General features: G+C 44.0%; 55 protein-coding genes (1 of these 55 cut by a window edge). 34 read left to right on the forward strand and 21 right to left on the reverse strand.

Translation table 11 applies throughout. The annotated features are described in order from the left end of the window. Positions 1 to 814: 814 nt before the first annotated feature. The 8 genes from tnpA (at position 815) to DQQ10_RS05840 (ending at position 6,934) form a co-directional block, all read left to right on the forward strand. Positions 815 to 1,273 (forward strand): IS200/IS605 family transposase, encoded by a 459-nt coding sequence (tnpA, locus tag DQQ10_RS05805; RefSeq protein ID WP_112745891.1) that lies wholly within the window; start codon positions 815 to 817, stop codon positions 1,271 to 1,273. Then, positions 1,242 to 2,513 carry an efflux RND transporter periplasmic adaptor subunit gene (locus DQQ10_RS05810; RefSeq protein WP_112745892.1) on the forward strand — a complete coding sequence of 424 codons (1,272 nt, stop codon included), beginning with the start codon at positions 1,242 to 1,244 and terminating at the stop codon, positions 2,511 to 2,513. Before tnpA ends, DQQ10_RS05810 begins: the two co-directional genes overlap by 32 nt. A 47-nt stretch (positions 2,514 to 2,560) precedes the next feature. Further along, a complete protein-coding gene (locus DQQ10_RS05815) occupies positions 2,561 to 3,202 on the forward strand; it encodes a DUF3347 domain-containing protein (protein ID WP_112745893.1) in 642 nt (213 codons plus the stop codon). 39 nt (positions 3,203 to 3,241) lie between these two features. Then, entirely contained in the window at positions 3,242 to 4,057 is an 816-nt protein-coding gene (locus DQQ10_RS05820) for a multicopper oxidase family protein (RefSeq protein WP_165823809.1), read from the forward strand. After that, positions 4,045 to 4,677 carry a multicopper oxidase family protein gene (locus DQQ10_RS05825; RefSeq protein WP_165823810.1) on the forward strand — a complete coding sequence of 211 codons (633 nt, stop codon included), beginning with the start codon at positions 4,045 to 4,047 and terminating at the stop codon, positions 4,675 to 4,677. The genes DQQ10_RS05820 and DQQ10_RS05825 overlap by 13 nt, the downstream gene beginning before the upstream one ends. A 197-nt stretch (positions 4,678 to 4,874) precedes the next feature. Beyond that, positions 4,875 to 5,450, forward strand: coding sequence for a Crp/Fnr family transcriptional regulator (locus DQQ10_RS05830; protein ID WP_112746227.1), 576 nt, complete (start codon positions 4,875 to 4,877; stop codon positions 5,448 to 5,450). A 92-nt stretch (positions 5,451 to 5,542) separates the two neighbouring features. Further along, positions 5,543 to 6,160, forward strand: a complete 618-nt coding sequence (locus DQQ10_RS05835; protein ID WP_112745896.1) for a hypothetical protein — start codon at positions 5,543 to 5,545, stop codon at positions 6,158 to 6,160. Between the two features lie 150 nt (positions 6,161 to 6,310). Further along, the gene (locus DQQ10_RS05840; RefSeq protein ID WP_112745897.1) at positions 6,311 to 6,934 is read left to right on the forward strand and encodes a hypothetical protein; all 624 of its coding nucleotides are present in this window, start codon (positions 6,311 to 6,313) and stop codon (positions 6,932 to 6,934) included. 49 nt (positions 6,935 to 6,983) lie between these two features. On the opposite strand, the gene DQQ10_RS05845 is transcribed toward DQQ10_RS05840, so the two are convergent. The 5 genes from DQQ10_RS05845 to DQQ10_RS05865 form a co-directional block, all read right to left on the reverse strand. After that, positions 6,984 to 7,649, reverse strand: coding sequence for a hypothetical protein (locus tag DQQ10_RS05845; RefSeq protein WP_112745898.1), 666 nt, complete (start codon positions 7,647 to 7,649; stop codon positions 6,984 to 6,986). 264 nt (positions 7,650 to 7,913) lie between these two features. Next, on the reverse strand, positions 7,914 to 8,636 hold the full coding sequence (locus tag DQQ10_RS05850; RefSeq protein WP_112745899.1) for a PepSY-associated TM helix domain-containing protein: 723 nt from the start codon (positions 8,634 to 8,636) through the stop codon (positions 7,914 to 7,916). Then, a complete protein-coding gene (locus tag DQQ10_RS05855; RefSeq protein WP_112745900.1) occupies positions 8,633 to 9,343 on the reverse strand; it encodes a DUF4198 domain-containing protein in 711 nt (236 codons plus the stop codon). The genes DQQ10_RS05850 and DQQ10_RS05855 overlap by 4 nt, the downstream gene beginning before the upstream one ends. Before the next feature lie 12 nt (positions 9,344 to 9,355). Continuing rightward, positions 9,356 to 11,638, reverse strand: coding sequence for a TonB-dependent receptor (locus tag DQQ10_RS05860; RefSeq protein WP_112745901.1), 2,283 nt, complete (start codon positions 11,636 to 11,638; stop codon positions 9,356 to 9,358). Positions 11,639 to 11,901: 263 nt separating this feature from the next. Continuing rightward, positions 11,902 to 12,621 carry an alpha/beta fold hydrolase gene (locus DQQ10_RS05865; RefSeq protein ID WP_112745902.1) on the reverse strand — a complete coding sequence of 240 codons (720 nt, stop codon included), beginning with the start codon at positions 12,619 to 12,621 and terminating at the stop codon, positions 11,902 to 11,904. A 447-nt stretch (positions 12,622 to 13,068) separates the two neighbouring features. Here DQQ10_RS05865 and DQQ10_RS05870 point away from each other — a divergent pair, with 447 nt between their 5' ends. The 10 genes from DQQ10_RS05870 to DQQ10_RS05915 all read left to right on the forward strand — a co-directional run bounded on the left by DQQ10_RS05870 (position 13,069) and on the right by DQQ10_RS05915 (position 20,895). Beyond that, complete coding sequence (locus DQQ10_RS05870; RefSeq protein ID WP_133259545.1) at positions 13,069 to 13,515, forward strand: hypothetical protein; 447 nt, start codon at positions 13,069 to 13,071, stop codon at positions 13,513 to 13,515. 136 nt (positions 13,516 to 13,651) lie between these two features. Then, the gene (locus tag DQQ10_RS05875; protein WP_112745904.1) at positions 13,652 to 14,737 is read left to right on the forward strand and encodes a nickel-binding protein; all 1,086 of its coding nucleotides are present in this window, start codon (positions 13,652 to 13,654) and stop codon (positions 14,735 to 14,737) included. 121 nt (positions 14,738 to 14,858) lie between these two features. Continuing rightward, on the forward strand, positions 14,859 to 15,986 hold the full coding sequence (locus DQQ10_RS05880; protein WP_112745905.1) for an acyl-CoA dehydrogenase family protein: 1,128 nt from the start codon (positions 14,859 to 14,861) through the stop codon (positions 15,984 to 15,986). Between the two features lie 196 nt (positions 15,987 to 16,182). Next, positions 16,183 to 16,509, forward strand: a complete 327-nt coding sequence (locus DQQ10_RS05885) for an ArsR/SmtB family transcription factor (protein ID WP_112745906.1) — start codon at positions 16,183 to 16,185, stop codon at positions 16,507 to 16,509. Between the two features lie 38 nt (positions 16,510 to 16,547). Beyond that, positions 16,548 to 17,171 carry a low molecular weight phosphatase family protein gene (locus DQQ10_RS05890; RefSeq protein WP_112745907.1) on the forward strand — a complete coding sequence of 208 codons (624 nt, stop codon included), beginning with the start codon at positions 16,548 to 16,550 and terminating at the stop codon, positions 17,169 to 17,171. After that, the gene (locus DQQ10_RS05895; RefSeq protein ID WP_112745908.1) at positions 17,168 to 17,821 is read left to right on the forward strand and encodes an aquaporin; all 654 of its coding nucleotides are present in this window, start codon (positions 17,168 to 17,170) and stop codon (positions 17,819 to 17,821) included. Before DQQ10_RS05890 ends, DQQ10_RS05895 begins: the two co-directional genes overlap by 4 nt. Continuing rightward, a complete protein-coding gene (locus DQQ10_RS05900) occupies positions 17,818 to 18,879 on the forward strand; it encodes an ArsO family NAD(P)H-dependent flavin-containing monooxygenase (RefSeq protein ID WP_112745909.1) in 1,062 nt (353 codons plus the stop codon). The genes DQQ10_RS05895 and DQQ10_RS05900 overlap by 4 nt, the downstream gene beginning before the upstream one ends. After that, the gene (locus tag DQQ10_RS05905) at positions 18,876 to 19,370 is read left to right on the forward strand and encodes a GNAT family N-acetyltransferase (protein ID WP_112745910.1); all 495 of its coding nucleotides are present in this window, start codon (positions 18,876 to 18,878) and stop codon (positions 19,368 to 19,370) included. Before DQQ10_RS05900 ends, DQQ10_RS05905 begins: the two co-directional genes overlap by 4 nt. Before the next feature lie 48 nt (positions 19,371 to 19,418). Beyond that, positions 19,419 to 19,949, forward strand: coding sequence for a sigma-70 family RNA polymerase sigma factor (locus DQQ10_RS05910; protein WP_112745911.1), 531 nt, complete (start codon positions 19,419 to 19,421; stop codon positions 19,947 to 19,949). A 52-nt stretch (positions 19,950 to 20,001) separates the two neighbouring features. After that, entirely contained in the window at positions 20,002 to 20,895 is an 894-nt protein-coding gene (locus tag DQQ10_RS05915; RefSeq protein WP_112745912.1) for a phosphatase PAP2 family protein, read from the forward strand. A gap of 52 nt (positions 20,896 to 20,947) precedes the next feature. On the opposite strand, the gene DQQ10_RS05920 is transcribed toward DQQ10_RS05915, so the two are convergent. From DQQ10_RS05920 to DQQ10_RS05945, 5 genes are all read right to left on the reverse strand, one after another. Further along, positions 20,948 to 21,145, reverse strand: a complete 198-nt coding sequence (locus DQQ10_RS05920; protein WP_133259546.1) for a hypothetical protein — start codon at positions 21,143 to 21,145, stop codon at positions 20,948 to 20,950. 74 nt (positions 21,146 to 21,219) lie between these two features. Then, positions 21,220 to 21,783 carry an RNA polymerase sigma factor SigZ gene (gene sigZ / locus DQQ10_RS05925; protein WP_112745914.1) on the reverse strand — a complete coding sequence of 188 codons (564 nt, stop codon included), beginning with the start codon at positions 21,781 to 21,783 and terminating at the stop codon, positions 21,220 to 21,222. After that, the gene (locus DQQ10_RS05930; RefSeq protein ID WP_112745915.1) at positions 21,774 to 22,931 is read right to left on the reverse strand and encodes an MFS transporter; all 1,158 of its coding nucleotides are present in this window, start codon (positions 22,929 to 22,931) and stop codon (positions 21,774 to 21,776) included. The genes sigZ and DQQ10_RS05930 overlap by 10 nt, the downstream gene beginning before the upstream one ends. Next, the gene (locus tag DQQ10_RS05935) at positions 22,931 to 24,271 is read right to left on the reverse strand and encodes an NAD(P)-binding domain-containing protein (RefSeq protein ID WP_112745916.1); all 1,341 of its coding nucleotides are present in this window, start codon (positions 24,269 to 24,271) and stop codon (positions 22,931 to 22,933) included. The genes DQQ10_RS05930 and DQQ10_RS05935 overlap by 1 nt, the downstream gene beginning before the upstream one ends. Positions 24,272 to 24,816: 545 nt before the next feature. After that, complete coding sequence (locus DQQ10_RS05945) at positions 24,817 to 26,886, reverse strand: catalase (protein ID WP_112745918.1); 2,070 nt, start codon at positions 26,884 to 26,886, stop codon at positions 24,817 to 24,819. Between the two features lie 201 nt (positions 26,887 to 27,087). Between DQQ10_RS05945 and DQQ10_RS05950 the strand changes: the two genes are divergently transcribed. After that, complete coding sequence (locus DQQ10_RS05950; protein ID WP_112745919.1) at positions 27,088 to 29,061, forward strand: PAS domain S-box protein; 1,974 nt, start codon at positions 27,088 to 27,090, stop codon at positions 29,059 to 29,061. A 24-nt stretch (positions 29,062 to 29,085) separates the two neighbouring features. Here the strand turns inward: DQQ10_RS05950 and DQQ10_RS05955 are convergent, their stop codons facing one another. Further along, positions 29,086 to 29,775 carry a response regulator transcription factor gene (locus tag DQQ10_RS05955; protein ID WP_112745920.1) on the reverse strand — a complete coding sequence of 230 codons (690 nt, stop codon included), beginning with the start codon at positions 29,773 to 29,775 and terminating at the stop codon, positions 29,086 to 29,088. Between the two features lie 4 nt (positions 29,776 to 29,779). Beyond that, entirely contained in the window at positions 29,780 to 31,021 is a 1,242-nt protein-coding gene (locus tag DQQ10_RS05960; protein WP_112745921.1) for a sensor histidine kinase, read from the reverse strand. Between the two features lie 172 nt (positions 31,022 to 31,193). Between DQQ10_RS05960 and DQQ10_RS27730 the strand changes: the two genes are divergently transcribed. Then, positions 31,194 to 31,658 (forward strand): hypothetical protein, encoded by a 465-nt coding sequence (locus DQQ10_RS27730; RefSeq protein ID WP_133259547.1) that lies wholly within the window; start codon positions 31,194 to 31,196, stop codon positions 31,656 to 31,658. 77 nt (positions 31,659 to 31,735) lie between these two features. On the opposite strand, the gene DQQ10_RS05975 is transcribed toward DQQ10_RS27730, so the two are convergent. Next, a complete protein-coding gene (locus DQQ10_RS05975; protein ID WP_112745924.1) occupies positions 31,736 to 32,254 on the reverse strand; it encodes an alpha/beta fold hydrolase in 519 nt (172 codons plus the stop codon). A gap of 106 nt (positions 32,255 to 32,360) precedes the next feature. Then, a complete protein-coding gene (locus DQQ10_RS05980; protein WP_112745925.1) occupies positions 32,361 to 32,720 on the reverse strand; it encodes an alpha/beta fold hydrolase in 360 nt (119 codons plus the stop codon). Between the two features lie 103 nt (positions 32,721 to 32,823). Between DQQ10_RS05980 and DQQ10_RS05985 the strand changes: the two genes are divergently transcribed. The 3 genes from DQQ10_RS05985 to DQQ10_RS05995 all read left to right on the forward strand — a co-directional run bounded on the left by DQQ10_RS05985 (position 32,824) and on the right by DQQ10_RS05995 (position 34,564). Continuing rightward, entirely contained in the window at positions 32,824 to 33,516 is a 693-nt protein-coding gene (locus DQQ10_RS05985) for a helix-turn-helix transcriptional regulator (protein WP_112745926.1), read from the forward strand. 72 nt (positions 33,517 to 33,588) lie between these two features. After that, a complete protein-coding gene (locus DQQ10_RS05990; RefSeq protein ID WP_112745927.1) occupies positions 33,589 to 34,005 on the forward strand; it encodes a DUF1761 domain-containing protein in 417 nt (138 codons plus the stop codon). A gap of 1 nt (position 34,006) precedes the next feature. Further along, positions 34,007 to 34,564, forward strand: a complete 558-nt coding sequence (locus DQQ10_RS05995; RefSeq protein WP_112745928.1) for a YdeI/OmpD-associated family protein — start codon at positions 34,007 to 34,009, stop codon at positions 34,562 to 34,564. Positions 34,565 to 34,603: 39 nt separating this feature from the next. Here DQQ10_RS05995 and DQQ10_RS06000 read toward each other — a convergent pair whose 3' ends face one another. The 4 genes from DQQ10_RS06000 to DQQ10_RS28085 all read right to left on the reverse strand — a co-directional run bounded on the left by DQQ10_RS06000 (position 34,604) and on the right by DQQ10_RS28085 (position 37,203). Beyond that, entirely contained in the window at positions 34,604 to 34,978 is a 375-nt protein-coding gene (locus tag DQQ10_RS06000; protein WP_112745929.1) for a VOC family protein, read from the reverse strand. A gap of 124 nt (positions 34,979 to 35,102) precedes the next feature. Beyond that, the gene (locus DQQ10_RS06005; RefSeq protein WP_112745930.1) at positions 35,103 to 36,185 is read right to left on the reverse strand and encodes a DNA alkylation repair protein; all 1,083 of its coding nucleotides are present in this window, start codon (positions 36,183 to 36,185) and stop codon (positions 35,103 to 35,105) included. Between the two features lie 131 nt (positions 36,186 to 36,316). Further along, entirely contained in the window at positions 36,317 to 36,733 is a 417-nt protein-coding gene (locus DQQ10_RS28080) for an alpha/beta fold hydrolase (protein ID WP_221409677.1), read from the reverse strand. Next, positions 36,718 to 37,203: an alpha/beta fold hydrolase gene (locus DQQ10_RS28085; RefSeq protein ID WP_221409678.1), complete on the reverse strand. Its 486-nt coding sequence runs from the start codon at positions 37,201 to 37,203 to the stop codon at positions 36,718 to 36,720. The genes DQQ10_RS28080 and DQQ10_RS28085 overlap by 16 nt, the downstream gene beginning before the upstream one ends. A gap of 368 nt (positions 37,204 to 37,571) precedes the next feature. Here DQQ10_RS28085 and DQQ10_RS06015 point away from each other — a divergent pair, with 368 nt between their 5' ends. From DQQ10_RS06015 to DQQ10_RS06050, 8 genes are all read left to right on the forward strand, one after another. Beyond that, positions 37,572 to 39,482, forward strand: coding sequence for a 7TM diverse intracellular signaling domain-containing protein (locus DQQ10_RS06015; RefSeq protein ID WP_112745931.1), 1,911 nt, complete (start codon positions 37,572 to 37,574; stop codon positions 39,480 to 39,482). Between the two features lie 408 nt (positions 39,483 to 39,890). Next, on the forward strand, positions 39,891 to 42,815 hold the full coding sequence (locus DQQ10_RS06020; RefSeq protein WP_112746228.1) for a SusC/RagA family TonB-linked outer membrane protein: 2,925 nt from the start codon (positions 39,891 to 39,893) through the stop codon (positions 42,813 to 42,815). A gap of 11 nt (positions 42,816 to 42,826) precedes the next feature. After that, positions 42,827 to 44,308 carry a RagB/SusD family nutrient uptake outer membrane protein gene (locus DQQ10_RS06025; RefSeq protein ID WP_112746229.1) on the forward strand — a complete coding sequence of 494 codons (1,482 nt, stop codon included), beginning with the start codon at positions 42,827 to 42,829 and terminating at the stop codon, positions 44,306 to 44,308. An 11-nt stretch (positions 44,309 to 44,319) separates the two neighbouring features. Then, entirely contained in the window at positions 44,320 to 46,050 is a 1,731-nt protein-coding gene (locus DQQ10_RS06030; protein WP_112745932.1) for a cadherin repeat domain-containing protein, read from the forward strand. Positions 46,051 to 46,126: 76 nt separating this feature from the next. After that, positions 46,127 to 47,542 (forward strand): glycoside hydrolase family 30 protein, encoded by a 1,416-nt coding sequence (locus DQQ10_RS06035; RefSeq protein ID WP_112746230.1) that lies wholly within the window; start codon positions 46,127 to 46,129, stop codon positions 47,540 to 47,542. Positions 47,543 to 47,550: 8 nt separating this feature from the next. Further along, complete coding sequence (locus DQQ10_RS06040) at positions 47,551 to 49,020, forward strand: glycoside hydrolase family 30 protein (protein ID WP_165823811.1); 1,470 nt, start codon at positions 47,551 to 47,553, stop codon at positions 49,018 to 49,020. Between the two features lie 229 nt (positions 49,021 to 49,249). Then, entirely contained in the window at positions 49,250 to 49,909 is a 660-nt protein-coding gene (locus DQQ10_RS06045; RefSeq protein WP_185147023.1) for a DUF1349 domain-containing protein, read from the forward strand. A gap of 92 nt (positions 49,910 to 50,001) precedes the next feature. Beyond that, positions 50,002 to 50,310, forward strand: a complete 309-nt coding sequence (locus tag DQQ10_RS06050) for a hypothetical protein (RefSeq protein WP_133259548.1) — start codon at positions 50,002 to 50,004, stop codon at positions 50,308 to 50,310. Positions 50,311 to 50,617: 307 nt separating this feature from the next. Here DQQ10_RS06050 and DQQ10_RS06055 read toward each other — a convergent pair whose 3' ends face one another. After that, positions 50,618 to 51,640 carry an LLM class flavin-dependent oxidoreductase gene (locus tag DQQ10_RS06055; protein ID WP_112745934.1) on the reverse strand — a complete coding sequence of 341 codons (1,023 nt, stop codon included), beginning with the start codon at positions 51,638 to 51,640 and terminating at the stop codon, positions 50,618 to 50,620. A gap of 364 nt (positions 51,641 to 52,004) precedes the next feature. Here DQQ10_RS06055 and DQQ10_RS06060 point away from each other — a divergent pair, with 364 nt between their 5' ends. The 3 genes from DQQ10_RS06060 (at position 52,005) to DQQ10_RS06075 (ending at position 56,104) form a co-directional block, all read left to right on the forward strand. Further along, positions 52,005 to 52,772 carry a TVP38/TMEM64 family protein gene (locus DQQ10_RS06060; RefSeq protein WP_112745935.1) on the forward strand — a complete coding sequence of 256 codons (768 nt, stop codon included), beginning with the start codon at positions 52,005 to 52,007 and terminating at the stop codon, positions 52,770 to 52,772. 458 nt (positions 52,773 to 53,230) lie between these two features. After that, positions 53,231 to 55,567, forward strand: a complete 2,337-nt coding sequence (locus tag DQQ10_RS06070; protein WP_112745937.1) for an ABC transporter permease — start codon at positions 53,231 to 53,233, stop codon at positions 55,565 to 55,567. A 123-nt stretch (positions 55,568 to 55,690) separates the two neighbouring features. Further along, complete coding sequence (locus DQQ10_RS06075; protein ID WP_112745938.1) at positions 55,691 to 56,104, forward strand: EthD family reductase; 414 nt, start codon at positions 55,691 to 55,693, stop codon at positions 56,102 to 56,104. Between the two features lie 32 nt (positions 56,105 to 56,136). Here the strand turns inward: DQQ10_RS06075 and DQQ10_RS06080 are convergent, their stop codons facing one another. Continuing rightward, on the reverse strand, positions 56,137 to 57,057 hold the full coding sequence (locus DQQ10_RS06080; protein ID WP_112745939.1) for a TerC family protein: 921 nt from the start codon (positions 57,055 to 57,057) through the stop codon (positions 56,137 to 56,139). Between the two features lie 50 nt (positions 57,058 to 57,107). Beyond that, on the reverse strand, positions 57,108 to 57,671 hold the end of the coding sequence (locus DQQ10_RS06085) for a cation:proton antiporter domain-containing protein (RefSeq protein WP_112745940.1). Its footprint extends 1,722 nt past the window's final position; 564 of the gene's 2,286 nt are visible here — the last part of the coding sequence; its start codon lies beyond the right edge, outside the window; its stop codon occupies positions 57,108 to 57,110.

A 57,671-nucleotide genomic window follows, 5' to 3' on the forward strand; every position in this document is an offset into this window, starting at 1 on the left:
ACATAACCTAACCAACCCCGAAGGGGTGATATGATTCTAACAAGTAAACATAACCTAACCAACCCCGAAGGGGTGATATGATTCTAACAAGTAAACATAACCTAACCAACCCCGAAGGGGTGATATGATTCTAACAAGTAACCCTAACTTAACCAACCCCGAAGGTGTGATATGATTCTAACAAGTAAACATAACCTAACCAACCTCGAAGGTGTGATATGATTCTAACAAGTAACCATAACCTAACCAACCCCGAAGGTGTGATATGATTCTAACAAGTAAACATAACCTAACCAACCCGAAGGGGTGATATGATTCTAACAAGTAAGCATGTAACTTAAACCAACCCCGAAGGGGTGACATGATTCTAACAAGTAAACATAACCTAACCAACCCCGAAGGGGTGATATGATTCTAACAAGTAACCCTAACTTAACCAACCCCGAAGGGGTGAAATGATTCTAACAAGTAACCCTAACTTAACCAACCCCGAAGGGGTGAAATGATTCTAACAAGTAACCCTAACTTAACCAACCCCGAAGGGGTGACATGATTCTAACAAGTAAACATAACCTAACCAACCCCGAAGGGGTGAAATGATTCTAACAAGTAAGCATAACTTAAACCAACCCCGAAGGGGTGACATGATTCTAACAAGTAACCATAACCTAACCAACCCCGAAGGGGTGAAATGATTCTAACAAGTAAACATAACCTAACCAACCCCGAAGGGGTGATATGATTCTAACAAGTAACCCTAACCTAACCAACCCCGAAGGGGTGAAATGATTCTAACAAACCAACTTACGATACTATGGCAGGCACATACTCACAACTCTACATCCAGGTCGTTTTCGCAGTGAAGTACCGCGAGAATGTACTCATGAAACCCTGGCGAAACGAAGTTTTTAAATACATGACAGGTATCATCGAAAACAAAGGACATAAATCCATCATCGTAAATGGCGTGGAAGATCACGTCCATTTATTCATCGGACTGAAACCATCGATGTCAATTTCAGATTTGATTCGGGATGTAAAGAACAACACGTCTAACTTCATCAACGAAAAAAAATTCGTGAAAGGAAAATTCTCCTGGCAAGAGGGCTATGGAGCGTTTTCCTATTCTCACTCCCATATTGACAATGTCTACCAATACATCCTCAATCAAGAGGAGCACCATCGAACCAAAACATTCAAGGAGGAGTATGTAGACTTCCTTACAAAATTTAACATCGAGCATGACGAAAAATATTTATTCGAATGGATATAACGCAACGACTACCATGAAAAAGACTTTATCCAATCTGGTGATCTTGTTCGCGATAGCAGTCGCGCTACTCGGTGCGTGCACGAAGTCAACACAAGATGATCATGAGCAACACCAGAATCAATCAAGTGAAGCACAGTACACCTGTCCGATGCACCCGAACGTGATTCAAGGTAGTCCCGGAAAATGTCCGGCGTGTGGAATGGATCTTGTGCTCAAACCAAGTAACACAGCGCGGTCTACGAGTGATCTTATGTTGACTGACAGCCAGATGAAATTAGCGAACGTCACTACACAAAAGGTTTCGTTACAATCCATCGGAAAAACAGTGGTGGTCAATGGAAGACTTGTAGAAAATGAAGAACTCACGGAAGTTGTGAGCAGCAGGGCCGCTGGAAGAATTGAAAAACTCTTCGTCAAAGAAACAGGACGTACAATTAAGAAAGGAGAGCCACTCTATGAATTATACAGTGAAACACTGCTTACCCTTCAACGTGAATATCTTTTGGCAAAAGAGCAATTCGATGCGCTCGGGTCAACTGAAACCCGATACAAATCATTTCTTGAGGCCGCAAAGAGAAAGCTTTTGCTATACGGTTTGACCAACGCACAAGTTGATGAGTTGTCAAAAAATAAAAACGCGCAGAATCGAATTACGTTCCGCTCTCCTGCTACAGGCATTGTAAGTGAAATCTCAATCTCTGAAGGACAATATGTATCAGAAGGGGGACCGCTGATACGAATCGAAAATACATCAACGCTTTGGCTCGAAGCAGAACTATATCCAAGCGAGGCCTCCCTTGTAAAGGTTGGTGATCAGATCAATGTAAGAATAAGTGGTTTTGAAAATCAAGCCGTCGAGGCAACGGTATCATTTCTCAGTCCTGAGTTTCGTAACAACACACAGATCATGTCGCTGAGGGCTTCGATCGCTAACACCACTCTCGCATTCACGCCCGGGATGCAGGCTCAGGTCTTCTTCAGTCACTCAACCAAGAAAGCTCTTTCCCTTCCTGTTGACGCAGTAATTCGAGACGGAAAGGGGGCACACGTGTATATTCAACGTGGACACAACACATTCAGACCGCAAATGGTGAAGACTGGACTAGAGGACTTTGAGAAGGTAGAAATAACGGAAGGACTGATGGAGGGAGACACAGTAGCGGTGACAGGCGCTTATCTCCTGTACAGTGAAATTATCTTAAAGAAAGGAATAGACCCGATGGCAGGTCATTCTCATTAACATATGAAATAACATGGGCTCAATTTAAATGCGTAAAAAAAATAAACATGAATACAATGAAAATGAAATCAATGTTCTATTCGCTGCTTCTTAGTGCTGCAGCTTTGGTATTCCTGGCCAATTGTGCTGGTGGCAAAAAAGACGAACAGGCTGATCATAACGAACACGTAGCGCACGATAGCACTGAGCATGCTGCCGGATCAACTGCGCCTGAAGCGGCAAGTGAACCACAGTTCCAAGCGGATGCAAATTTCCAGAATCAACTTGCTTCAGTCTTCACTTCGTATGTGGCGTTAAAAGATGCTTTCGTTGCATCTGATGCAAGTAAAGTTAAAGGGGAAGCAAAAGAAACAGAAGAAGCCCTGGCAAAAGTCGATATGAAACTTCTATCTGGCGCGGCACACAACGATTGGATGAACTATCTCTCTCCTATCCAACATGCATTAAAGGAAATTCAATCAGCAACGGACATTGAAGCGCAACGAAAATCATTCAGTGACCTTTCAGATAATCTTTATAAAAGCGTTAAGGCTTTCGGTCTTGGCGGAAGAGATGCATTCTATGACTACTGCCCGATGGCCTTTAACAATGAAGGTGCATATTGGCTAAGTGATCAGCGTGAAATCAAGAATCCATACTTCGGTGACAAGATGCTCACCTGTGGATCAGTGAAAGAAAAATTGAAGTAACCAGAAATGAAGCGTAGAGATTTCATAAAACGGTCCGGCATGTCTGCCCTCACAGCGTGGGTTGGATCTTCTTTTATTCTTCATGCTTGTCATACCGAAGACGACATGATCGGGGAGCCAAACTGGGTTGTAGAGGGTGCGTTTGACAGGCCTTTGACAATTCCATCAATCGCTGAGGGAAGTGCTGCGCTGAACGCACAGTTCAGCGTTGGTGAACTCTTGAAAGGAAAGTCAAGCAAAACTTTGTCGTATGCAAACGGGCTTCTTGGGCCCACGATAAAAGCAACCACAGGCGAAACTGTAAATGTATCTCTGCAAAACAGTCTTTCAGAAGAAACCAACATTCATTGGCATGGTCTCATCCTTCCGGAAAATATGGACGGACATCCGAAAGATGTCGCGTCTCCGGGAGGATCTCTAAATTATGATCTTCCTATTATTCAACGTGCCGGAACCTACTGGTACCATCCACACCCGCATGGACGCACGGCAAAACAAGTCTTTATGGGCCTAGCAGGAATGTTCATTGTGAATGATTCAGAGGAAGCAGCGTTGAATCTGCCATCCAATGAATTTGAAATTCCTATCATCATTCAGGACAAACATTTCGAAGGCAACAACCTCGACTACTCTCCCAACGATGAGGAAATCATGACCGGTTATCTTGGCGAGCAAATACTCATCAATGGACAGCATGCCCCGTTCCTGAGTGTTGAAGCAGGATGGTACAGAATCCGAATACTGAATGGATCCACTGCCCGTGTTTACAATCTTGGACTTACGGGCGGCAAGCAACTAATCATCATCGGATCAGATGGAGGCTTTTGCGAACTCCTGAATTCGTGTCAACCATAATGCTTGGTCCCGGTGAACGACTGGATGTACTCATAGACTTCTCCGGCTCAACCATCGGAAAGGAATTTTATCTCGTCAGCAATAAGTTCAGTGAGTTCAATGTACAAGGGAGACAATCTTTTAATCTTCTAAAATTCAAAGTCGACAAAAGTTCCGGTCGAAATTTTTCGATTCCTTCCATGCTCTCTGTTATTGATATAGTAAGCTCCTCGCAAGCAGTTAAAACACGTGTCATCGACATCGCACAGATGATTGGCGGCGAAGGTGGTCATGGTGGCATGGGCAGACATTCTATCAACGGAAAGATTTTCGAGATGGATCGCGTTGACGAAACCGTTTCTGCGGGCACAACCGAGATTTGGGAATTTGACAATTTAGCAGGTGATGAAATTCATCCGATGCATATTCACGGTATACAATTTCAGGTATTGGAAAGAATAGGTGGAAGAAACAAAATACTTGCCTCAGAAAAAGGCTGGAAGGATACGATCCTATTGATGCCGGGAGAAAAAGTTAAAGTGATTATGACATTTCCAGAATACACAGGGGTATTTGTCTTCCATTGTCATAATCTCGAACACGAAGACGATGGGATGATGCTTAACTATAAAATTATCTAAACAAGCCGTTCAATAACATCCAAAAACTTCTTGTTCTGTAGCTTCAGAAAGTAGCCTGATTAGCAACAAGACTGCGCTTTCCAATATCAAGTTTTTTCGCTTTCTTAAAGCCAAGCATATTGAAGATTCTAACCCGATATTTTTTTCAATTCGACATAGCCTCACAGAACTCCTATACATCACAGACGACAGCACCTATGGAAAATATACTCTTTGACTTTATATCAAAATACGTTTCTCTGACAGCGGATGAGAAGAACGCAATCCTGTCTTTGGATCTATTTCGCTCTGTAAAAAAAGGAACAATTCTGCTCAACGAAGGCCAAAGATCGAAAGACAGCTACTTTATCCTGAAAGGTTGTATTCGCACGTATTACATGGTAGACAGTGAAGAGAAAACGACTGCCTTCTACACAGAAATGGAAGTATTGACACCGCCTTGCGTGATCAACAAGACACCATCCGAATATTATGTAAGTTGTACTGAGGACACAATACTCACCGTTTCCAATGCTGATATGGAGGCAGCAGTAAATAGTAAATTTCCAAAGTTTGAGATCATGTGCAGAGTGTTGTCCGAAGAAATGTTAGCCAAACAACGAATAGATTTCGATGAGTTTAAAACTTCTTCTCCCGAACAACGGTATGTGAATTTACTTGAATCGCGCCCCGACCTTATCCAACGCGTGCCACAACATCAACTGGCGAGCTTCTTAGGTATCACACCACAATCTCTAAGCAGGTTAAGGGCAAGGATTACGGACAAAAAATAACACTTCTCGCTCACTACTTAACTTAAGTGAACGCGTTATGAGATTTCGCCAATCTAGTTTTGCATTATCGTTTCCAATAAAAACGAATAGCTATGCAAAAGAAAATCTTAACGCTTGCAGCTTCCTTAGTCTTGGCAAGCAGTTTACAGGTGTATGCGCAAGACCTATCAAAAGACGTCGCATATAAAAAATGGTTCATTGGCAGCACATTCTTTCTACTTGGAAATTTCTCCAAAGTAAATAACCCGGAGTATATACAACTGAACGTTGGGTATAGGATAACCCCTAAGCATGTTGTGTCCTTTGAATTTAAACGATCCATTTATTCTTGGCCAATAGGCATACCGTTTGGACCATCTTTCGATGCTCCGGGGCTAAATTATCCGGGGCATGCACGCATCCTTGCGCCTACCCTAGCCTACCAGCACTTTTGGTGGAAAGGCGTCTATACATCTGTTTTCGCTTTGAATGCTTTTGAAAAGTATATGAATGAAAACAAAAAAAAGATTGGAAACGGATACACCTTATACATAAACTTCCATCTGGGATACCAGTTGAAGTTTTTCAAAAACCGATTCTTTTTTGAACCCGCTATTGGATGTAGTTATTGGCCCATCAGAACGAATGTGCCTGAATCCTTTAAAGCAGTAGAGAAAAAATGGCCCAATTACTTTATTCAACCTGGGCTTCATTTTGGGTTTAATTTTTAAACCCGAGCACGAGTGATTGTAAGTTGATTAGCAGCCATGCGATTGCACTCAGAATAATAAGCAAGCGTCCTTCATTTCTTAACTTAAGCGAACGATTTTAATTCCATTACCAGTCGTTCTTTGCTGTATTGTTTAACATTCTTAAAAGATATGCAAAAGAAAATTATACTCTTTGGATTAGCCTTTGCGCTCGCAAGCTGTTTACAAGTGAATGCACAATATACCAAGCAAGACAGCACGTATAAGAAGTATTTTATAGGAAGCACTTTATTCTTGCTTGGCAATTTCGCTACCGTAAACAAACCTGATTTTATTCAACTCAACATTGGCTATCGCATTACAGGAAAAGATGTAGTCTCCATTGAACTGATCACTTGGAAATATGCATGGCCCTTAGGAATTAATCCAATGGTAGATCAAGCATACGGAACACAGGAAGAGGAATTTCCTGGCTACATCAGAGAGTATGGGTTCGCGCTGGCATATCAAAGGTACTTCTGGAAAGGTCTTTATGCAGCACTGCACGTCATGCCTACACTACAAACATTTGTGAATGAAAATGGTAATAAAATTGACAACGGGTTCCAGATATTCAATACCAATCGCGTTGGCTACCACATAAAACTCTTTAAGGATAGATCTTTTATAGAACCATCACTCGGTATCGCTTACCGTCCTTATCACACTGAAATGCCTGAAGGTTTTAAACAAAAAGATGACAGGTGGCCAAAGTACACGGGTGAAATTGGCATGCACTTCGGATTTAATTTCTAGAACTTTATTTCCAGCACGAACTATTACAGGTCCTTCGCGGCGACGAAAACTATCCTTGATTTTTCACTTCGACTCTTCCATCTTTGAAAGCCACGCCTCGAAGATCTACCGATTTGATCTGCCTGTCGATGTGCCCCGACTCCGACTGCACAAACAGCCTAGCCTGTCCGTTGTCTTCAATGACGATTTTATATTTTATCGCGCGCACAGGGATTTCGTACGTTATACCACGCACGCCATAGTGCTCGTTTTTGTAGGCAAGATATTCTCCAGTTAAAATCCACCCACCCCTTGCTACAAAGTCTTCATCACCGCTTACGACCGAGATCAGACTTCTAAGCTCGTCCATCGTAGTTGAGACATTTCCCTGCGCATCGTAGAACTGTTCAAATTCAGAAGTTATTTGCAAACCCTCGGGTTCCAGTTGAGCAATCTTTACCGTGCTTTCCTCTGTGAAGATGAGCGAGAAGTCCCCCTCTTCGTATTCGGCAACATGCATGACTAGATTCAGAGTGATTTTTGTAACGCCGCCTTTTTCATTGGTCTCTGTAGATGTGCTCGCAGCATTCGTTTCGCCAATTCCATCGTACGACATTTCCTGTCCTGACAATAATTTGACAGCTGCAGCGATAAGCATTTGGAAGCCCTGCCCGGCTTTCGCTGGATAGTGTCCGTAGAACTGAAAAAATAAGTCGTCGATTGGCGCCTTTTGCATGACCTTGTCGTTGATAATGGACAAATATGGTGAATTGAACTGGAAAATTTTGCGCCACGCGTGATGATACAAGCATACAACCACTCACTATTAGCGTTCGGATAAAGTTTTCACGTTTGTGTCCAAAGCCGGATCGCACTTTACGCTAATCAACTTCTTACATGTTTTACTGGGCTCATCTGATTAGTTTTCGTACATCAAACACTTCAACTCATCATCGACACAAATCTGCGTTAGTGTCTAACAACTAATTTCGGTGGATATTCAAACAGAACCTTGCGACTTTGACTTCGTTTTTTTTCCTTTTGCCTTAGCCCACAGATAGAATCCAGTGATTGCTACGAGCGTCAATCCAATACCGACAAAACTCAGAATCCCGCGCTTGCTGTCCCAGAAATCGTAGTCGTGTAACTTAACCATCCACATCCCAAACTTCAGATTTTTATCAACCTCCTCTTCAATTTCACCATTGTATTTATCGATGATGATTTGTGTCTCCAATGCGTCATCATACGATATGATATAAACCGATCGGATATTGTTTCCCTTCCTTGTCTCGTATGATTCGTTAAGTTCCACATACTTAACTTTCGCCTCTCCCTTTACATATTGACCGGCTAGCAACGTAGCCATGTTTTCATCAATCGGTGAGACCACTTCCCCACTCGTAGCGTCGATCAGTATGGGATTACCTTTCTTGATTCGAACATCGTAAAAAGCAACTCCAGCTTCTCGTCGAAAACGAACTTCCGATATCACAGCATCAGATCCGGCGCTCCGCTTAGCAATACTAAAAACACTATCCATCGAAACCTCAGGAACGTCAAGGGCATAAGAATAACTTGTGTTCTTAACTTTCTTATAGTCTTCCTTCCAGAACCATTTATAGTTTGCACGGAAGAATCCCGTTAATGCAGAAATAAGCAAGAACGGCAGCAGAACAAGGCCGATGTAACGATGCGCTCTGGAACGCGTTAGCTTTTTCACTGAACGTCCATTGAAAGTGTTGCACGATGTCGGATCGCCTCAAAGGATTTGCCGTTGAAGCTGCCTGCGCCTTTCTCTAGATAGATACATTCGACAATGTATTGTCCCTTCCACAGTGGGTTGAAGGTAACGATGCCCTTCTCGTCAGTAGAAAGTTCCTTTGACCATTCATTAGGTGCATGGAAGAAAACCTTAGCCTTCGACAAAGGTTTTCCATTGAACTGCACCGCAAATGAATTCTTCTCTTTCGCTGGACTGATTCTCAACATGGCTTCTGATGGAAACTGTGCCGCCGTACTTTGGTCTTGTACAACAACGATTTCTCTATAGGTATAATAAGTAGGCCTAACCACACCAATGCCACTTGCCGACCAGTCTACAACGCCGCGTACATTGTTAACGGCAACGATGGTATACTTTCCGGCAGTTGCTGGTACAAAGGTAGTTTTGAAAAATTTTTCCTCTGTCGTCAATACCAAAGGCAATTGCTTTCCATCGGGGGTGATAAGCCACGCCGTAACACCAGCGAGTTCGTCCAATCTCCCACCGCGAACTTCGCGCACACCTTCATTGAATTCACCGTAGAAGATACGTACTTCTTGCACCTGACCAAGCTTCGCTGGTGATCCAAGTTCAATCCATAAGTAATGTGCATCAACCGAGAAAGCACTTACAAACATCAACGTGAGAAAAAATAGTATCTTCATTTCTACCAGTGTTTAAAATTTAAAGTTTACACCAGCCAGGAAGTTTCTGTCAGGAGAAGGAATAATTCCGTTCCAAGTCGCCCAGCGAAGTGTGAAGTATTTTTCATCGAACACATTGTTTACGTTAAAATAAACACCCCAGTGCTTCCGGTTATAATTGATCGTAAAGTTCGTCACGTTGTATGATGGCACAGGTCCAAGTTTGCCATCCTCAGAAGCAACTTCTGTATTGGCGGCGTCGCTGTACTGTTTGCCAACGTAGTTATAAGAGAGATTGAATACGAGTTTATCTTCATTAAAGAGAAGTTTGTATCGAATTCCTGCAGCAGCCAAATCTGTAGGCGCATTGGGTAATATATTACCATCGTTTTCTCCACTTGTAAACGTCGCTCTCTGTTTGGTGATGTTGGCAAACAGGCTAATACCTTTCCATGAACCGAGTTCAAGTTCAGCTTCGATACCGCGGTGAAGGCTGCTTCCAGCATTTTTATTTACGCCACTCTCGGCAATAACCTTGTTATCAAATACCATTCCGTAAGCAGAGATGTTGAATTGTAGCCATTGTACCGGATTCGTTCTGATCCCTACCTCGAGATTCTTCGAAGTCTCTGGCTGAAGATCTACACCAGCATCGACCGTACCAGGAGCGAGTGCCGAGTTGAGTGCTGGAGGCTGAAATCCTCTTGAGAATGTTGTATACACTCTGCTGTGATCTTTAATTTTGTAAATCAATCCTGCCGAGTAAACGAATGCATCGCTTGTGATTTCATCTTGTCTTCCTTCAAATATTGCACTATTAGGCGCCTTGTACATCAGATCATCTCGCTTGTACTTTACACTCGTGTAACGCACGCCTGGCGCGAAAGTCAATGACGGTATGATGTCAAATTCATCATAGAGATAAAACTCATGAATGAAGCTTGTGTTGATTTTGTTTCCTGTTGTCGGACCTGTACGCGCTTCCTTATCTGCACCGGCAACATTGATGTCATCCAATCTATCTGTATGAATACGAACGCCGGCGATCAATGAGTTGTTATGGCCAGCAATAGGGCGCGTCAGGTTGTAGTCGGTAACATTACCAAGGGCATGGATGTCACGTAGAAATCCGTTTGCTTTCGGCGTAGCGTACGAGATCCACCAGTCGCGTTGAAAGTAGTTTCCGTACAACGATGTTGAAATGGTTTGATACTGCCCAATCGTTTTTTTAAATGACAGCGCTGTACTAAAACGTTGCGCAAAGAACTCGTCACTTGTATGCTGACTTTGTTTCGGATTCTGATCGTATTGCGCTTGCGTCAATCCTCCAGGCGTTTGTGAGTCTTCCGAAAAGAGGTTTAGGTATAAAGATAGTTCTGTAGTCTCATCTAGCTTGCCGCCAAGTCGAATGGTGTAATCGTTAACTTCATAGTCAGCACGATCTCTATAGCCATCGCCCTGCCGTCTCAACCCTGACAAGAAGTAGTTGAATTTGCCATTATCTGCACCTGTCGTTACTTGTGCAGTTGCACCACGCCAACTTCCATAACTTAAATCAACAGTAGTTTGAGGTTCTCTGCTACCTCTCTTGCTGATCATGTTAACAACTCCACCAACTGAGTAGCCACCGTATAAAACGGGCGAAGCTCCCTTAATCACTTCAATGCGTTCAACCTGTTGCAGTGGCACCATGTAATATGCCGCAGGGTCTCCATACAACGTCATCCCTATCGGAAATTTACCATCGACAAGCACTAACAAATTTCTATTTCTCAACGGATCCAATCCGCGCAAACCGATATTGGGCTTCAAGCCTCTGCCATCCTCATCGAGATAGTTTACACCAGGAATACGGGTGATGATCTGACCTACCGATTGCGCGCCAGATTCGCGAATCTGCGTAGCATCGATGATGTTCACCGTACCCGGAATGTCTTTGATCTCATCCTTAATTCCAGTCGATGTAATCGTAACCTCTGAAAGCTCGGTGCTTTCTGTGCTCAATCCGATATTAACAGAAACGTCGCCGCCATCCGGTACTGTAACACGTTGTGTCTGTGATTGGAAGCCCACTGCGGTCGATTTCAGCGTGTACGCTCCGGCAGGTATATTACTTATCGAATAAGCGCCGTTAGCATCCGTTGCTGTTCCGTGAGAAGTGCCTAACAAGACTACGGATATGCCGGAAAGGGCCTCGCCATTAGCGTCTTTGATGACACCGCTGACAGAACCAGTCTGAGCGAAAGTATAAACCACTGATAAACAAACAAATACACAGGATGCGAGTAGCGCACGCCGAGATGGGAAGGGATTCATGTTATTTAGATTAATTCTACGCCGCGAATATAGGTGGTCTTTAACACTAGTCAAATTTATTTAGACTGAATCTAATCATGTTGAAGAATTACCCGAGCGCATTCCTTTTATACATGCAAACGAACGATGACTTCGGAATCGGAGCAGAAAAACTCCCGCAGCTATCATTGCTTCCGCATGATCGGTGTAGTACTTCCCGTCATTACAATAAACATTCAAAGTATAAAGCACACACACCGGTACCGCGCAACCCTGACTAGCGCCTATTTGCCAGAGAAAACACCAGCAAAAAACTCGTTAAAAATTTTCGCTAATGCAGTTGGATTACTCACCATCGGCAGATGCCCCGTGGCTAAACTTGTAACTTCTGCCCCCAAAGTGTTCGCCATTTTATCTTGTAACGGCAAAGGAAAGCTGTTGTCGTTGGTGAGTTTCACATAGAGCGACTTCACCGCCGTTTTTTCATAAAACACTTTCCCCGTATACAACCCTTTCGCTTCGGCTGTAAAGCAACGGAGAATTTCCGTAGACTGCTCTGCGTTGAGATCATTACAATATTCATAGGCAATCGATTTTTGCGGCGGCTTTGTACCAAAAAATTTCATCACCAACGGCATCACTATGCGCTGCGGAAAGGGCAACGATGAAATAAAAGAACCTCCATGCCTCGGAATTGCAGCGCCGATACCTACAAATCCAGCAACCTTATCAGACAGCAAATCCATCAAGCTTAAACCGATACAGCCTCCGATAGAATGCGTCACAATCACAAATCTTTTATAGCCCCAACGCTCGATTTGATCCAGTGCGGCATTTCGGTAATCATTAAAACTCAATGTATCGTTCGCAGTATCACCCGCTCCTCGATTCGGAAATTCGATCGTCAATACGGGGAAATCAAGCTGCGGCTTAACGCTATCCCAGACAAAACTTCCTAATCCGGCGCCATAAATCAACACTACACCTATCTTACTATTTTCCATGTTCACGCTTTAGTTTTTATTACTTCTGTGGCGTAAAGATGAACACCGCTACTGACAACATTATGTCAGCAGCAAAACAAGTGTTAGAAAATTCTGAAAGATATTTCAGCTTACCACCTACAGTGCTGTTTCTTCATATTACCAAACGTTCAGGTACTTGAATTCTACGATATCAGTGCCCGGATAAAGTTTTTCACGCTTGTCCCCAAAAGCCGGATCGCACTTTACGCTGCTCACTTTCTTACATCGCTCATGCTAAATATTTCTGATCACCCATGGATATAATTGCAACTGTATTTAGTAGCTTCCTTTCAGCCTTGGTAGAATATTAAAATATTTACACGAGTATTATTGTGCGATACTATGAACGCTTCAACTGAGTATTGGAAATCGTTTACCTACCGTGACCTATCTTATGTGTTTAAAAACCTAAAAACAAAACGCTGTATGAAATTCGTTTTTTTCCTTGTTTGCTGCGTCATCAGTGTTTCCATGAATGCACAAATGCGTAAGGTAGTTTTCATATGTGAACATGGCGCCGCCAAAAGTGTGATCGCCGCTGACTATTTTAACAAACAAGCCAAACAAAGAAGCATACCTTTCGAAGCCGTATGCCGCGCAACAGCCCCTGACTCAACGCTCAATTCCGCAACACGTGCAGGATTAAAGCGCGACAACATAAAACCAAACTTATCGCCAAAAAAAATATCGCCTGGTGACACGGTTAATGCTGAACGTATCATTTTATTCACACCACTTCCAACAGATTTTAGAACAGCCGTAAAAACCGAAGATTGGTCCACGCTGAAAAATATCGACGTAGATTATACGCGTCGAAGAAATGCAATCATTGAGCAGATCAACATGCTTCTAGACGAATTAGAAAAACAGTAACTAAACTTGCAGGTAAGAAAAGCACGATCGCTGAGCGGAAATAAACGCGCAAAACAATCACGCGTATTTACAATCGACTTCATGACACTTCGGAGCGTTTAATTGATTATATTTAGTTACATAATCAATCCATTGCATGCCGCTTTACATGGATTTTCATAAGATCGACAACGTAACGGTTGACGGTGTTAAATCTGCACACACCGCCGATGAATCTATTCAAGCAAAGTATGGCGTTAAATACCATCAGTTTTGGGTGAACCAAAAAGAAGGAACAGTCTTTTGCCTCGTGGAAGGTCCTGATGCGAAAACCTGCGAGCTCGTGCATCAACTTGCACACGGAAATTTAGCTTGCGCCATGACGGAAGTTGAACCGGGTAGCTTCAAGTTTTTTATGGGTGATAAATTGACGGTCGACCATGGACTGACGCGTTCAGAAGACGGAGACGTTGATGACGGCTATCGTTTCGTGATGGTAGTGATGATGCGAGGAATGATGTCGGCAAAAAATACCGACCAAGCACAACTGCAACCTCCCCTTTGGGCAAAAGGAAAGATCACCGAACACATCAGCGCCCACCGAGGCCGTACAAAGAAGTGGCCCCTAGCCGACACGTTGATCGGTGTGTTCGACGATGCCGACGCTGCCATAACTTGCGCCAAAGAAATTCAAGGAGAACTTACCCGTGATAATACATCGCACGTTATTTTTAAAATTGGTATTACTGCAGACCAACCCGTGACGCGCGATGGCGAATTCTTCTCCAAAGCCATTCACTTGGCTCATCGATTATGCACCGCCGTGCACGACAACCAAATCTTAGTTTCAGCGTTGGCCAGCAGACTCTGTACCATCGGAAACACGTCGAGCGAATTCAAATTTCTTGACGCTACTGACGAAGAATTTGTATGCCGCTTACTCGACGTTACCGACCATAAACTTGCGCTGGAAACTTTTAACATTTCAACAATTTGCAAAGACATCGGCATCAGCCGGCCGCAGCTATATCGAAAAATTACCGCCATTACTGGGAGGGCGCCTAATGATTTTTTGAGAAACTTGCGTTTAGAAAAATCCCTTACACTAGTTCAGCAGCGCGAAAAAAATATCTCTCAAATTGCCCTTGAAGTTGGCTACACCAACCCTTCCTACTTTTCTAAATGCTTCGCCGAAAAATTCGGATGTACACCTTCTGAGGTTCTTGTGTCAGCGAACAAATAACGCAGTCTCTTTTCGGCTGCGAAAGTGATTTGAACAGTTTACGGTAGTCTTTGAACAATTTCGGGTAGAACCCTTTTTCTGTTCACCCCATCTTTACGCTACACTTTAATAAAAGATCAACATGGTACTCGCAGCAATCAACTTACCAAGCATCCTGAAGGAACTGGCACCAGAAATCGAAAAGCAAGGGCAGGACTGTGATGTAGAAAACAAATTTGCAGAAAAGAACTTCCGCCTTTTGAAGGAAAGAGATGTGTACAAAGCGCTTATTCCAATCGAACTTGGAGGCGGAGGTGTGCAATATGCAGACGTTTGTTATTTCTTAAAAAATTTAGCGCGTCTTTGTCCCTCGACATCTCTCGCATTGTCGATGCACATGCACTTGGTAGCGGTGCTCGTTTTCAAACACTTGAATGGAGACGCAATGGCAACAACAACATTGAAGGCGGTTGCCGAAAAAGATCTCACGCTCTTAAGCACGGGTGGTGGAGACTGGGTATCGTCGAATGGAACAGCGCGAAAAGTAGATGGTGGTTATACCATCAATTGTACGAAGTCATTTTGCAGCGGCGCGCCCATGGCTGATGTTGCTGTGATGAGCTGTGCCTACAACGATGGCACAAAAGAGCAAGTCTTGCACTTTTCAGTTTCCTTAACTACGCAAGGTGTTGAGATCGTCAACGACTGGAACGCCATGGGAATGAGAGGCACTGGTTCTAACACGATCCATTTCAAAGACGTATTTGTTCCAGAAGAAAAAATTACTTTGATCAGAGAACGAGGAAAATGGCACCAATTGTGGAATGTTGTTAGTACCCTGGCATTCCCGGTATTTGTTTCTCCTTATGCCGGAATTGTTGAAGAAATTATTAACAGAACCGTGGCACTTATCGCGAAGAAATCTGATTGCGAAAGCTTCTGCGCATCAAGCCTCGGTGAGATGCACAATCACTATCAGATCGTCAACATGGCGCTGCAAAGGCTTATTGACAATGCAAACAATTTGTCCATCTCCCCTAGTAACAACTCTGCTGCAACGGCCCTACAAGCCAAATCTATTATCACGCAACATGGTCGACTCAGTGCGCAAGCTGCAATGGAAGCGTTAGGCGGAAAATCTTATTATCAAAAGACAGGTATTGAACGGCTATATCGCGATTTGCTCGCCGGTGAATTCCATCCGATGCAAAGTAGCAAACAAAAAGAAATGCTTGGATATCACCTTATAGGAAGGACATTGGCGGGCTAACAAACGCGAAGTGTAAAGCGACTAAAGCATATAGCTCTGCAGTGTAAAAATTTGTAACGCGAAGGCTGCTTCTCAGTTGAAGTTGCGTTACAGGAACGTTCTTTATTACCTGCAAGACACGCGATGTGAAACTAACTAAAGTATATACCTGTTTAGATTTTATGAAACCATTATCGTAATATTGCGTTATAACGATATGGGAATCACAAAGTCCGAAGTTTTTAAGAAGCGCCAGAATCACATGGCCACGCTCGCAAAGGCATTTGACCATCCGGCGCGGGTAGCCATACTTGAGTACCTACTCACCAATCGTACGTGCATCACCAATGACCTGGTCAACCAGCTCCCACTATCGCAGTCTACAATTTCGCAGCACTTAAAAGAACTTAAGCAGATCGGCATTATCAAAGGCGAAGTCGAAGGGCCAAAGCTCAACTACTGCATAGACGAAAAAGTTTGGGAAGAAGCGCGTGATGTCTTTATCAACTTCTTCGCCAAATACGTCCCTAAAAACTGCTGCTAATTTTTTACGCACCAATAACGTAATACTACTATACTGCTATGTCTACCCGAGTACTACCCGCGATCGAACGTACCATTGAGAAACTCGTTCAAGAGTTTGATCAAATCTCCGACGAACGAAAATCCATCATCGCTCATTTGCACCACTTTGTATCTGAAAACAAAGCAGCAGGAAAAAAGATATTACTCAATTTCATTTGTACACACAATTCGCGCAGAAGTCACATCTCGCAGATATGGGCGCAAACGGCCGCGCACTACTATGGTATCGCAGGTGTTGAAACTTTTTCAGGAGGCACTGAAGCAACGGCATTCAATCCTAGGGCTGTGGCTGCAATGAAGCATGCAGGATTCGAAATTACAGCTGCCAAAGACGGCGATAACCCTGTATATCTTGTAAAGTTCTCAGACGAAGCACCGGCGCTCACCGTATTCTCCAAGCGATATGACGACGACTTCAATCCGAAGACTGGCTACGGCGCGGTGATGACCTGTTCACATGCCGACGACAACTGTCCGCTTATACCCGGCGCAAAACGCATTGCCCTAACATTTGATGACCCTAAAGAATTCGATGGCACACCACAAGAGTCTGCAAAGTATGCGGAACGTGTGCATGACATCGGACGTGAAATACTGTTCGCTTTTTCACTGGTAAAATGAAAAAGTACTACGCAGAAATATTAGGTACGTTTGCCCTCGTGTTTTGCGGGACCGGCGCGATTATTATCAATCAAGAATCCGGCGGCGCAGTGACGCATCCTGGAATTGCTTTGACTTTTGGATTGATTGTGATGGTGATGATCTATGCGTTGGGGCCAATCTCCGGAGCGCACTTAAATCCAGCTGTGACCATCGCATTTACAATCGCCAGGCGTTTCCCGGTCAAGGAGGTGTTGCCCTATATTTTAAGTCAAGGTGCCGGAGCATTCGCCGCGTCACTTACGTTAAAACTGCTATTTGATAAGAATGAATTTTTAGGCGCAACGATACCCGCAGGTACGGTACTCCAGTCATTTGTGCTGGAGATCATTCTTACATTTTTGCTAATGCTGGTCATCATCAACATCGCCATGGGTTCAAAAGAACAAGGCATGTTTGCTGGCTTGGCCATCGGCAGTACTGTGCTGCTTGAGGCAATGTTTGCAGGCCCAATATGTGGCGCTTCGATGAATCCAATTCGCTCCATCTCCCCTGCTGTCGTTTCTGGCCATACCGAACACCTTTGGCTCTACATTGTTGCACCAACACTTGGTGCAGCGCTCGCGATATTCGTTTGGCAGATGATAAAAACTGAAGTCAGTACCACATGAAGTACGATGTCATCGTCATTGGTGGTGGACAAAGTGGTTTAACGATGGGATATTATCTCCGGCGCACAACTTTGTCTTACATCATTCTTGACAATCAAAAAGAAAGCGGCGGTGCATGGCTTCATACATGGAAGTCGCTACGTCTCTTCTCGCCGGCGCAATGGAGTTCGTTGCCCGGAATGCTCATGACAGGTGGCACTGACTATTATCCAACAAGAGATGCTACACTTGAATACCTGAAAAGCTACGAAGCAAAATACAATCTTCCCGTTAAGCGACAAGTCGAGGTAATAAAGGTGTTGAAAGCTGACGATGAGTTTCAACTGTACACGTCGGATGGGCTATACACTGCAAAAGCTTTAGTGAGTGCAACCGGCTCATTCATAAATCCTTTCATCCCAACATTCGATGGGATCGAAATTTTCGGCGGACAAATTCTTCATTCGAGTCAATACGAATCACCACATGGATTCCAAAACAAAAGTGTCGCCATTGTCGGCGAGGGAAATTCCGGTGCACAGATTCTTGCTGAAGTCTCGAAGGTGGCCAATACACGATGGATCACGCAAAAAGAACCGAGATTCCTGCCCGATCATATCGACGGACGTTTTCTCTTCGACGCTGCATCACAAATGTATGAAGCGCAAAAGGCAGGCAAACACTTCAAACCTCCATCGCTGGGCGACATTGTAATGGTTGAATCGGTGAAAGATGCGCGCCAAAGAAATGTATTAAAAAGTATAAGACCGTTCGATCATTTTAAAAAAGACGCAATTGTATGGGCCGATGGCCACGAAGAAAAAATTGACGTGATCATCTTCTGTACTGGATTTAAACCCGGACTATCATTTCTGAATTCGCTTGACGTAGTGAACAGCGAGGGCAAAGCTGACACCGAAGGTACCAAGTCAAAGAAGGTCGATGGTCTTTGGCTTGTTGGATATGGAAACTGGACTGGATTTGCCTCCGCCACACTCATCGGTGTTGGCAGAACAGCAAAAAAAACCGTCGACGAAATTGCCGGATATTTATCTACACGAGAACTACCAAAACCATGAGTCTTATCATCAGACTATTCAAACCGGATGACTGGACTGCCGTGCGTGACATTTACGAGCAAGGGTTACGCACGAGAAATGCTACGTTCGAGACTGACGTTCCCGAATATGAAGTGTGGATAAAGAAATTCCATTCGCATTTACTATGGGTCGCTGTTAAGGGAGATGAAATCATTGGTTGGGCTGGACTTCAGCCAGTATCGTTACGAAAGGTGTATGCAGGTGTCGTCGAGGTGACGATCTACGTTGATTCGGCCGCAGCCGGAAAAGGCGTTGGCACTGCGCTCATGAAACATCTCATCACAGAAAGTGAAAAAGCAGGAGTGTGGACTTTATTCGCTTCAATCTTTCCAGAAAATATTCCAAGCATCCGACTTCACGCCGCCAACGGTTTTAGAGAAATCGGATACAGGGAAAAAATAGGCCAACTGGATGGAATATGGCGCAATACTGTTCTTTTTGAAAGGAGAAGTAAAATAGTTGGACTTTAATGGTGTCTTTTTCGAAAGCACTCCGTCATTGAATAGTAAACTAAAACTATGACAGCGGTCGACCTAAACTGGAACAGCGTGCAAAACGAACTTAAGGGATTCGTCTACAAAAGAGTTAAAGACAAAGCACTCACAGAAGACATCGTTCATGATGTATTTCTGAAGGTTCAATCAAAAATTCACCAAGTAAAAGAGTCTGATAAACTTTTCGGTTGGATTTATCAGATTACCCGCAATACAATTACGGACCACTATCGAAAGAACGCCAAAAATATAAATCCGAAAGACATAGACTGGGAATCAAGTCCTCCAAACTTTAATGATTGCGTTTCGAATGCAATCAGCGAACTGATCCCGACGCTACCAGAAATTTACCGTGTTCCATTGGAGATGACGGAGCTACAAAACATGTCACAAATCGACGTCGCAGAAAAGCTTAAACTCAATTACACCACAGCAAAAGCACGTGTTCAACGGGCGCGACAAATGCTACGGGAGAAGCTTAACGAAATTCTCATCATCAAAACGGATGGATACGGAAATGTGATCATTTGCAAAGATCGCGGGCTTTGCTGTTAATTCTCTTGTCTTTTTTAAGTCGCTGCGTCTTTGGTGTAAATACTTAAGACACATGGAAAAACTAAGACTATTCATCCTTCTTTCGCTCATCTCATTTACTGGCTTTGCTCAAAAAAATAAATTAGCAGCAGTAAATGATCACTACAAAACCCTGCAACAGATCAGCAGCGATCCCACCCCAGCACGCGCATGGATGGACACCATCAAATACCCTCCAGCTGAATATGGAAGTTCAATCGTTTATCTCCTTGTAAGACCACATTACCTTTCCGACAGTCAGGCGAAGACCCTAAGCGAAAGCGTTAAATTTCCGGCGAACAGTTCGGACCAGGTTCGGAAAGAATTGGACTACATGCTCGAGCTTCAATCGAAACGAACTTCTGAGCAAGTAACACGTGTCGAATTCATCGGCAACATCGGCTACTGGCCCTCAATCAATTTGATACCTTCCCATCAATTCTACGATCAAAATTTGAAAGACTTGTTCTTCGAAGGCAGCGAACTCATGGGAGAAAACATAAATGCAAAAAACTTCCCTAAGCTATCGAAACTGCTCCAAGGTGTAATGCAAGATATGCGCGTAATGGAGTTTACGATTAAGTATAAATTATTACGTCCGCGTCCATACCATCTCGAATCAAGACTTCAGCCACTCACAAAAATCAATTCGCCATCATTTGCAAGCGGCCATACACTCTGGGCGTTCCTTCAAGCATTCACGTGGAGTGAAGTGGTTCCCGAAAAGCAGCAGCAGTTTATTGCACTTGCTGAAGAAATCAGAAGATCGCGCGAAATCATGGGCATCCACTACCCCAGCGACAATGAAGCATCAAGGCAAATTGCGTACAAGATGATGCAGTGCTATTTCAAAAACGAAAATTTCTTGAAAGACTACCGCGAAGCTGTTGCCGAATGGAAAGCGGTATCACCAAAGTATATACACTAATTGTTTTATAAAAAGCGTTGCCTCTACCCCTTAGATGGCAACGCCTTTGTTACTACTTATCACAGCAAGATGAGCCATCTTCAGGCTGAGCACAACAGGCACCATCATTATCTTCAGCTTTTTCACTTGGTGTGCAACAAACCGAGGCATTATTCTTGGGAGCACAACATGACGAAGCCGCAGGCGTCTGTATTTTCTCAACCGGAACTTTGCTTTTAGTAAGCATTGGAATTTCTGTATTTGTTTCCATCGTTTTAATGTTTTCACCTATAAAGACGGTGACGCATTAAAATGATGCAGAAATTTCATTCCACTATTAACTTGTTAACAGGGGCTGCAAGATTCCCCACAACCTGACTTTCCTTTTACGTCCATCACATTGCCCCGCTTATCCGTTTCTATTTGACAACAATTGTAAAACAGTTGTTTGAGTCGCTCACGACCACGTTGAACTTTTGAACGCATCGACGGATATGCTATACCATACTTCTCTGCAAGATCTTTCTGCTTAATGCCCTTGATTTCCGATTCAACGATGATATCGCGGTATTCATCCGGTAACAAGTCAATCATGTTAGCCATACATTGGTCCAGCCCTTTTGTTTGATCTGGTTCCTCAACATCAGCAATATCGTCCGTCAGTTCAGCACTAGTCGCATGCTTTCGTTTGTTGGCATTTAAACGATAATAATCGATAATCGCGTTTCGTGTGACCGTGAATATCCAGTTTTTGATTTTTACATCTTCATCCAGCGTTCTGATATTCGACGATATCTTAACGAAGACATTCTGCAAGATATCCTCCGCATCTTCACGCGAGCGTATTTTGTGCTTCACGTAGCCCAACAGCTCGGCATGAAACTGTTTATATATAATCCCTATTTCCATAGATAAAAAACTTTAAAAGCTTTTCGTGGGCTTCCGAGATGGATGAAAAGTAAAATGATTAGAACAAAAATCGTGATTAATATCACTGCGTTCAAGTACAGCGACGTAAGAAAAAATCCTCCAAGCAACGTTCCAAGCGCAGCGCCTATATCGCGCCAGGTTGCATTTTCCGCCACGGCGGCCAACGAATGTAACTTCCCCTTTGACGCACATGCTGGTGTGATTGCGGAATTAACGCTATAGAATGTAAACACAACAACCACACCCGTACCAATCCAGCCAGCGAGTATCGTGAATAATCCGACCACCACGCACGCTATGGATATCATAAAAACGACATGAAGACTGAATCGATTTGCAAGCCATCCCCCCACGGGTGACAATGCGACAAGGCAAATTCTGCGATAACCGAGATAAAAAGCGGCCAACGATGTTGCGGCGAATAGCGTCATGTTATTGCGATAGTTCAAAAACAAACTACCCAGCACAACTACTAACATACCGTCAATCAAAATAGACGACACCAGTGTTATTGCGTTCAACGTACTCGGCCAACACATCACGCGCGCGTCTACAAAGGATGGCGTCTTATCATCGCAGCGCGGCAATGCAAAAGCAAAATAGAGTGCTGGTATCGATAGCGCCGCGAGCACATAAAAAATAACCGACTCAGCAACATGCGCCAAAAGCCATGGTGTAAACATGAGTGTGATCATCGGGCCAGATTCCTGCAGACCTCTGCTAACGCCAAGCGCAAACCCTACGCGTTCATGTTGTAGGGCATAACCTAACACGCCTATTCGCATAGCTGAAAAAGCAAGTCCCCACATGACGCGAAAAAATATCCACGCGACAACACTTGTTGCCATACCATATCCGAATGTTGAAGTTAGCGCAAGCACTACTGCCACGATCATGATGGCACGCAATCCGTACTTCGCAAAAGCATGGACAAGCCATGTAGCGGAAATGATGCGAACGACACGATTGATAGACAGCAGAACACCTACCCATGCGATCGGAACGCCGACGTCATCAAAATTTACGGGAAGAAACGGATACAAAAACGCGTCCCCGAAACTTGCGAACGCGAGCGCAAGCGCAGCGAATGCCGGCGACTTTACGCTTGTATCCTGTTCGTTCTTCATTATCCGCAACAAGCTGCACTTGCTTTTTTCTCCTTCAGCTTTGCTTCAACACCACAGCACGCGTTGCCTGTAACGCTCCCGGCAAGATCTACACTACAAACACCAGTTTCAGGAAGATCCAACGCAACTTTCAGCGCGCCGTCAAAGTCTCCGTCGATCGCAGCAACGACGGAGCGCACTTGTTCATAGCCAGTTGCCATTAAGAACGTCGGCGCTCGACCATAACTTTTGGAGCCCACGATATAAAAATCTTTTTCAGGATGACGAAGTTCTTTTTCACCATGTGGTCTAACGGTGCCGCAACTGTGAATATTTGGATCGATTAACGTCGCGATTTCATGAACACTTTCAAGCGATGAATCTATGCGCAAGCGAATTTCACGAACGAAAGAAAAATCAGGACGCGAACCTGTGTTGCTAATGATTTCATCTACCGGAGGCAACGTGTACTGCCGGTCATGTTGAAATCCGATGACCTGTAGTCTTCCCTCTTTCTTCCGCACCTGCTGAATCTGAAACGGTGTATAGACGTTCACACGATCATTGTTTACCAATGCCTCGATCTTGATTCCCAATGCTCCACGCGCTTCGAAGGCATCGTTCTCCTGTCCACCGTATACATCGCGGATGTTTTTCTTTCTCAACACCCAATTGATTTCCGTATCGGGATACTGGTCTTTCAGTCGGTCGAGTTCAAGGATCGCATTGATGGATGAATGTCCACTACCAACAACAAGAACACTTTTATTTTTGTAACGATGGGAATGCGTTTCCAGGATATAAGGAATACCGTAAAAAATATTGTCGCTATTTTCAATTTCACCAATAGCATAGACGCCTCCCGAGCCAATAGGGTTTGGTGAGTTCCAAGTACCCGTTGCATCGATCACGGCCTTCGCTTCGAACTGCCTCACTTCTTCACCTTGTAAAACTTGAATCACGAAAGGAAGATTTTCTCTGCCTGACGTTTTCATCTTATCAACATTCTTTCTCCCTATAGACAATACTTTCGTGTTTAAGTACGTATTGTACTTAATGAAAGGAAGCTCATAAAACGGTTTGAAATATTGACTATAAAGTTCGTCACCTGTTGGCAACCCGTCATCGCTGGGACTTTGCCAAAGCGTTTCTTTCAAGAGTTGGCGTGCTGCCTTATCGATATTGTACTTCCAAGGTGAGAATACTCGGATATGCTTCCACGAAAGAATATTTGATGCTACCGTAGCACCGGCTTCAAATAATATAAACGGGATACCACGGACTTTGAGGTGCGCTACTGCCGCAAGCCCAACAGGACCTGCGCCAACAACTACGACAGGGAGTGATTTAACTGCTTCCATTGTTTTTGAGTTTCACCCGTAATGACGGTGCGACTCAAAAAAAGATGCAGCATTCGAAAAACTATTTGTCGCCGGCGAACGCGGCACACAATGCCGTGCTATTAATCTGCGAAAATCGCCGTGGCAAAAGATTGGCGAGAACCATCGGTAAGATCCTTACGCTCTCCGTTCACCCAATAGGTAGCCGTGTAGGTCGAATTCTAGGTACAGATCCTGTAACAAATACATGATCACCGCTAACAGTGATGGTCCAACACTACTACCCTGCGTACCCATTCTTCCAGTACAGTGCCACATTAAATGTCCATTTAACTCCTGACCTGCCATCGGGAAAGCTACCGTTTACATCTCATCATCTGCATAGTAGGTGTAAAAAATTTTCGCCATCAAGATACATGACGATTGCTCACCAAAAAATGTAAACGCTTGGATATGGTAACATCAAACTTACATGACAAGCCACTACGGACAATCCGATAGAATAATAAATGCAATTGTATGAATATCCGTTCACAGCGTCTTCATACAATTGCAACAAATGAAAATCAGGCCAGGATTCGCACAGAAGGCTCTCGATTAAAATATCGTTTCATAGACGCCGATACGAAGTCCCGTAGTGTCGTAACACCTTCGCCTTTAACAACACCTGCTTTCTCCAACAAAGGCAATGCTTCTTCAGCGTAACCGATGGCTTTGAGGTGGCCGAACGCATCCATCACCCATTGAATCGCAGCGGCTTCTTTCAACAATTGTGTGGTTGCTGCTTGCGTTAAGATCACAGCAACAGCATCGAACAGCTGTGATGGCGTTCCTGCAAGTTGACCATCAACGGCCACGCTTGTCTTGTCCGATAGTACAACGCCATTTACCTTCGGCGCCACCACATTAAAACTACCACCAGCTTTCTTAATTTCCTTCTTTAGTTTAGTCAATGCATTGGCATCACTTCCATCAGCAATCAAAATCCCGACGCAGCGTCCTTCCAATGTTTCTTTCATATTTTTTTGGATCGACAATGCATCAGAAGGCTTCATGTCTTGAACAGGATGTGCCGAAGGTGCTTTATTAGGCAATGCCATGCCGAGTCCGTTGGCTACACGTGAAGCGAGATCTTCCGAAACGTTTCTGAAATTTGCCAGCACGCGTGCTCTCACATGCGCAAGCGTCACCTTCGACAACTCAAATACAATAGCCGATGCAATATGTGCTTGTTCATTGGCTGTTTGGGATTGATAAAATAGTCGCGCGTGGCTGTAGTGGTCTGCAAATGACTCCGGTCTTATACGCAACCTATCTCCTTGCTCGTCCTGATCAGGTCTGCCCGAAAAACTTCTAAAACCCGTTACAGGGCACTCGCGTGGACCTGTTTCTTCATTGGCCATGTTAAGACTATTGGGTTCATAATTTGCTCTTCCCTTAAAAACCTGTGTCTGCATCATCCCATCACGCTGAAAATTTCCAAAGGGACACTTCGGCGCATTGATTGGCAACTGATTGAAATTGGCGGTACCTAATCTTGATTTTTGTGTATCAAGGTAACTGAACAATCTACCTTGCAGTAGCGGGTCGTTGGTAAAATCAATTCCTGGTACAACGTTCGCAGGACAATAGGCAACTTGCTCTGTCTCCGAAAAGAAGTTATCAGGGTTTCGATCAAGTACCATTCTACCAACAATTCTGACAGGCACAACCTCTTCAGGAATTAATTTCGTCGGATCGAGTACATCAAAAGGCAACGAATCTGCTTTTCGTTGATCAAACAGTTGCATCCCGAGCTCCCACTCCGGATAACTTCCCTGCTCAATGGATTCGTATAAATCTCGTCGATGATAATCATTATCCGCAGCTTGTAATTTCAATGCTTCATCCCACACCGTTGATTGAAGTCCTAGTTTAGGTTTCCAATGAAACTTCACAAAAGTAGATTTGCCTTTTGCATTGACAAGTCTGAAGGTGTGAATACCGAAACCCTCCATCGTTCTGAATGAACGCGGTATTCCGCGATCGCTCATTGCCCACATGATCATATGAGAAGTCTCGGGCATGAGCGAAACAAAATCCCAAAAGGTGTCGTGCGCACTGGCAGCTTGAGGATAGCCACGATCTGCTTCCATTTTTACGGAATGCACAAGATCCGGAAACTTCATCGCGTCCTGAATAAAGAAAACGGGTATGTTGTTACCAACTAAATCCCAGTTCCCTTCTTTAGTATAAAATTTTACCGCAAATCCCCTTACGTCGCGTGGTGTATCAACCGACCCTGCGCCACCAGCAACCGTCGAAAACCTTGTGAATAGAGGCGTCTTTTCCCCAGCTCTCTGAAAGATATCTGCGCTCGTGATATCGGAAAGCGATTCATATAACTCAAAGTATCCATGTGCAGCAGAACCCCTCGCATGAACTATCCGCTCTGGAATCCGCTCATGATCAAAATGAAATATTTTCTCTCGCAGTACAAAGTCTTCCAACAAAACAGGTCCACGTGCACCAGATTTAAGACTGTTTTGATTATCGGATATCTGAACACCCTGATTGGTGGTCAACATCTCGTAGCCATTTTCATTTGTCTGGTGTGTTTCCCCACCCTGAGATTTTTTAGGAGTCTTATTTTTCATAGTTCGGCTTTTTAGATAGAATACAAGTGACCTACATCCGAATACAAATCATATTCCAGCCACCCCGACAACCTCAATGCCTTAATTAGACAATTCAACTTTCATCACGATGCGCTGTTTTTAACAAGTTCGTTTTTTACATTATCTTTAGTCCCCGCCTCTACTCACACTTTTTACATTGGGCTTACCCGCTATTATCGAATGATACAAAACGATCGCGACGCGCATTCTCCTGCCGTAAAAAATTCAGAAATCGCTACTGCCGAGTTTCACAACTATTTCGTGCACGCGCCGGTTGCCATTGCAACGATGCATGCGCAACGATTCACCGTTGCTAACCATCGATTCGCGGAACTCATTGGCAAAAGTACGGACCAAATTATTGGCCGTTCCCTCGACGACGTTATGCCCGAAGTCGCCGCCGCGATTTTACCCTCGCTGAACGAAGCGCTAACCACAGGTATCCGCGCATACGCAAGCGAAGTTCCACTTCCTGATCGTTCAAAAGATAAAACGCTCGGATATTTTAATTTGGTGTTCGATCCTACGAAAGACACCCAGGGCAACACGACTGGAATTTTTATATCCGCCATTGACGTAACAGAACAGGTCGTCGCCAAACTTAGGCTTCAAGAAAACGATTGGCAGCTTCGACTTTTTGCTGATGCCATGCCTGTTCTTATATCGTATGTCGACCGCAACGAACGCTACCAACTGACGAATAAGCATTACGAAGAATGGTTTGGTGAATCTGCTGAACATGTGAAGGGCATGAGCATGCTAGAAATGCTTGGCGAGAAAGCATATGCGGCGATTCACCCCTATGTAGCGCGAGCCCTTGCCGGAGAACGCGTATCGTACGAAAGTAAAGTAAACTACAAAAAGAAAGGCGAGACATACATCCACGCTACCTATATCCCCAACATCGCTTCTAGCAATGAAGTTCTAGGCTTTTATGTGTTGGTGGAAGACATCACAGAAAGACGAATCACCGATGACAAGATTAAGCAAAGTGAATCCCAATTTCGTCGCATGACCGATACAGTTCCGGCAATCATTTGGTTGACCAATAAAACCGGATACTGCACTTACTTGAATAAACATTGGTATGATGCCACGGGACAAACGCAAGAAGAAGCGCTTGGATTCGGTTGGCTTACGGCAACACATCCCGAAGATAGTCCTGGAGCAGAAGCTACTTTTTTGGAAGCAAATGCCGACCAGAAAGATTTCTCTGCAACGTACAGGCTAAAGCATGCTGATGGTCAATACCGTTGGGTGATCGACCGTGGTAGTCCACGCTTTGATAATGCCGGAAACTTTGAAGGTATGACTGGATCCGTTGTTGAAATTCACCAACAAAAAGAAGCTGAAGGAAAGATCAGAGAAAGTGAATTGCAATATCGCTTGCTTGCAGAACAGTTGGAACAATTGGTTGAAGCACGCACGCGCGAATTACAGCGCAGCAATGAAGACCTTCAGCAGTTTGCTCACGTTGCCTCCCACGATCTAAAAGAACCGGTTAGAAAAGTAAAAACATTCGTCGACAGATTGATCTATGACTACAGCTCGGAAATTCCAGAGAAGGCCTTGGAGTATCTAAAGAAGATCGATAAATCTTGTGACCGCATGAATACAATGGTGGAAGGCGTATTGAAGTATTCAACACTAACGTCGCTTGAAGACAACATCGAAAAAGTCGATATCGCTGAACTCATCCGCAATATTGAATCGGACCTGGAAGTTGTCATTGAAAAGAAAAAAGCTTCCATTGAAAAGATAAACCTTCCTACGATTCAGGGTTCAAACATCCTCCTCTATCAACTGTTTTACAATCTCATCAACAATTCATTAAAGTTCTCCATCGCTAATCGAGCTCCCGTCATTTCTATCTCCGCACACGCCGCAAATGAACAGGAAATACTATCCGCAGGACTAATCTCTAGCAAGCAGTATTATACCATTCGTATTACTGATAACGGCATTGGCTTTAGTGCACAACATGCAGACAAAATCTTTAAAGTCTTTATGCGTTTGAATTCGAAAGATCAATTTGAAGGAACTGGCTTGGGCTTGTCACTTTGCAAAACAATTGTCGAACGTCACCAAGGCGCGATCTGGGCTACAGGCGAAAATCTCAAAGGCGCAACATTCACGATCTTACTGCCAGCATAGTCTCATCAGCATTAGAAAAATGGGCTACGGCTGATCCGTCAAAATGAAACCAACACTGTGGATGTTCTCAATCTTAACGGATGAATCACTGGCAAAATATTTTCTAAGCTTGGCAATAAAAACGTCGAGACTCCTGCCTTTAAAGTAGTCGCTCTCACCCCACAACGCAATTAGAATTTCATCCTTCTTCGTAATCTGATTTTTCTTCAAGCAAAGAAGTTTAAGAATCTCATTTTCTTTCGCGGTAATCCGCTTTATCATAGTGCCTGTCGAGAGCGTTTGATTTTTCGGATCGAACTGATAAGATCCGATGCTGAAGCACGCATCCTTCGTCCCGTTGATCTGAACTTGAGACCGCCGAAGTATCGCTTTGATCTTATAAAGTAACTCAAATGTCTCGAACGGTTTGGTGATGTAATCATCTGCACCCGATTGGAATCCTCTGATCTTATCGTCAAGTAGCGATCGCGCTGTCAGAAAAATGATTGGCACATGATCATTTCGTAATCGTATCTCCTTTGCAAGACTAAACCCCTCCCCATCGGGAAGAGAACAATCCAGAATACACATACTAAATACATCGGCGAGAAATGATCGTAATCCGGTTTTGATGTTGACAGCCAACTTAACTTCATATCCTTCTGACGTCAAGAAGTTTTGCAAGAGAAGCCCTGCATTGGTATCGTCTTCAACAATTAATATTCTATCTGCCATACCCTTACAATACCGGAAGTGTAATCGTAAAACAGCTACCCGATACGCCATCACTCGACAACGATAGTTTTCCGCCATTCTTTTCAACGGAAGTACGTGCGAGGTATAACCCTAAGCCGAAGCCCTCCGGCAATTTCCGGCTGCTTCGCACGCGATACGCCTTCTTGAAAACAAGCGCTTGCTCATGAACAGGAATTCCCGGGCCGTCGTCCTCAATCTCGATAGTAATTCCTTTGCCTTCATTCCGCGTTCTGATTTTGATGATTGATCCTTCTTGCGAATAAGTGATTGCATTATCGATGATGTTCATAATGGCGCTCGAAAGTTGCAAATGACTTCCCTGTACAATAGCGCGATTGGCCTCCAGCTGCATCTCGATGCGGCCATGCATCTCGTTTAATTTTATCTTGAAAGAATCAACAGCACTCGCGATCAATGGATGAATACTAATTTCAGTTTGATCGGATGAATCTTCTTCCAGAACAGCATCTACCGAAGCCAAGCCAAGGATCTTACGCGCCCTATCTTTAAGTCTCACGGTCTCACTTTCGATGATGGATACAAACTGATTCTTCGGCTCGTTATCGTTCTCCGTTTGACGATTCAACAAGGTTACGGCAAAAGAGATATTCGAGATCGGTGTCTTTAAATCATGCGTCATGGTATTGATAAAATCAACGGTTTCTTTTCTGATTTTCTTCTCACGCAAGAGTGCCCGTACCGTGCTGGTAAAAATCCAAATGAGAAGCATTAACACAACGATGGAGAGAATAAACATACCGTTGATCTGCGAACGCACAAGCTGAGCCTGCGATGGTATTTCGATACGCACAAGTACATTTTGCTTTCCGGATCTTCCCGGATACAACACTGCCTGACTCATCGACAACGCGTGTTTCGCGCTATCGCCTGTAACCGAAGAGAATTTTAATTCAAAAGGAACATGAATGTTATAGGATGCAAGTGTATACTTAATCAACGAATCAATTTTGATTTTGTCTTGCGTTTCGAAGGGTAGCTCAAAAGTTCCTTTGCCACGGGAAATGCATGTTTCTACATTCGCTGTTAAACCACAATCTTTTGAGAGCACATCCATTGCCTCGCACAACGCACTGTTGACACGTTGATTCAGAAAGCTTTCTTCGATGCGTGCAGATTGCATCAGCCAAGTAACCTGCGTTGCCAGTATCGTTCCCACGAGTAGGAACATCACAACAGCATACACCCAAACGCGATTCGTAGACATATCTTTACGTTGTATTTATACGCAAATTATTCACAAATCTTGGCACAAACACGACTTGCAGTCTTGGGGGTAAAGTTTTAACTTTTCGTTAACACTCTTCTAACTTTTTATTGGGGCATGCCCACGCATTTGTCGCGTTACATTTGAACATTACAAAACAAAAATCGTTCATATGAAAAAAATCGCCTTATTAATCGTATTTGCCGTATCGGCATATGCATCGTACGCGCAATCATGCACCAAACCTTGTAAGCCTTCTTGCGCCGAAACTTGTTCTACACCATGTGACAAAACGAAATGTGAAGCCAAGTGCAGCAAATCAGCTGAGGCGGCTTCTATTACGGACATGAGAAAAGATCTCCAAAGTGTCATTGACAAAGCCTCAAAATCGTCTATTGCCTTTAACACCAAGTTAAAACAAATGACCATCACGCAAGGGAAAAACGACGAAGAAAGCCTCCTTCACATGTCGAAAGTAGCATCGTCTATTCGCGAAGAATTCGTTACTACACTAAACGCTGAAAAATTGGTTTCATCGCTTAAAGATTTCAAACCAACATCATCTACACCGCAAGAATTGTTAGCAAGCTTGAAACAAGAGATCCACTTGTTAGCGACACAAGCAGACAGATTGTAAAAGGAAAAAATGATGAGAGCCCGACATCCTGCACTATATGCGACGGTGTCGGGCTACTCAACCAATACGACACTTCACTATCGGTTCAATGCCGACGCCAAAGCTTCACGAAACCTTGTTGGTTGATCTATCCAAATGTTGTGCCCTGCCTGTGGGACGACAGTCACCTGTAACCCTGGAATTCCTTTCGACGACATCGTCACCAGTTTGGCCCCCATATCAAGAAAATCATGATCACCAATAATCACCGATACTGGTAATGATGATTTCTGAAAATTCTGATAGTAGTTCCATTCTGAAGCGGGCATTGTTTTCGACACAAGTCCATCTACGGTAGCATTATAGAACGGACCGCCCTCTCGAAGCCGCCGCCACTTGCTTACATCGTAAAGAAAACGCGAAGCAAACATAATCCTAAACTTGGATGTCTCTTCAATCGACGACAATTTCCGTTGCGTCAACAAACTATTTTTTGCCAACTCGGCATTAACTTCCGAACGCGAAATAAATCCGCTCACCTGTTGGCTGTTCTTGTCCATCACGGCGCGCTCTTCGTTACTGAATGGAGTCCGTAAATAGGCCGGCGCTACTAGCATAAGACTTTTCACGCGATCTTAAATCTTTCCTGATAAGCACACGCCAGCACAGCTCCCATGGGGTGTCCAACGATTTTAAGTTTCTTTACGCCTAATTCCTTACGAATCATTCGAGATCCTCAATGTGATGTTCGAAACTAATCAACGAATCGGGAAACGGAGATCGCAATGAACCACGCTGATCATAGAGCACAAATAAAAATTTATCCTCTAGTCCACGCACAGCGTCAAGTAAGGTATGATGTTCTCCTCCCCAACCGCCATGTAATAAAACAACGGTGTCGCTACCGTACCCTAGCGTTCGAACATATAACTTCGGCCCTCCCTGCCAATCGACGCCAGGCGCGATAAACCACTCCATGAACGAACTCTGATCTCTGACAAGGTTTTCCTTCTTGGATTGACCGACTGCAACGTGGCCTGACAATGCAATCACTAAAAACAGTAACGTTAAATTTTTATACATGACAACGGATTTGAATGATAAGTGTAAAATACAAAGAAGTATCAATATTCTTACGAGACAATCAACACCAGCCATATCTTTGAGATGAGTAACAACATTCACGATGACCGATAATGAAATAGCAAGAGTGTCGAGGTTGCAAGCTATAACCATGCTCTTTCAAGGAAAACGACTCATTACCGCCACTGAACTCGCCGAAAGATTTTCTGTTAGCGTAAGAACAATTTATAGAGACATCAAATCCCTTGAACAAGCTGGTGTCCCCATTGTGACGGAAGACGGCAAGGGATACTCTCTCCTAGCAGGATACCGAATACCGCCAGTAATGTTCACTGAAAACGAAGCCAACGCGTTGATCCTGGCCGAACAGTTGGTGCTCAACAATAAAGACGCCTCTTTCACAAAAGACTACGCAGACGCCATCGATAAAATTAAAGCGGTTCTCAAAACAACCGTAAAAGAGAAAGCTAACCTTTTGAGTCAGCGAACGCGATTCGATCAGAATATTAACCGTACCAGAACCAGCAACAACTTGTCGGAGCTTCAATTTGCGCTTACAAACTTCTTCGTCACCAAAATTGACTATAGCAATGAACAAAAGAAAGTCTCGTCGCGGTTGATTGAGCCATTCGCCTTATTGAGCACACAAGAAAACTGGCTCTTGGTAGCATGGTGCCGACTTCGAAAAGATTTCCGCTACTTCCGAATCGACAGAATCAAAAAACTAGAAATGCTCACCGAAAAGTTTGAGCCCCATAAACTCACCCTGCAGGAATATTTCGATAAATATTATTAATCCGTCAACAACCCCTGACATACTGTTGTCACACCCCCTCCATAATTTTGGTTCGTTAAACAAAATATCTGTATGATCAATCTTTTATCGAACTTGAACTGGTGGGGAGTATTGGCAGCGTTTCTCCCTTACACAATCCTCGGCGCGTTGTGGTTTACGTTGTTCTTTGTTAAGCCCTATAAAGCTACCTTGGGAAAAGCGAATCAGGAATTAAACAACAAAGCCCCCATCTACATCGTCGGCCCGATGATCTGTACGTTCTTCATTACAGTAGCCGCCGCTATTTTTATTGACGCGCTGAATATCCAAACCATGGGCAACGCGATTGAATTTGCCTTTATTGCCGGGATTGGTTTCCTTGTAGCAAACACGTTAAACATCGCCATCAACCCGAACATACCGCATCCGATACGATATGGCGTGATTACCGGTTCTTATCACCTTGTCGGTATCACGATCGCGAGTATCATCATCGTTCTAATGAAGTAAAATGCAACACGATTCAAATACATTTTGCCCAACAAGCCAGAAAGAATGGAGACAATGGTTACGCAAAAACCATAAGTCAAGCGAGTCTGTCTGGCTTGTACTTCACAAAAAGAAAACAGGCATCCCAACCATTACCTGGGCCGAGGCCGTTAACGAAGCATTATGCTTTGGATGGATAGATGGCAAACGACTTTCTCTGCCCGATGACAAGTTCAAACAATTCTTTTGTAAACGTAAACCAAAAAGCACTTGGTCAAAAATCAATAAAGAAAAAGTTGATGTGCTGATCAAGCAACGAATGATGACCAAAGCTGGTTATGATGCGATTGAAGTGTCTAAAAGTAATGGCGCTTGGAACATCCTCGATAGCGTCGAAGCTTTGGCCATTCCCAAAGACCTTGAAGTGGCATTCAAGAAAAATCCAGGAGCAAAGAAAATTTTCTTGTCATTATCAAAATCGGCAAAAAAATTATTACTCGCGAAACTGATGTTTGCCAAGCGACCTGAGACAAGGCAAGTGAGAATTCGTGAGATCTGTGAGATTGATCACCGACAATAGCGACGATGATCCATGCACTTTTTGTGGTTCCTTTCTTTGTCAATTAGTTCCCTGAAGCGCGAGCATGTTCCCTTCGGTATCTTCGAAAATTGATGAATACCCATACCCAGGCGCAATCTCCATGCGATTTTGAATTATTTTCCCGCCAGCGGCAACAATACGACTGAGCATCTCTTCCATTGCATCGCCAGAATCGAAATACACCAGAGGACCACGTTTACCCGGCGCCGTGTAATCGTATTGTACAAGCGCACCGCAGAAACCATCACCCGCTCTATTGGGAAAACATGGATACTTCAGCCCACCAACGGAAAGCTCAACAATCTTAAATTGAAATACACTTTCGTAAAAGCTCTTTGCCCGTGCTACATCGGCAACAGGTATTTCGATCCAATTAACGAGTTCATTTGCCATAATCGATAAACGTTTAGATGAAACTTGAAACGACACACGATGTGTGCAAAACCGCTATTCTCAACATACGTGCAAAGTCTTGTAAATGTTTATGGCAAGCAGAGAAACGAACACTCAAAAGGCACTATCGGCTGAATTCAAAGACTTTCTTTTTTACGACCTCACCGTTCACAATAATCTCCAACAGATGTTGACCGCTATTCAATTTACGCGTTGTAAAATCCTGGAAACGCTGCCGCTTAACAATCGAAACGATTTCGTCTGGCGCCAATACAACTTCCTTCAGTTTAAAAACTTTGCCCGATTGTATCCCTGATTTTTTATAATAATGGATACGATAATCAACCATCAATTTCTGCCGTTTAGATTTCGCTGAAACGATATCAAATTGAAATTCCAACACATCGTTTAGTCGCACAACGTCATTGGTCATCTTGAATTTTTTAATGGAAATCTTAACGTCTTTTTCCAGCCCAAAAATGCTCATCGATTTTTTATCACCATCCTTCAACAAGGAACGAATACCGCGCTTCACAATCCAGGCGGTATGAGGCTGTGTTTTATCCCAAGCATTCACCAGCCTCAGCACGTGCTCGGGCGAATCTTTTGAAATATCATTCAGGTGATTGGCTACGGACTTCCGCACGTAAAGTTCGCCGTCGCATTTAAGGTTCTCAAGAATCGGCGATGTTATGCTTGGATTTTGTATAACCTGATCCAATTTAAAAGACCATGGCAGGCGTGGCCGACTTCCTTCAGACGACAACCTGCGAACGTGAAAATTTTCATCGGTCGACCACTGCACCATTTTCTTCATGGTGCGATCAAAGTCTTGCAACAAGAAAACGCGAATCGCAAATTCCGATGACCCGAACGATGTGAAATATTTTAAAGCATCGAGAGACTCGTGGAAATATGGAAGCCCATACTGACTGACAAAATCCGGAAATAAGAGTGTCGTATACCCACCGTTGAGTTGTGGCACAACATCCTTGAGAATCCCAAGGGCTTGTGTGTAATTCGCAGGAAGATGCTGATGCAACACCACCGACGTCTTACGCATACGCTGGTTGAGGGATAATTCTTCAATATTATGCGTTACTTCCTTGATGAATCGCGCAGCCTGGAACGGGGCATGAACAGACGCCACGGCATGCGCCAATTTCTTGTAAAAGCTGTGACCAAACATTTCTTTTAAAGGTTCCATGGAATACTATTTGGGTTCCAAATAAAAAGAAGACAATGACAACCCTATGTCAGCAGCGAAATATAAATTTCAAGTTGATAGATAAAATAAAAAGAGATCCAATCTAAGACACCGCCACTGAATGAGCCTATTTACTCCACGTGTGATCGTAGGACAATACGTGTCATAAAACCGCTTACGAGCGCTAGGACTTCATCGAAATTTGTTGCAAGCGCTTTGTGACCGCCATCCAATATGTGCAGTTCAGCATCAGGAAGATCGCGTTTGTAGCATGGCGCCTCCTTCACGCTAAAAAAGGCATCGTGCTTTCCCCAAATGATTAACGCCTTGGGTTGCTGTGTTCGGAAGTAATTTTGAAAAGAAGAATACATGGCAAGATTGTTTTTATAATCGCAGTTGAGTTCGAACTGCATTTCGATGTTTCCTGGTCTGCTCATCCGTTCCCAGTCGAGCGTCCACAATTCCGGCCCAATCCGTGTCATCAATTCATCTGATATCCCTGCTATATATTGCATCTTGGTTCCTTCCTTGCTTAAAAAAGCAGACACACGTTCTTTTTTTCTTCCGTAGGATTCTCCCAGTAGTCTCTCGTCTCGTCCCACTCCGCGCCAATCCCCTCGATGTAAGCATTTCCATTTTGGATGATGATGCCTGCAATTTTTTCCGGATGTCTCAGGCATATTCGCAGACCAATAGGACAGCCATAGTCATGAAGATAAATGGCGAAAAACTTCAACCCTACTGCCTCCACAAAATTGCCAATGTGCAATGCGATATTTTGAAACGTGTACTCAAATTGGTCTTTCGCTGGAAACGCGCTAAAGCCGAAGCCCGGGTAATCAGGGGCGATAAGATGATATCGATCGGCCAATGCGATCATCAGATCATTAAACATTACGGAGGAAGACGGGAACCCATGCAAAAGCAACAGCGACGGATTTTCTGAATCCCCCGCCTCCCGATAAAAAATATCGACACCATCCACCGCGATCGTCTTATGATAAATTTGCTGTGACATGAACTTCATTTGAAGAAAAAAAAGATGCCACGCAGTGTAAGTGTATATCCAGTTTATCTCGGTAGCATGGTTGCCTTAGTGACTTCATGTGTCACATCGTCGTGGTAAATGGCACGATGGCTGGCATCCTGTTCATCACAACGGAATATGGGAGCGGCGTGTTCATGCGAGAAAGAACGCACCGAAAACGAAGTTCTCATACATGAAACCACATTGCATGATGTAATATTGAATGGTTGACTGGCGGTAATAGGATAGCGCCGCAAAAGTTTTTCTTATATCTATTATTCCGCTGGGAACCTACGCGTTGTTTCCATTGTATTTATAGTTTTGCAGAAATCGTATCGGAACTTCTTGAGGGAAAATTCATGAAAATGTGGGCACGCCGGTTAAGTGTAGTATTCATACTCACGATAGGCATCTCTCCTATTGAATTATTTGCGCAGCGCCCAGTAACGATTATCGACTCGGTTCAGCAATTCATTTTTTCATTTGGAGAGATTGAATTCCTCGAGGATCCTGCCGGAACATTATCTATCGACCAGGTTTCGTCTGCACAATTTAACAGTAACTTCAAGCCCAGCACCACCTTTAGCCCCATCAACTATAATCGTGACTCTTACTACTGGTATCGACTCAAACTTAGGCAGCAATCGACTTCGCAGAAACGGTGGCAGCTCGAGTTCTTTGACCAAACGATTGATCGCATTGATTTCTTCACACCCGACGCGGAGCATCGTTACCATCAACAAACTTTCGGCGATAATTTTGCTTTTGGTACTCGTTTTCTAAAGCATAAAAACTTTGTTGTCCACCTGCCGTCTACTTTCGATGGTGAGTACACGTATTATTTCAAAGTCAAGTCTCGTCAACGGGCAGACATTCTTGTAGTATTAAGGCCGCTTGAATATTTCTTCAACTACGCGCTGGAGGAATATTTCTTCTTCGGCATTTTTTATGGCATGATCCTCGTGTTCTGCTTCTACAACTTGCTGATGTTTCTTGCCGTTCGTGAACGGCATTATCTCTACTATATACTATACCTTGTTGGAATCGGTTTGTATGAGATGAGCGCCGATGGTATTGCGTTTCAGTTTCTGTGGCCCAACGCCATGGAATGGAATCAGTATGCACCAGGATTCTCGCTTTATATAGCGTCAACATTTTCGCTGTTCTTTGCAGCCTCCCTCTTAAATCTTAGAAAACAATTTCCACACCTGCTTTGGATTCTCGCCAGCGCGTTCATTATTCGAACAACGTATCTCATTGTGAGTTTTTATCTATCCGACACATGGTTCAATTATAGATTCATCGAAATTATTCCTTTTGGCGCGGCATTCTTTGCAGGCATTTACGCGCTCACAAAAGGATACGAACCTGCACGATTGATGGTTGTTGGATACAGTTTTCTTTTCTTAGGAATTGTTATTAAAGTGATTCAATACCTCGACTTTAATTGGCTCCCGTTAGGCGAGCTTACGCACTACAGTCTTGGATTCAGCTTTATCATGGAAATGATGTTTCTCTCTTTTGCCATTAGCGATAAAATAAAAGTACTCCGTCGCGATAAAGAAAAAGCACAAGAACTAACGATTGAACAATTAAAAGAAAATCAAAAACTAAAGGATTCTCTCAACGAAGAACTCGAAGAGAAAGTGAATATGAAGACGAAAGAACTCGTTGAAAAATCATCGTTCATTGAAGCCCAAAATAAACAGCTAGCCGATGCATACCGACAACTTGAGGCCCAGTCGGACGAAATTGCCGCCATGAATGAATTGCTGGCACGCGATAACATTCAACTGAAGCACGATAAAGAACTGGTTACGGAAGCACGTATCCTTTCGAAGGAAGTAGACTTCGAAGAGTTCAGCGCGATGTATCCCGACGACATCAGTTGCTTAAAATTCCTAGCGGATATCAAGTGGAAGAATCAATTCGCTTGTACGAAATGCAACCATACTAACTACACGGACGGAAAAAGCCCATATAGTCGTCGCTGCACCCGTTGTGGTTACGACGAATCCGTAACTGCCTACACGCTATTGCAAAATTCCCGGTTGCCCATCAACAAGGCATTCTACATGATCTTTTTGGTGTACTCTTCGAACGGCACTATTTCGTCACACAAACTTTCCAAGATTCTGAACATCCGCCAAAGTACATGTTGGTCGTATAGCACCAAAATCAAGAAGGCCATGAAAGACCACCGCCATCACCGCGGCACAACCCACCCCGGCTGGGATTCTATTCTATTAGAAGAAGTGGAGGAAAGTTGAAAGAAGCAGCAAGCGAAAAGTAAAAAGCAGAAAGCCTAAAGGCTGAATGCCATTTTTTCACCAGTTGGAAACCGGCTACCAGAAACTGGTCAACCGGAACCGGCTGCATGGCGAATTTCGGTAACGTTTGAAAAAAAAGTGAAATATTTTTGCCTCTCAGCGCAAACGGTAACGATTTGAGTTACAAATATTTGATTGACACTTCCGGAACCGATTGCAGCGAAAATAGGCGTATCACAATGACGCTTCCTCCTTTCCCAGAATCATTTGTGAATCAAGTATTAAGCCGTCCATTAGCCTTGTGCCTGAAGCGTATCAAAATATACAACTAGCTATGCATCAATCCGTTAGCTTGCGTTTATGGCGATTGATAATCACCTTTGGATGATTAACCCATTTAACAAACTTATGACATTAAAATTACGGATCGTCCTGGGGTTGCTGGTGCTTGTAAGCTTCCAGTCATGGGCCCAGTCGTCAGTGGGAGGCAAAGTGACCACAGAAAGTGGTGAGGCCCTGCCCGGCGTGAACGTGCTGGTAAAAGGCACAACCTTGGGAACAGTCACCGACGCAAACGGAGAATACTCACTCAACACGAATGGAGATCATTCTCTGGTGTTCTCATTCATTGGCTACAAGCCATTAGAACTTGCCATCAACGGTCGTACCGTTGTTGATGCTGTGATGATCGAGGATATTACGTCGCTTGATCAAATCGTAGTGGTGGGATATGGAACGCAGGAAAAGCGTGATATCACAGGCGCGGTAAGCGTTGTCGAAGCAAAAGAATTTGAATCAAGACCGAACACGCAGTTTGGAAATCTTCTTCAAGGGAAGACTGCCGGCGTTCAGGTTATCACACCGTCTGGAAAACCATCCGCTGGCTTTAGCATGAGAATCCGTGGTACGAGTTCCCTTTCGGGAAGTAGTGAACCGCTATACGTCGTTGATGGTGTTCCATCCGCCGATACACGCACGCTCAATCCGGCCGATATCGAAAGCATCACCGTGTTGAAAGATGCATCCTCTACCGCTATCTATGGTGCGCAAGGTGCCAATGGTGTTGTATTAATTACAACCAAAAGAGGTAAGAGTGGCGAACCACGTTTCGAGTTCAATGCATACACTGGCTTTTCAAGCGCTTGGAAAAAACTTGATGTACTCAACAGCGAACAATACCGCGACTTGATGACGGAGTTCGGACAAAACACAGATTGGAGTCTTTACACAGAAAATACCGATTGGCAAAACGAGATCTTCCAAAATGGAAGGTCGCAAAATTACCAGTTGTCGGCGTCAGGTAAAACCGATAGATCGAACTACTATATCTCAGCAGGTTGGATACAACAGAAAGGTGCTGTTCGCAGTTCAGAAATGGATCGCTACAATTTCAAGGTGAACGTCGAGCAAAAGATGACCAACTGGCTAACGGTCGGTACCAACATTAACTATTCGAAATATCACGATGTTGACGTCGCCGACAACACCAGTGTAAACAGCGGAGGTGTAATTCTCGGGATGCTATCAACACCATCAAACATTGGTATATTTAGACCGAACGGAACTTACACAAGCAATCCGTTTCAAGATTGGGAGAACCCAGTAGCATTTACTGACGGGTCAGATCGTGGCTACTCAAACAACAGACTGCTTGGGAATCTTTATGCCGAGGTGAAAGTGAAGCCGGAATTAACGTTCAGAAGCAATCTTGGTCTCGACCACCAAACCGGGATCTATGATTACTTCCTCGATGCATTCGGAACAAGCTTCGGTCGCGCAAAGAAAGGTATCGCAAGAAATAATACAGACTTCCGTGATTTCTACATCTTCGACAACACACTTACCTATCAACGCGACATCGAAGATCATTCATTTAGTGTTCTAGTAGGGTCAGTCATTCAAAAGACTGAAGCAGGAAGCGCTTCGATTGAAAAGAACGGATTTTCTAGCAATGGAATTCCAACCACTAATGCAGGATCAACAATTGTAAGTGCGGGTAATAGCAGATGGGAGAAATCCAATGCATCATTCATCAGCCGCGTGACCTACGAATACAAAGATCGCTACCTCTTGACAGCAAACTGGCGCGCTGACGCTTCTTCCGCCTTCGGACGAAATGAACGCTGGGGGAATTTCCCGTCTGTATCACTTGGATGGAGACTTTCAGAAGAAGCATTCTTCCAGGGTGTTGAAGTGATCGATGATTTGAAAGTACGTGCAGGTTGGGGATTGGTTGGAAATGACCTTGGACAATATGCATACATTGGACTTGTTGGATCGGGCGCTAACTACACCATCGGCGACGTTATCCAGCCTGGAACATACCCATCAACAATTCAGAATGATGATCTGAAATGGGAAAGCACAGAGCAATACAACATTGGTATCGACGCAGCAGCATTGAATGGCCGCGTGTCGTTGTCCTTCGATGCTTATTACAAGAACACTTACGACCTGTTAATGAAGGTTAGACTTCCGCGCTCAACAGGTTATCCGGAAGGAACCCAGAACATCGGAAAGATTCAAAACAAAGGACTTGAATTTCAAATCAGCTCAAAAAATCTCGTAGGCAATCTCAGATGGGATACAGACTTCAACATCACCTTCAACAGAAACAAAGTTGTTGACGTACTCGGCCAAACGTACCCTGGTGGTGGCGTGGCAAGCCGAGGCGACGTAAGCTTGTCGCTGGAAGGCAAACCTTTGGGTATGTTCTACGGCTATGTTGCCGGCGGCGTTGATCCCGCAACAGGAGACTTGTACTACATCGACAAGAATGGCGAAAGCACATTCGCGCCAACTGCAGACGACCGCAGATTTATCGGCAATCCAAATCCGGATTTCATCTACGGAATGACAAACACACTCGGCTACAAGAACTTTAACTTGAGCATTTTCTTCCAAGGTTCACAAGGCAACGATGTATTCAATGCCACACGTGTTGAAATGGAAGGTATGACCGATGCGAAGAACCAGTCTGCTGTTGTGGCAAATCGCTGGAGAAAACCTGGTGACATCACCGATATTCCAAGAGCGTCATGGGGAGTTACCAACAACTCGCGCGCGTCAACAAGGTTTGTCGAAGACGGTTCATTCCTCCGCTTGAAAGCCATCACACTGGCATACAACGTTCCTGCTGCCCTTCTCTCTAAGGTTCATGTAAACGGTGCTAAGCTATACGTGACGGGTGAAAATCTACTCACGTTTACCGACTACAAAGGATTTGATCCAGAAGTAAATGCATTTGGATCTGCCAACACTGTACAGGGCATTGACTATGGCACGTACCCACAAACTCGCAATCTGATTTTTGGTCTGAATGTATCCTTCTAATCATGACAACTATGCGTAAAAAAATATTTCAATATACGTTGACGCTCGCGAGTGTTTTCGCACTCACAGCATGCGAAGATCTACTCGATCGTAAACCGATATCCGACCTTACACAAGACAACGCCTACGTCACCGCTGCAGATGCTGAAGCTGCACTTGTGGGCGCTTACGATTCGTTTGCTCAAGAATACTACATCTGGGACAACATCATTTTCAGTGATGTAATTTCTGATAATTACTACGCTGGTGGTGACAACGCCGAGATCTTCGCTGTTGAGGATCTGAACATCGTGCCTACCAACAGCAGACTTTTCAATAACTGGTCTCAGATTTACAATGCCATTCTAAAGGCTAATGCTGTGATTGCTAAAGTACCGAGCATTGCCGATCCAAAACTCGATGATGGCAATCGTAGAACGCAAATCGTTGGCGAAGCGCAATTTTTACGGGCATACCATTACTTCCAACTTGTGAAGATGTTCGGTGCAGTGCCTTTGATCACCAAACCAACAACATCCACCGACCCAGCAGAAACGCAATTGTCGAGAACAGAAGTTGCTGAAGTATATGCGCAGATCGTTAGCGACCTTGAAGCGGCAATTGCAAGTCTTCCTGATACTTATGGCAATGTCGCCAGCGTCAATAAAGCACGTGCAACCAAAGGCGCAGCGAATGCATTGCTCGCAAAGGTATACGCACAAAAACCTGATCGCGACTACAACAAAGTTTTAGAACATGCCAACGCTGTAATTAATAGTCCCGCGGGCTATGAACTTCTCAACAACTTTGCAGATTTGTTCGATGGTACGCATTATAACAATGCAGAGTCCATCATCGAAGTACAATTCGCAGGAAGCACCGAAGCTAATTGGGGACCACAAATGATGTTGCCGCCATCGATTAGCGGCGATACATGGAGAAAATTTGTGACGCCATCACACGACCTTATTGCAGCATTCGATTCGGAAGGCGACACACAGCGTAAAGAAGCAACCATTCTTTTTGAAACCGTACCTTGGGCAGATGAATACTGGTCGCCAACGGTGAATGGGAACGTGCCTTTTGCCTACAAATGGAAAACTGCCAACGGATGGGCTAGTACCAATCGCCAGTATCTCCTTCGTTTAGCCGACATCTTGTTGCTGAAAGCAGAAGCGCTCAATGAACTTGAACAGACAGAAGCAGCGCGCGAAGTTCTTGATGAGGTGCGTGACCGCGCAGGACTGGCACCAACCACGGCTGCGAACCAAGCACAAATGGCCGCTGCCATTCTCAAAGAACGCCGCCTTGAGCTCGCTCAAGAAGGCCATCGCTGGGACGATCTCCGACGCGCTGACCTTGCTGTGGATGTAATGACAAATCTTGATGTGATGAACCTGAGCACAGGCGTGAAGAAGGTTTATAACATGACCGTGGAAAAGCAATTGCTTCCGATCCCGCAGTCTGAACGAAACCTAAATAAAAACCTTGGACAAAATCCAGGATATAATTAATCACCCGCCGCATGAAAAAAATATATGCTTACCTATCGCTTATTCTGCTCACCACAGTGTGGGCGTGCGATGAAAAAGATAACATGGAACCCGTTGGCAACTGGGAAATCACCTCTGCGGTGATTACCGGACCTAGCGACAACGCCAATGTTGTTCTCGATGAAAACTCACCGACGGCGGTAACACGCTTCGAATGGCAAGCGGCTGCCACCAGCAATCAGTTTATCGTGAAGTATACTGTTGCTCTGGTACCTAAAGGCAGTACAAATTATGATCAACCTATCGCGTTGTGGACGCCAGGCAACGCCGGCAGAGAATTGTTTGTTCTACCAAACGCAAAACAGATAGACTATGCGTTGTGGGCAGCATGTTATCCCGCCGGTGCTGATGTGGAACTCGATTGGGTTGTCATTTCAAAGGCCATTGAGAAAACGGCTGTCGCGACACAACGTATCAAGATCAAACGTTTTGAAACAGAGTACATGCCTACAACGTTGTTCCTCACTGGACAAGCTGCAGAGCAAGGCGCCGACCTCGCTAAAGCCGTTCAATTGCGCGCACGTAAAAATGCCGAAGGTGACGCTACCAACGTGTTTGAAGTATACACGCACTTGAATGCAGGCACAACATTCTTTTTCAGAGATGAAAAAAGCGAACAATCACGTCAATACGGTGGCGAAAATGGTGTATTGACTTGTGGAGAACCAATTGAAGCACCGACAACCGGTGAGTACAAAGTCGTGGTTGACCTCGATAATAATTCATATTCCTTAACAAAGATTGATCGTTGGAGTCTCGTCGGCGATGCCGTTGAAGGCGGTTGGGGTGGCGACGTTCCTCTTGTTTACATCGGAAATGGTGTCTGGCAAAAAGAAGTAATGTTCTTGCAAAGTGCAGGTTGGATCTTCCGCGCCAATGGCGATTGGGGATACCAGATGAAACGCGTAAAAGGAACTGCAACCGCAGACAACAAAGGTGGGCAAGTAATCATCCAATCAGATGCTGAGGCCGCTGGGATCGCTTTCGAAGATATGCCGGGTACAACAGGGCCACACATTGTAAAACTAGATCTGAGCGTAACCGGTCCTTCCTACACGCTTACAAAAGTAGCTGTTCCAAATTCGGCCATCATTGGTAAAGCTGCAGATATCAATGCCAACGCGGTGAATGGATCATTCTCCATTGAAGGCGACGCTCCAACAGAACTTTACTTACTTGAAGATGGAGAAATGATCATCAAGTTCACGAAAGATGGCGATGTATTTAAGTCTGCCAAGTACGTCGCGTTGCAAGCGGCAAAAACGTACAGCCTCAATAGTAAGGCCGACGGATCTGGTGAAATGTTTGGTGGTGATGATGACGGCAACATCGCTGTCGATCACGATCAAGCGTATCAAATCAATGTTGACTTCGAAGGCGGTGAGCTCAGTTGGAAACACTACAACATTAAACTTTTCCATTGGGATGAAGATGGCGGTGGATGGGATGCCCGACAGGAATTGTTGATGACGTACACGCACCCATACAAGTACGAGGTGACGGGCACACTTTCAGCAGGATTCCACTCGAAGTTCATTTCGCCTTGGGATGTTCAGTTCGGCTCGGCAGCCACTGCTCTCACGGGAACAATGACCAACGGCGGACCAAATTTCAAAGGCATAACTTCTGGTGGTTCGTACAAGGCCACGATAGAAATTACCGACGATTACACAAGCGCCGATTATAGCTTTGTAAAACAATAATACAGGTTGACACCAGGTAGCACATCGTGTTATCCTGGTGTTCTTTTTACATAACGATATGTTCAATAATCACAACATGCGCAAGAAAGCATTAACGTGTCTAACAGTGGTGACGATTTGCTTCTCGCTAAGCAATTGCACTAACAAATCGCCTGATGAGTCGGGCGTCGTAACGGATGGTGACGTGGAATACTGGCTCACAACAGGAGACAAAAAATCACTATTATCGAAACGTGAACTGAATTTCAACGCGGATGCCGTATCAAAAGACATCATCGACGTTGACACCACGAAGATCTATCAAGATATCGATGGTTTCGGATATGCGCTCACAGGCGGAAGCGCCATGTTGCTGCATACGAAACTCGACCAAGCGAAACGCACTGCACTATTACAAGAACTCTTTACTACTGAAGGAAACAACATCGGTATCAACTACCTACGCGTGAGCATTGGCGCTTCTGACTTAGATGATCATGTATTCTCCTACGACGATGTTAAGGGTGACAAAGACCTGAAACATTTTACGCTAGACGAAGATCGCAAGCATCTTATTCCGGTGTTGAAAGAAATTCTGGCACTTAATCCGAAGATCAAAATCATGGGTAGCCCATGGTCAGCCCCGGCTTGGATGAAAGACAATCAGCACGCTAAAGGTGGAAGCCTGAAACCTGAATTTTACGAAACATATGCTCAGTACTTCGTAAAATACATTCAGCAAATGCAACAAGAAGGCATCACTATCGATGCTATCACGTTGCAGAATGAACCCGAGAATCCGAACAACACACCAAGCATGATCATGACTGCACAAGATCAAGCGGCGTTCGTGAAAAACAATCTTGGTCCTGCGTTTCAACAAGCTGGTATTAAAACGAAGATTGTTGTATTTGATCACAACTGCGATCACCCAGAATACCCTATCACAGTGTTGAACGATTCATCGGCAAAGAAATTTATCGACGGATCTGCATTCCATCTGTACCTAGGCGAAATCAGCGCCCTCTCAAAAGTACGCGATGCTCATCCTGATAAAAACATCTATTTCACCGAGCAATGGACATCCGGAAAAGGTGAATTTGGTGGCGATCTTGTATGGCACACGCGTGAGCTCATCATCGGATCTACACGCAACTGGAGCCGAAATGTGTTGGAGTGGAACCTCGCTGCAGATCCGCAGTTCAATCCACATACTGGCGACGGCGGTTGTACACTATGCCAAGGTGCATTAACGATCGGTGACAGCGTAACGCGCAACGTTTCTTACTACATCATCGCGCATGCTTCTAAATTTGTTCCAGATGGATCAAAAAGAATTTCATCGACGCTGATCAATGGCGTACAGAATGTGGCATTTATCACACCCGCGGGAAAGAAAGTGTTGGTCGCTGTGAATGACAGTAACTCCGACAAGGCTTTCGATGTACAATATCATGGCAAGAAATTTAACGTGACACTACCGGCTAGTGCAGTAGGAACATTTGTATGGTAAACAAAAACATGAAAAATAAACTAATCAGTCTTGGGTTAGGGAAGCTGCAAATACTCCTGGCGATCGCAATGATCGCGGGAGGTTGCAGCGAAGGCGACGACACACCCAACCCTGGCCCTCCAGTTCAACCAGGAGGCAGTGGCAAGGCAAAAGTATGGGTCACGTCCGGTGATCAATCACGATTGCTTGCTCAGCAGAATGACATCATGATCACCACGATTAAAGCAAGCCCAACCATCACATTGGATTCCACCGTAACCTACCAAGAGATTGAAGGTTTTGGTGCCGCACTTACGGGATCGTCGGCGTACCTCATCAACAAGAAGATGAGCACCTCACAACGCGGAACGCTCTTGCAAAATCTATTCGACGCTGAAAACGGTATCGGTATCAGCTATTTGAGAATGACTATAGGCGCATCGGACTTCTCGCTGTCTGATTACACATACAACGATATGCCTAGTGGACAAACGGATTATCCGTTGGCAAACTTCTCGATTGCAAAAGATAAAGAAGATGTTGTTCCTGTGCTCAAACAAATTGTTGGCATCGCACCGAACATCAACATCATGGGATCACCTTGGAGCGCACCAGCATGGATGAAGACCAATGGTAGTCTGAATGGCGGAAAACTAAAAACAGATGCTTACGAAAGCTATGCGAACTACTTCGTCAAGTACATCAAGGCATTCGATGCCGAAGGGATCACCATCGATGCCATCACGCCGCAGAACGAACCACTGCACGTAACATCGAACTACCCAAGTACCGATATGCCTGCAGCAGATCAACTCGACTTCGTTAAAAACAATCTTGGCCCAACATTCGAGTCAGAAAATATAGACACAAAAATCATTGTCTACGACCACAACTGGGACAACATTGACTATGCCAAAACAATTCTTGGCGATGCTACAGCATCACAATACATTGCAGGTTCTGCATTTCACGCATACGCAGGAGATGTTTCGGCGATGAACGCTGTGCATGCGGCATATCCCGATAAAGGCCTTTACTTCACGGAGATTTCAGGTGGCGCATGGGCGCAGAATTTCTCCGACAACCTCATCTGGAACATGAACAACATCTTCATCGGCACAACAAAGAACTGGTCAAAAACAGCACTCCTTTGGAATTTAGCGCTCGATGAAAATCACGGACCTACTAACGGTGGTTGTGCAGATTGCCGCGGCGTTGTAACGATCAATTCTGGAACAGGCAGCGTAACGAAAAACATCGAGTACTATTCCATTGGCCACTTTTCGAAATTTGTGAGACCTGGTGCAAAACGCATTGGATTAACAAATAACCAAAATGTAGCTGGCTTAAATGCCGTGGCCTTCTTGAATACCGATGGTAGCAAGGCATTCGTAGCACTCAACAGCACCGATAATCCATTGTCGATTGTTGTGAACCTTGGTGCGCGACAGTTTAGCTACAGTCTTCCAGCCAAATCGGTGGCGACTATACGCTGGTGATTTATACCAACGCTCTCTCCTACCGATTTTAATAAGAGCACATTTAACTTGTGCTCTTATTTTTTTGTGAGCATACCTGTTACAAGAAAACTTATGGACGGGGCAATCACACTCACCGGCCCTTGACGCCAAAAGCTTTCTGTATCTTTTTCATTCAAGTTTGAATCGCTATTTTTCCGTTCTATCCTCGTATTGCATGAATACAGGGAACACAAAACATTAACTGCTCATGAAAAAGACCATAAAGAAACTATCGATTGCTGTTGTACTGTCTATGATCTGTTACGTTGGCAATGCACAAACGCTTGAGAAAATGCAATGGTTTAACGAACCAGAGAAATGGCGCATCGAAAAAAATACTTTGATCATGAACGTTACGCCACAAAGTGACTATTGGCGTATCTCCCACTATGGCTTCACAGTTGACGACGCCCCCTTCTATTACACAACCTATGGTGGAGAATTCGAAGCGAAGGTTAAATTAACGGGTGCCTACAAAGCAAGATTTGATCAGATGGGGCTCATGATCCGTACAGACCATGAGAATTATATTAAAACTGGTGTCGAATTCGTAGATGGGAAATTTAACATCAGCACCGTTGTTACACACCACGTAAGTGATTGGAGTGTCATCACACTCGACACTGTTCCTGCTTTTATATGGATTAAAGTGGTAAGGCGAATCGATGCACTTGAGATATTCTATTCGTTCGATGATAAAAAGTATATCCTGTCGCGCAATGCACCGCTCCAAGACAATCACCCTGTGATGGTTGGATTGATGGCCGCAAGCCCTGATGGTAATGGATTTGAAGCAAAGTTCGAGCATTTTAAAGTAACACACCTCCCAGACGAGCGCAGGTTGAATTGGTTGAAGCAGAACAAATAACACCAACAAACGCATCTCAAAGTATTGGCTTTGTGCCGTTTTTGATCGTAAACGAAGTCGTTACCTTTACACATCAACAACATGCTTACACGATGAAAAACATTTTCGTAACGGCCCTGTTCATTGCATTTACCTGTGTCGCCGCCGCTGCACAAACGGTTTATTCGTCAACGAAAGGTGAAAAATATCACACCGCAGATTGCAAACTTTCGGGCGAAGCAAGTCCTATTAAATTGGCAGATGCCAAGAAGAACGGAAAGAATGCATGCGGCGTTTGCAAGCCAGATGAATGGGTAAAAGCGAAACTCAACTTATGCGAAGGCAAAACGAAGGATGGCACGCGCTGTAAACGGATGACGGCTAACAAAAACAAAAAATGTTATCAGCATCAGTCGAAGTAGCTTTTATCTGAATTATCAGAAGTTTGTCTAGCGACTACGGTGTCATCTGTTGTCTGGAAATTTGCAAACCCGCTGAAGTAGTCTATTTTTTATTACTGATGAAACAAAGCGAGACATTACAGGTTGTCTCGCTTCGAATTTTCAACGGATTCTAATAGCTCATAATATATCTCGTCTTCACTTTTTCTCCACATAAAAACCTGGAACTCAAGTGGCATACATTGTAATCCGAAATCTACGGCACTTATAAAATCTTTTCAAGACAATGTCACCCTTATGTGTAAACACATCCCATCTTCCCGTGTTTTTACCGCCACCCCAATCCAGGCGCAACGTATTCTAATATAGACGACAACACGTGGACATTATAATCAACACCAAGTGTATTTGGAATGGTTAACAATACTGTATCTGCTTCTTGGATTGCTTCGTCTGCCGCCAATTCTTTAATTAATTGATCTGGCTCGGCGGCATAGCTTCTGCCAAAAATCGCGCGTTTATCTTGCTCGATATAACCGATTTGATCCGTACGATTACGCTCTTGTCCAAAGAGATGTCTATCCTGGTCGTTTACCAAAGCAAAAATAGAACGGCTTACAGAAACTCTTGGCTCACGTTTATGCCCAGCCTTCTTCCAAGCTTCTTTGTATAATCGAATTTGCTCGGCTTGCTGCACGTGAAATGGTTTACCACCTTCATCGAACTTCAAGGTAGAGCTTTGCAAATGCATACCCTGTTCAGCAGCCCACACGGCCGTCGCATTCGATGCGGCTCCCCACCAAATTCTATCGCGAAGTCCTTCTGCATGCGGCTCTAATCGTAACAAGCCCGGCGGATTTGGAAACATCGGAAATGGATTAGGCTTAGCAAATCCTACGCCTTTCAGCTTATCAAGAAATTCCAATGCTTTACGACGCCCCATGTCTGCATCGGTTTCTCCTTCGGCAGGTTCATAACCAAAGTAACGCCACCCATCGATAACCTGTTCTGGTGACCCTCTACTAATACCAAGTTGCAATCGTCCGCCAGAAATCAAGTCAGCAGCGCCCGCATCCTCTACCATGTAAAGCGGATTTTCATAACGCATATCAATGACGCCGGTTCCGATCTCTATCTTTTTAGTTTTAGCACCGATAGCCGACAATAAAGGGAATGGCGATCCAAGCTGAGCTGCAAAATGATGTACACGAAAATATGCTCCATCAAGTCCCATCTCTTCACAAGCCACCGCTAAATCTATCGACTGAAGTAATGTATCACTTGCCGTACGTGCTTGATATCCCTGACGATTAGCCCAATGTCCAAATGACAAAAATCCAATTTTCTTCATAATAGCCCATTTCGCGTTAAAATAATTCAATACCGGTAGAAGTGAAAATGAAAGTTGTGAGCATGTTGAATCTTAATAACCAACATGACCGGTTCATCTCGTCAACACACGTTACAGCAAAATAGTTTAACATCCACGTTGCAAAGGCGGTCGCGATGCATGGTGAATACACGTACTAGGACTTATTTCTATTGGCAACAAACTTCATGCTGTGATAAATTCAGATAAAGACAATCTGAAGGGAATTAAGTGTACGCGAAAACGAATCACACATAAACGACTCGTGCTCAGAGTCAACTTCGTTGGCCCAAAATTTTAGTAATAAAATGGTATTATCGGCGGTATACTATATTTATTCCGAGCCATGAAAAATAGCAGTACAAGCAATGATGGTGGTCGTAAAAATCCGGGAAAGAATTGGTTCTTAATCAGCATGTTGTCTGTTTTAACAATCGCTGTTGGATGTTACTTTATAATCCCCGATTTCAAAGATGGTGTAAACGATGTTTTCGCCGTGCTCACCAGTGATGATCAAGACGAAATTCAACGTTGGGTCAAAAAATTTGGAATCCTCGGCCCTGTTGTTCTCATCGTGGCAATGGCGTTTCAAATGTTTCTCCTGATCGTTCCTAATATCCTGTTATTTGCGATTGCCATTGTTTGTTATGGCCCCATATGGGGAGCGTTAATTTGTTTAATCGGCGTATTCTGCTCGTCGTCTTTGGGATATTTCATAGGCAAAAAACTTGGTCCGCGTGCTATTGACCGCTTCGTATCGCAGCGCATACAAAACCGAATTCAAGTCTTTGTTGAGCGTTATGGCGCTAAGGCTGTTGCCATATTCAGGCTCTCAACAATATCCGCAGATTCATTGGGATTCGTCGCAGGTATTCTTGAGATGAGTTATAAAAAATATATCATCGCTACCATGTGTGGTGTAACGCCGCTCATTATCATGATCGCGATTTACGGCAAGAATGGAAATGTAGAAACTGCGCTGCTTTGGATCGCGGGAATATCTTTAGTGTGCCTAGTCGTTTATTATGTGCTCGACAAAAAGCGTCGCAACGCAGCATTTGCCGACGAAGACCAGGAACACGCAACGTCAAATATCAACCATATTAAAAGTTGATGCACTGAAAACGAAAATTTTCGTTTTTTTTACCCACGGTAAAGGCTAAGATAATTCCACACAATCAAATCCTCGACGGTGTAAAAGCTCGACTACTCCGTCGGAGGTCTCTGCATTACAATCTATCCGCAAGACTTTATCACAATCATCAAGGTCAATGTTCCAACCGTGCTGGACAAGCTCATTCAAATCTGTACTCAAAAGTTTTACTTCTTCTCTTGTGTTCACCGATGTCTTAAATACATAAATCATACAGGATACATTAAATTACGTTGGCATCTTATCAAGACGCGATGCCTTCAAAATCGCGCACAAAGTAGCTCGCAGATACATCTCAAAATTGTATGAAACCGACATTTTTAAGAAGGACATCCACCCGCAACCGTGACGCCATATTGGTTCTTTAGAATCATTGATAAATACGCGGCAAACGTTGTACTTGCCAATCAAAAGTTCTTATGTTCCGTTCAGTACTCATGCTCTTATTGCGAAAGTCTGTAAAGCACTTTTCACAAACGATATTCACCGTTGTAAGCTTAACCATTGGACTGACTTGCATCTTTTTAATTTTCCAATGGGCTACTGATGAGTTCCGATTCGACCGTTACAATTCAGAAACGGACAGGACGTATGCGATACTGTTCAATGAAACCATCGATGACGAAATTGAAACCTCCGATGAGACATCCGTGCCGTTGTATGATCTCCTACCAGAGAATCTTGCTTCATTGGAGGCAATCACACGCATCGATAACACACAAAGCCTAATCACCTACAACAACGCGCAAATACAAGTACGTGGCATGTATGCGGACAGTGGGTTCATCCAGGTTTTTAAACCAATGCTTCTGTATGGCGACACCGAAAAAGGATTCCGGAACAATCGCAGCGTTTCCATAACAAGTACACTAGCCAGTACGTTGTTCGAAAGTGCCAATGAAGCTATCGGCAAAACTGTACTGATAGGCGCAACCGACTACTTTACCATTACATCGATATTCGAGCCCTTTCCAACCAACAGTTCATTTCATTCTTACCAAATTATTCTACCATTTCACGCCATCAAGCGCTCCGATGAAGAATGGCATAACTACTACGTTAAGCTCCGAGACACACATGCTGTCGCCAGGACAGAAGCCATGATTAACGGCATCTTACAAAAACACAATGGAAGCGAACAAACCAAAGCCATGCTGTTTAGTCAGGCAAAATGGCATCTCTATTGGAACTTTGAGAATGGGATTGCGACAGGTGGAAGAATCGTCTATGTAAAGACCTTCATTGCCGCCGCAATATTCATATTGCTAATGTCGATTGTAAATTATGTTTCAACAGCGACAGCTTATGCTACAAAACGTGCACGCGAAATCGGTGTACGTAAAGTAACAGGCGCCACACGCGATACCCTCACAATACAATTCATGTTGGAAAGCTTGGCTATTTCATTTATAGCATTTCTCGTTTCTTGTATCGCATCGCAATTTATCTTACCCTACTTCAACCAGATTACCGGGAGCGATCTTCCCTCACTGCTTCAAACTCCCACGCTTTTAATCGCGATGTTTTGTATCGCTATGATCACCGGCATCATTGCGGGCTGCTATCCCGCGTTTCTATTGGCGTCTTTCAATCCAATATCTGCCATGCGTGGAATGCAACTTTTTACCGGACATAGATTACGCAAGGCACTCGCAATATTTCAACTTTCACTTGCTGCGATTCTTATATTCTCAGTGGCTGTAGTTCATCAACAGACAAGTTATCTATTAGAAAAAGATCTTGGCTATGACAAACAGAATGTAATTAACATCTGGCTTCAGCCTGAATACCCTGTACCATTTACAGCTTTTAAAAATGAGCTCCTAAAAAACCCGGCTATTGTATCTGCTGGCTACGGCGGAGCTAGTCCGATGGAAATCAATGGAAGTGCTGAGGTCGATTGGTCAGGACGTATCCCTGGCACTACAACAATATTAAATGGATCATCAGCGGATGAAGACATGTTGGACGTTTTACATATGGAAATCATACAAGGTCGAAACTTTTCCTCCGACCGTGTATCAGACTCCTCAGCATTCATCATCACTGAAGGCGCAGCCAAGTTGATGCAATTGAAAGATCCGATTGGACAAAAGCTAACGTATAGTATGTTTGGCAATCAGCAAGGAACCGTTATCGGCATTGTGAAGGATTTCGTTAACGACGATATACACGCACCTTTATCACCAGTCATTTTTTGTTACGGAACCGAAGAAAACATCTACAATCTTTTTGTTAGATATAAAGATGGTACAGCCGGCCCCGCATTGGATCATTTAAAGAAAACGTTCAATAAATTTCATCCGAGAATTCCACTTCAGTATAGCTTTTTGGATGCAGACTTCGAAAATCAATTTTACAACGAATATTTCCTTCGAAGACTATCTGCATGGTGCGCGATGATAGCGATTTCCATTGCCGTATTGGGACTTCTATCGCTGGTTACTTTTAATACACGACGACGCACGAAAGAAATCGGAATAAGAAAAATTCATGGTGCATCGAATCATCAAATGCTATTTACCCTTTTGCTCGAATTTATAAGGCCTGCATGTTGGGCGATTGTCATCGCATTGCCCTTTACCTTGGCAATTATTGAACGACTACGCCAGGGCTATACGCATGAAATTCCTATCCCGTTTCTTTTCTTAGCGCTCGTTGCAGTATCCATAATACTGTTGGTAGGCGCTATTGTATCGCTCCAATGCATTCGAACTGCCGCTAAGAATCCAATCGACACTTTGAAAACGGACTAGGCCCCATCCTATCGAGACGACGATCGATTCTTAAACAAATCTGACATCTACAACAAGTTTCCCGTGTCAACATTTGGATTCACAGCAGCAAGCACCCTAAATTGACCAATAAACCAACTCAATATGAAACTACGAGTCGTTATATCAACAGCATTCATCCTTGCATTTTTCGTTTCATTTGCGCAAGAAAATAACCATCAGCGCACAGCGTCTTCAGAAAAAGGGCTTCTGAAAATTACCGTGATGTACCCATTCTCCGAGGGAAAAACTTTCGACATGACGTATTACGAAACGAAACACATGCCCATGGTGGCCGATATTATTGGCGCCAATCTTGTGAAGTATACGATTGAAAAAGGACTCGCCAGTGGAATTCCCAACCAGCCACTATCCTACATGGCTATCGGAACTTTCTATGTCAGGAACCTTCAAGAATACCAGTCAGCAATCGCACCGCATCGTGAAACAATCCGCACTGACATTACAAAATATACGAATGTAGCGCCCGTGATATTGATCAGCGAGGTGGTAAGATAAATAACGATGCGTCTAGTCACGCCGTTGCTGGACTAAGATACCGGCTTCCGTTTTATAACCACAGAGGCAATCATTGAAATCGCGAGTAAGAATGAAATAATGATCAACGAAATCTCTACAGGAATTTTATAATAATCTGCGATGACCATCTTCACACCAACAAAAACAAGAATGGTGGCAAGTCCATATTTTAAGTATGTGAAATACCTTTCAATACCTGCAAGCGCAAAATACAAAGAACGCAAGCCAAGGATAGCAAATACATTTGACGTATAGACAATAAAAGGGTCTTCGGATATCGAAATGATCGCCGGTATGGAGTCAACGGCAAAGATCAAATCGGTACCTTCGATCAACATCACAACAATAAACAAGGGCGTTGCCCATAGTTTATGATCGCGTCTCACGAAGAATTTGTCGCCTTCAAACGACGCCGTCACAGGAAACATCTTCCTAACTAATTTCACGATTGGATTCTTTTCAGGATCTATGGGTTTGTCTTCGCCGAAGACCATGCGCACACCCGTTACTATCAGGAAGCCGCCAAAAACATAGATCAGCCAGTGAAACTTATGAATGAGTTCAATTCCAGCAAAGATGAAGATCACACGCATCACAAGCGCGCCGAAAATACCCCAAAAGAGAACTTTATGTTGATAGGCATCCGGAACACGGAAGTAGGAAAAGATCATGATGATCACAAAAATATTATCGATACTCAACGACTTCTCGACAACATAGGCCGTGAAGAATTCCAACGCTTCCTCCTTATCAAAATAGTGATAAACAAAAAGATTGAACAGCATCGCCAGCGCAATCCATACGGCTGTCCATGTAAGCGCCTCTTTCACCGACACTGAATGTGATTTACGATGAAAGACGCCAAGATCCAAAGCTAGCATGCCGATGACAAAAACGCTGAACGATCCCCAAAGAAGAGTTTCTTCACTCATAATAAGTTTACTTTATTTCCATTTGATTTTTTTATGCCGCACGAATACAACTACCCCCTCGCTGCCTTTTGATTTCGCAACGCGCGGATTTTATCTCGCTCACCAACAATCCAGATTACATCGCCCCATTCAAATATTGTAGTCGAGTCTGGATTTAAGATACGAAGATCATCCCGTTCGATTCCAATCACAATACCATTCGTCTGTTCTCGCAGACTTGAATCGCGTATCGAACGCCCGCGTAGCTTGGTGTACTCGTCTACAACCAACTGCTCAAAGACAATATCATTAATGTCAATGTTGCTATTTCGATTCTGCTTAGGATCTGGTTCCTGAAAAACAGGTTTAAACCCTGCCACCTGAGCATCGGTCGCGACAATTCCGACTTGATCGAAAGGCAAAATGAAATGACTTCTACCCGGTACGTTAATAAGATCCTCGCCTCGTTTAATGTAAACAACATTTATACCGTAGTGTTCGCGCCATTGCAGTTCACTTAAGGGTTTTCCTATGAACGGTGCATGTGTAGGTGTTTGCAGTTGAACAATGTGAGCATCCCACGGCGCCAATCGTGTTTGAAAGTCTGCGTTTTTTTGAGAGACACGAGAACTCAT

This window comes from Pseudochryseolinea flava, from assembly GCF_003286915.1.
Lineage (GTDB): Bacteria > Bacteroidota > Bacteroidia > Cytophagales > Cyclobacteriaceae > Ohtaekwangia > Ohtaekwangia flava.

Coding starts and splice junctions, on each gene's coding strand:
- DQQ10_RS05810 (WP_112745892.1), top strand. CDS start 1,242: ATGACGAAAAATATTTATTCGAATGGATATAACGCAACGACTACCATG.
- DQQ10_RS05820 (WP_165823809.1), top strand. CDS start 3,242: ATGTCTGCCCTCACAGCGTGGGTTGGATCTTCTTTTATTCTTCATGCT.
- DQQ10_RS05930 (WP_112745915.1), bottom strand. CDS start 22,931: ATGAAGAACGAACAGGATACAAGCGTAAAGTCGCCGGCATTCGCTGCG.
- DQQ10_RS06050 (WP_133259548.1), top strand. CDS start 50,002: ATGAAAAACATTTTCGTAACGGCCCTGTTCATTGCATTTACCTGTGTC.
- DQQ10_RS05835 (WP_112745896.1), top strand. CDS start 5,543: ATGCAAAAGAAAATCTTAACGCTTGCAGCTTCCTTAGTCTTGGCAAGC.
- DQQ10_RS06075 (WP_112745938.1), top strand. CDS start 55,691: ATGAAACTACGAGTCGTTATATCAACAGCATTCATCCTTGCATTTTTC.
- DQQ10_RS05855 (WP_112745900.1), bottom strand. CDS start 9,343: ATGAAGATACTATTTTTTCTCACGTTGATGTTTGTAAGTGCTTTCTCG.
- DQQ10_RS05895 (WP_112745908.1), top strand. CDS start 17,168: ATGAAAAAGTACTACGCAGAAATATTAGGTACGTTTGCCCTCGTGTTT.
- tnpA (WP_112745891.1), top strand. CDS start 815: ATGGCAGGCACATACTCACAACTCTACATCCAGGTCGTTTTCGCAGTG.
- DQQ10_RS05885 (WP_112745906.1), top strand. CDS start 16,183: ATGGGAATCACAAAGTCCGAAGTTTTTAAGAAGCGCCAGAATCACATG.
- DQQ10_RS06030 (WP_112745932.1), top strand. CDS start 44,320: ATGAAAAAAATATATGCTTACCTATCGCTTATTCTGCTCACCACAGTG.
- DQQ10_RS06005 (WP_112745930.1), bottom strand. CDS start 36,185: ATGGAACCTTTAAAAGAAATGTTTGGTCACAGCTTTTACAAGAAATTG.
- DQQ10_RS05980 (WP_112745925.1), bottom strand. CDS start 32,720: ATGTATAAAAATTTAACGTTACTGTTTTTAGTGATTGCATTGTCAGGC.
- DQQ10_RS06035 (WP_112746230.1), top strand. CDS start 46,127: ATGCGCAAGAAAGCATTAACGTGTCTAACAGTGGTGACGATTTGCTTC.
- DQQ10_RS05975 (WP_112745924.1), bottom strand. CDS start 32,254: ATGCTAGTAGCGCCGGCCTATTTACGGACTCCATTCAGTAACGAAGAG.
- DQQ10_RS06000 (WP_112745929.1), bottom strand. CDS start 34,978: ATGGCAAATGAACTCGTTAATTGGATCGAAATACCTGTTGCCGATGTA.
- DQQ10_RS05915 (WP_112745912.1), top strand. CDS start 20,002: ATGGAAAAACTAAGACTATTCATCCTTCTTTCGCTCATCTCATTTACT.
- DQQ10_RS06070 (WP_112745937.1), top strand. CDS start 53,231: ATGTTCCGTTCAGTACTCATGCTCTTATTGCGAAAGTCTGTAAAGCAC.
- DQQ10_RS05830 (WP_112746227.1), top strand. CDS start 4,875: ATGGAAAATATACTCTTTGACTTTATATCAAAATACGTTTCTCTGACA.
- DQQ10_RS05995 (WP_112745928.1), top strand. CDS start 34,007: ATGCAACACGATTCAAATACATTTTGCCCAACAAGCCAGAAAGAATGG.
- DQQ10_RS05960 (WP_112745921.1), bottom strand. CDS start 31,021: ATGTCTACGAATCGCGTTTGGGTGTATGCTGTTGTGATGTTCCTACTC.
- DQQ10_RS05860 (WP_112745901.1), bottom strand. CDS start 11,638: ATGAATCCCTTCCCATCTCGGCGTGCGCTACTCGCATCCTGTGTATTT.
- DQQ10_RS05985 (WP_112745926.1), top strand. CDS start 32,824: ATGACCGATAATGAAATAGCAAGAGTGTCGAGGTTGCAAGCTATAACC.
- DQQ10_RS06055 (WP_112745934.1), bottom strand. CDS start 51,640: ATGAAGAAAATTGGATTTTTGTCATTTGGACATTGGGCTAATCGTCAG.
- DQQ10_RS05900 (WP_112745909.1), top strand. CDS start 17,818: ATGAAGTACGATGTCATCGTCATTGGTGGTGGACAAAGTGGTTTAACG.
- DQQ10_RS05905 (WP_112745910.1), top strand. CDS start 18,876: ATGAGTCTTATCATCAGACTATTCAAACCGGATGACTGGACTGCCGTG.
- DQQ10_RS06060 (WP_112745935.1), top strand. CDS start 52,005: ATGAAAAATAGCAGTACAAGCAATGATGGTGGTCGTAAAAATCCGGGA.
- DQQ10_RS06040 (WP_165823811.1), top strand. CDS start 47,551: ATGAAAAATAAACTAATCAGTCTTGGGTTAGGGAAGCTGCAAATACTC.
- sigZ (WP_112745914.1), bottom strand. CDS start 21,783: ATGGAAATAGGGATTATATATAAACAGTTTCATGCCGAGCTGTTGGGC.
- DQQ10_RS05910 (WP_112745911.1), top strand. CDS start 19,419: ATGACAGCGGTCGACCTAAACTGGAACAGCGTGCAAAACGAACTTAAG.
- DQQ10_RS05890 (WP_112745907.1), top strand. CDS start 16,548: ATGTCTACCCGAGTACTACCCGCGATCGAACGTACCATTGAGAAACTC.
- DQQ10_RS05875 (WP_112745904.1), top strand. CDS start 13,652: ATGCCGCTTTACATGGATTTTCATAAGATCGACAACGTAACGGTTGAC.
- DQQ10_RS05815 (WP_112745893.1), top strand. CDS start 2,561: ATGAATACAATGAAAATGAAATCAATGTTCTATTCGCTGCTTCTTAGT.
- DQQ10_RS06025 (WP_112746229.1), top strand. CDS start 42,827: ATGCGTAAAAAAATATTTCAATATACGTTGACGCTCGCGAGTGTTTTC.
- DQQ10_RS05950 (WP_112745919.1), top strand. CDS start 27,088: ATGATACAAAACGATCGCGACGCGCATTCTCCTGCCGTAAAAAATTCA.
- DQQ10_RS06015 (WP_112745931.1), top strand. CDS start 37,572: ATGAAAATGTGGGCACGCCGGTTAAGTGTAGTATTCATACTCACGATA.
- DQQ10_RS28085 (WP_221409678.1), bottom strand. CDS start 37,203: ATGTCACAGCAAATTTATCATAAGACGATCGCGGTGGATGGTGTCGAT.
- DQQ10_RS05840 (WP_112745897.1), top strand. CDS start 6,311: ATGCAAAAGAAAATTATACTCTTTGGATTAGCCTTTGCGCTCGCAAGC.
- DQQ10_RS05880 (WP_112745905.1), top strand. CDS start 14,859: ATGGTACTCGCAGCAATCAACTTACCAAGCATCCTGAAGGAACTGGCA.
- DQQ10_RS05935 (WP_112745916.1), bottom strand. CDS start 24,271: ATGGAAGCAGTTAAATCACTCCCTGTCGTAGTTGTTGGCGCAGGTCCT.
- DQQ10_RS27730 (WP_133259547.1), top strand. CDS start 31,194: ATGAAAAAAATCGCCTTATTAATCGTATTTGCCGTATCGGCATATGCA.
- DQQ10_RS05920 (WP_133259546.1), bottom strand. CDS start 21,145: ATGGAAACAAATACAGAAATTCCAATGCTTACTAAAAGCAAAGTTCCG.
- DQQ10_RS05845 (WP_112745898.1), bottom strand. CDS start 7,649: ATGCAAAAGGCGCCAATCGACGACTTATTTTTTCAGTTCTACGGACAC.
- DQQ10_RS05990 (WP_112745927.1), top strand. CDS start 33,589: ATGATCAATCTTTTATCGAACTTGAACTGGTGGGGAGTATTGGCAGCG.
- DQQ10_RS05870 (WP_133259545.1), top strand. CDS start 13,069: ATGAAATTCGTTTTTTTCCTTGTTTGCTGCGTCATCAGTGTTTCCATG.
- DQQ10_RS06080 (WP_112745939.1), bottom strand. CDS start 57,057: ATGAGTGAAGAAACTCTTCTTTGGGGATCGTTCAGCGTTTTTGTCATC.
- DQQ10_RS05945 (WP_112745918.1), bottom strand. CDS start 26,886: ATGAAAAATAAGACTCCTAAAAAATCTCAGGGTGGGGAAACACACCAG.
- DQQ10_RS06045 (WP_185147023.1), top strand. CDS start 49,250: ATGAAAAAGACCATAAAGAAACTATCGATTGCTGTTGTACTGTCTATG.
- DQQ10_RS06020 (WP_112746228.1), top strand. CDS start 39,891: ATGACATTAAAATTACGGATCGTCCTGGGGTTGCTGGTGCTTGTAAGC.
- DQQ10_RS05955 (WP_112745920.1), bottom strand. CDS start 29,775: ATGGCAGATAGAATATTAATTGTTGAAGACGATACCAATGCAGGGCTT.
- DQQ10_RS05865 (WP_112745902.1), bottom strand. CDS start 12,621: ATGGAAAATAGTAAGATAGGTGTAGTGTTGATTTATGGCGCCGGATTA.